The following is a 57,671-nucleotide window of genomic DNA, read 5'->3' as shown; positions in this document are numbered from 1 at the left end:
ACCGGGCAGTGGCGGTTATAGCTCACTTAACCGCAGCTTCGACCTGTTCTCACCCCGCGTTGGCATTAGCTATAAACTTAACGATCAGTTTACGCTGTTCGGTAATCTCGCCCAAGGCGAGCAAGTCCCCTTCGCTAGCGAATTAGAGAGCAACCCCGATCTTCGCAGCCCCACCAGCCGTAGCTTCGAAGTAGGCCTTAAAGGCCGCGCTGCGAGCTGGGAGTTTGACCTAAACGCCTATATCAGCAGTGTTGACGACGAGATCATCCGAGTGCGCACCAACGGCGAAAGCATCTATCAAAATGCCGGCAGTACTGATAAAAAAGGGCTTGAGTTCAGCGGCTCTAAGCAAGTGTTGCAGGGTAAAATTCCCGGTAAATTACGACTTGGCTTTAACTATGCCTACAGTGATTACACCTATGATGAGTTCTCAGAGATTGTTTACGGTGGCCGCCCGACGAACCATGACCGCTCCGGCAATCAACTGCCTTACATTCCAAAGCATTACTACAGCGTCAACGCAAACTATGAACACCCCTCCGGCATCAAAGCGCGTGTGCAGGCTGACTCTTGGGGAGATTACTACCTCGATAACGCCAATACAGAGAAATATAAAGGCTATGATTTTGTCACGAGCCTCAACGTCAGTTATGCCACAGGCCCGCACGATATCAGCTTAAATATTCAAAACCTGTTTGATAAACGCTATGCCGTTGAGGTGGAGAAAGATACGAGCGGCGAAAAATCGTTTTCACCCGGTGCACCGCGCTCAATCATGTTGAGTTATCGCTACCAGTTTTAACCGCAAGGGAGGTAATACCTCCCTTTTTTCCGCCTCTCTCAAGATAAACTCTCGCGGCTAGAAGCGAATCTAAAAGAGCGCCCTCGCCTTGGGCTGATCACTAACAAACTACTTTAACTGATATACCAGCGTGAGTTTATACGCCACCGCACCCAGTGGGGATGGCAGCGGCACAGAGCGCTGAATCGCCTGCAAAGTGCTCTTGTAAAACAAACGATTACCCTTGAGCCACTCAACATCCGCTAGGTTACCCGACGCATCAATCGATACGATAAAAGTCACTCGTCCCTCAATACCTCGCTTCCGTGCTCGAGACGGATAATGTTTGTGTGCATCAATGCGTGCAGCCAGCTCATTAAAGTGTCGATCACGTTGCGCCTTTGGATTTATAGGCGGTGCCGCTCGCTGTTGTTCGTTTGCAGCATCCACACTTGGCGGGTGCTGCACTTTATTAGCCACAATATTGGCGCCGCTAGCCACTTGCATATGGGTGGGTAGCGTTTGTTGAACCGCTGGCTTGGGCTTAGGCTTGGGCTTGGGCTTGGGCTTGGGCTTGGGCTTGGGCTTGGGCTTGGGCTTGGGCTTGGGCTTGGGCTTGGGCTTGGGCTTGGGCTTGGGCTTGGGCTTGGGCTTGGGCTTGGGCTTGGGCTTTTCAATGATAGGTTCTGGCGGTGTGGCTGCCGCAAGTGGAGCTGCCACTGCCGGAGCAACAGGAGCAACAGGAGCAGGCGCTGCTACGCTAACACGCACCGCAGAGAACGACGCCGCTGGCGCTTGTGCAGCATCCGCCAATAAGGGCTGCTTCCACAATAGATACGCAAGCCCTAGGTGCAGCAGTAACGAACAAAAAACCCCGCAGGCTTTCCAGTGCAACTGCATCATGGCTGCTCAGTTAATATCTCTAAATTATCGATATGCAGCGCTCTGGCCACATCCAACACCTGCACAATATGCTCAAATGGTGTTTCCTTATCAGCAGCCAGTTGCAGCACGAGTGTATCTTTTGTTTGCATCAGCGTAGCTAAGCGGTGCGACAAAACATTGGCATGAATGGGCTCACCGTCCAGAAACATAGCGCCACTGGGAGTGAGGGTAATTTTGTGCGCTTGCTGAGCTCTCAGGTCGTCACCGGTATCAGCGGTCGGCAGCGCCAGATCAACCACCTGCTCTTCCACAAAATGAGCTGTCAGCATAAAAAAGACCAACAGCAAAAACACGATATCGATGAGCGGGGTTAAGTTAAGGATAGCTGTCTGTTGTACCGGCGATCTATATTGCACCCGTGATGCTCTCCTGCTGCCAGAGCGCCGCTTGCTCTGAGTCGTTAAGCACCAAAGCTGCCGCTTGTTGCAGTTGCCAGTGATAGCGCGTCAATGCTGATTCCCAGAAGTGGATCAGTATTAGCAAAGGAATAGCCACCGCTAGCCCAATGCCTGTTGTCAGCATCGCCTCCCAGATACCGCCTGCTAGCGCCATTGCATCGACTTTGCCACCCGCACTTTCGATAACCTGAAACGCCTTAATCATGCCGGTGATTGTTCCCAGCAGTCCCAACAACGGAGCAGTATTTGCTAACAACGAAACCGTTTTAATGCCTGCTTCCATCGGGCGCATTTCATCATAAATGTGGTGTGCAGCCGCTGCCCGCAGCTCGGCGCCGTGCCCTTTCGCATCACACGCCTGTGTTAACTGTTCAACAATGCGCAGCTCACCCCCTTGTGGCCACTGCTCAATCGGCAGATGCAACTTAGCGCGTTTACGCAGCATCAGTTGCAGGTACTGGGCTGCCACAATCGACACACCCAGAACAGAGTATGCAAGCAGGATCCACACGACGGGACCACCTTTCTCAAACATCATCATGCGGGAACCCCTCGCCAAGCAGTGTTAATGGCCACTAACAGCAGCAGGCCTGCGCCCACGCGCGTTAAACCAAACTGCCACTGCGCCAAATGACGGCGTAGCTCCTTACCCAGCAGCGCAACGCCATAGCGCACTAAAAGTGTCGGTATCACAATGGCTCCGATACCAAATCCAAAGGCCACCGCACCGCCCCAAAACCAACTGGCGCTTTGTGCAGCCACCGCCAACAACCCCAACAGAGGAATACAAGGGTTTAACGCCAGCGAAAAACCCAACCCATAGAGCTGCAAGCGGTTACGCGGCTCAACCGCCCGATCCGTTGCGATGAGGTTGCTGGCAGGCGGCTCAGGCGCGGCACTGGGCAAAACGGAGTGACACACAGGCTGGCGCGCTTGACGCCACATTTTAAGGGCCAACCAAAAGGTGATACTGGCCGCAAACAACGGTACAGCCGGGTGTTCAAGGTAGTGCTGCAATGTTTGCCCAAATGCACCCGCAGCAGCACCCAATGTGAGGTAACCTGATAATCGCCCTCCCATAAAGGGGAGTAACACCTCCGCTACAGGCTTCGCGGCAGAAGGGCCGAGCAAAACGGGGCCAAGGTATGGCAAGCAACTTAGATTACAAGGTCCACTTCCAAAGCTCACACCGATAAGAAATGCTGAGAAGACCGCGGTATAGAGACTCAGTTCAACCCACTCCGTGCTCATGACTCCACCTTCGACTTTGGCATCTCCACCAGCTTGACTCTTTCCCACTGGGTTTGGGCTTTTTTACGCGCCTTGAAATAGCGCGGGCTCGCACTAAAGATCGGTTGATTAAGATAGCGCAGCTGCAAGACATCTTTATCTGGGCAAAACTCCACACAACGACCACAAAGCGTGCAATCTGCCAGCGTAATGTCTTGTGCTTTATCGGTGTGGTTGTGCTCAGTTTGCAGCTCACGAATATCCATTGGGCACGCGTCCGCACACAGGCCGCAGCGGTCACATCGCGATGTGCCCTTTTTTACTAATCGGGCAAAGCCGGCTTTACGAAATACCGCGTGTAAGGCCAACATCGGACAGATGCGGCAAAAAGGCTGGCGCAACGTTAAAGCCATCGCGATAACCAGACCAAACAGAAAATCACCTAAGATCGATAACACCATGTAGCTTGGCGTTGAGGTATCAACAAACAGCTGCTCATGACTTCCTGTCATCAGGGTGGTCAGTATTCTGCTCGGGCAGATTTGGCAAAAGGGGTCGCCCCACTCATCCGATAGAAATCCGAGGCTAGTTAACGCGGGGAGGCCAAACACTAAACCGCTCAGCATTAACCACTTAACCGGACGTATCTTATCCACCGTCGCATCGGTCAGTTGATTAACCCGGCGCAGCCCGAGCTTTTGCCCGATGATATTCATCACCTCTTGAAAAAAGCCCAGCGGACAAACCCAGCCACAAAAGGCTTTGTTCAATACGACAAACAGCAGTAAGAACGTACCCAATGTGGTGAGTACCGGCATCAAGATCTGCAACGCGTTTCCGGTATCAACCGCAGCGCCAAGACGGTGATGAAACTGGTGCTGTAGCGGGATCAGCGCACAATAGTCCGCATTCATCTGGTCGTAGGCACAGCTTAGCGAGGGCAAAGCCCCTGATATTTTATCGGCAGCGTAAAAGCCTACAACCGAAGCGCCATAGACAAAAAAAATGAACATAAAAAGCTGCACACTGCGGCGAATCACCGTTAAAGAGAATCGTTGGCTCATTTCACTTTGCTCCGGCGGCGGTCATGGCTGGGAAGACGGCGATTCACAACAAATCCGGCAAACATGCCAAGCCCCAAGACCAGCGCGCCAGCTGATGCGCTTTTCCAGTGCTTCGCACTCGCGTGATAACGACTACTTAAACTAAATTGGTAGTCCACCCCGTCGCGCTCCAGCGAGATAAACAGCTTCAGCTCACCAGGTGGTGTAGCGCGCTTGGCAGGTACTACCTCAGGAAAGTCATCTGGAATATGAACCTCGAGTACGCCGAACGCATCGGTATGCAATATCTCAGTCGAGCCAAAGGTGGTGGTCGCCAACACCGGCTGGTTGGCCAGCGGCGCACCGTTAAACGTAGCGCGATACCGATAGCTTTTTTGGCTTTCATACTTCCAGTGCTCACGCGGCAGCGGATCAGGAATGAGCACTAACGAGGCTTGTGGCGCTGCCAGCAAGTCGGTCGGCGATGTATCTACCGGTCGGCCATTAAAGTAGAGGTACCGAGCGGCAGCATATTCGTAGCGTTGCCCCTTGGCTTTGGCGAGTAGCAGATGGTAGTTGTTTTTGCCCGTTGGCCGCAGTTTTAAACGGTTACCGTCAAGTCGGTGCGTTTCTCGCACCAGATCAGAGTGGATCAGCTCCACATCAGGCTGCTGTTCAGTGGTAGCGTTGTGTAGCACAAATTGCTTTGCACCACGCCCATGTCCATGATGTGAAGCGGTCTCAGTATAGGGTGCCCAGTACCAATCGGCCTGAGCAAGCGGTGCGCAAAGCACCAAGGGGATTAAAGCGGTGTACTTCATAAGGGTTCAAGCCATGAAAATTTGTGGCGAGTTTAGCGAAGTACACAAGCGTTGCAGCGTGACCAAATGCCACATGCGACATCACGTCACACCGCAGCGAATCAACACATAGGGAGCACAGGGCAGCTAAAAGAGGGCAGCAAAAAAAGAAGCCGGTGTACACCGGCAAAAGGACATCAAGTGGACAAACAAGATATGAGTGAAAAGCGGCTGACCTTACGGCCAGCCAAAAGGATGTGAAAAATGTCTACTTTTCACGGTACACAACAAAAAATTTATAGCTCCTTGGCACGGTCACGTAGCAAGAACTTCTGAATTTTCCCGGTAGAGGTTTTTGGCAACTCACCCATCACCACCGTCTTCGGTGCTTTAAAGTGGGCCATGTTGTCACGGCAGAATGCGATGATCTCTTCTGCGGTTACCGCAGCACCCTCGACTGGAGTGACGAACGCACAAGGCGTCTCGCCCCACTTCTCGTCTGGACGCGCCACTACTGCGGCATCTTGGATTTTCGGATGGCGATAAAGCACATCTTCCACTTCGATGGAGGAGATGTTCTCGCCGCCTGAGATAATGACATCTTTGGAGCGGTCTTTGATCTCGATATAGCCATCTTCATGCCATACCGCGAGATCACCTGAGTGGAACCAACCGCCAGCAAAAGCTTCATCTGTGGTGGATGGATTCTTCAGGTAACCCTTCATCACTAGGTTACCGCGCATAAAGATCTCGCCAATGGTTTCGCCATCTTGCGGCACTGGCGCTAGCGTTTCTGGGTCTGCAACCATGAGATCTTCTTGCATCGGTGCTTTTACGCCTTGGCGTGACTTCAAGCGAGCTTTCTGACCTTCGTCATACTCATTCCACTCATCATGCCAAGCGCACACAACGGATGGGCCGTAGGTTTCTGTTAGACCGTATACATGCGTTACGCTAAAGCCCAACTCTTCCATTCCTTGGATAACAGACGCCGGTGGCGCTGCGCCTGCAGTCATGACTTTTACGCTGTGGTTGATGCCTGCTTTCAGGCTGTCATCAGCACCATTCAGCATATTCAGCACAATAGGCGCACCACAGAAGTGGTTAACTTTATGTTCTTTAATCAGATCGAAGATGTCGTTCGCACGGACATGGCGCAGGCTGACACTCGTGCCGCCAGCCGCCGCAATACTCCAAGGGAAACACCAGCCGTTACAGTGGAACATTGGCAGCGTCCACAGATATACCGGCTGCTCACCCATGTGCCAAGACACAATGTTACTCACGGCATTGAGGTAAGCACCACGATGGTGGTACACCACACCTTTTGGATCGCCCGTCGTGCCCGACGTGTAGTTCAACGTGATAGCATCCCACTCGTCAGCGGGTTTCACCGCGGTAAAATCTGCATCACCCTCTTCTAGGAATGCATCGTATGTCATTTGGCCGATCAACTCGCCGCCTTCGAAATACGGATCATCAATATCAATAACAAGGATCTTGCGGCCTGACATCTTCACGGCCTTTGCAGCTACTGCCGAGAACTCGCGCTCAGTGATCAGCACTTTTGTTTCTGCGTGTTGCAGCACAAAACCCACCGCTTCAGCATCCAATCGCGTGTTGATCGAGTTAAGCACCGCTCCAGACATCGGGACGCCAAAATGCGCTTCAAAGTGCTCAGGCAGGTTTGGCGCAATAATCGATACGGTATCGCCAACACCTACACCACGCTTGCTCAGGGCACTCGCCAAACGGAGGCAACGCTGATACGTTTGCGCCCAAGTGCGCTGTGTATCACCGTGAATCGTCGCGATACGATTGGGGTAAACGGCCGCCGTACGCTCTATAAAACTAATAGGTGTTAGCGCCGCATAGTTGGCGTGGTTTTGTTCCAATGACTGGTTGTAGATGTTGTGCGTTAAAGACATACCTAGTTCCTGTTACTAGCAGCAGCTCAAACCATGCCGATGCATTTGAGCCACCTCTCCTTTGTTCCACTAGCGCCCGCCCACAGTGCAAACGCTACATTTCGGTTTTTATGGATAATGCTATTCCTGTGAGGGCTGTTACCCACACTACACAGGGGATTCCCAACGATGATGGGTTTCGTGCTATCGCTCACCGTGGCGATGCGCTGAATCTATCCCTTGGCACCATCTTATAGATGATGTCTTCATTGTTTTTGTTTTCGGGAAGGCAGTTAACAAACTGCTGTAGGGCTAGTTAAAGGGAAGATCTTTGCTTTAATTTGTCGCAATTCTTACGAAATGTAACAATCGCTCTACTTGTGCACCATTTTGGTTAGAATGGACGAATGTTAAAAGAATAAGTAAATATACCTACATGCTGCTCCGTTCACGCCTCGTCAGACGCTTTCTGATCACCGTACTTATCGTCATGTCAGCGATATTTGCCACGATCTACTTCTATTCAGTGCCACTGCTGAAGGAAAAGGTGTACGAGATTGAGCGCAACGCCAGCCGCATCGCGCTAGATAGCGTGTTTTCGATGGCCAGCAAATTACACACGGATATTGAGCTGCACCGAAAAGATGCACTCGATGCACGTAAGCAACAGCTCAAAAGTGTTGTCAGCTTGGCCGAGTCTTACCTTGATGGCTTAAGTGCCGCAGTCGCCCTTGGCGAGCTGTCACAAGAGAGCGCCACAACACGTGCTTTCGACACACTGCGCACATTAAGCTACGGAAACAACGACTATATTTGGGCATCGAACTACCAAGGCACCCTTGTCGCTCACCCCGATGCCCGCTTTGATGGTTTATCACTTGAGCGACTGAGCCAATACGACCAAGCCCCCGCCATCAGTACGATGGTCGAGATGGCCCAGCAGCAGGGGGAAGGGTTTTATCGCTACCAATGGAGTCGCCTCGCAGGTGAGCAGCTACTAGATAAAGTCTCTTACTTCAAAGATATACCGGCTTGGAACATCGTTATCGGCTCTGGTGTCTATCTCGACGATCTTGAGCAATTGATCAAAACCAGCCATGACAGCGTGTTACAGGAGCTAACGGAGGGCCTTCGGGATATTAAGATTGCCACCAGCGGCTATCTGTTTATTTTCGATGCGAAAACCAACATGCTGATCCACCCAAACCCCAATATCAACGGCACAAACTTTTGGGATTTGGTAAACCCCCTTACACAGCAATCCATTGCCGATGAGTTGATCCGCGTGGCCGACACCGGCAAAGAGCTGCACTACACATGGGACCGCCCCAATGATCCGGGTAACTATGTTTACGAGAAGCTATCGCTGGTGCGCTACTTACCGGGCTTTGATTGGTACATCTGTTCGTCCGTCTATGTGGATGAGCTACGCAGCAGCTCCGAGCAGCTGGCTGAGCGCCTGATCACGATCTCAGCGGTCGCACTGACGCTACTGACGCTACTGATATTTGCCTTCGCGCGCGGTATCACCGAGCCCATCATGCGCCTTGCCGGAACAGCAGAACGTGTCAGCCAAGGTGAGTTTACGGCTAAAAGCGGCATCCACCGTGACGATGAGATCGGCCTGCTGGCGCGCACCTTTGATGATATGGTGGAGCGGCTACGCGATGCGATTCAAAACCTCGACAGCAAAGTCGCTGAGCGTACTCAAGCACTTGCTGAGAAGAACGTTGAGCTAGAGATCGCCTCAGAGTCCATCCTACTCGCCAAAGTTGAGCTATCTAAAGTTGAGGAGCGCCAGCGGCTTATTCTTGATGCCCTACCGGCCGATATTCTCTACCTCGATACCTCACTGACGTATCTGTTTGTAAACCAAGGCTATGCCCAGCGTTTAGGCCTGCAAAAAGAGGCGATTATCGGCAAGCACCTGCGGCCTGTTATTGGTAAGACACAGCTTGATCAACTCATGCCGCTATTTGAAGCCGCGTTGGCGGGAAAGACCGTGGTCCACGAAATCACTTCAGGCCAAGGGGGAGCGGTTAAGATCGAGAAGCTTACCTGCATCCCTTGTGGCAGTGAGAATGACCAAGTCGACGGTTTACTGCTGCTGATCTTTGATATCACCAACGAGCGCGAGGTGGAGCAGAAGCTATCTGAAGCTCACCGAATGAGTGCCGTGGGTCAAATGGCAGGTGGGCTAGCTCATGATTTTAATAATCTGCTCACCATTATCTTAGGCAACCTACATGCAGCCAAAGACCGTTTTGCCACAGATAACGAGCCGTTAGCAGATTGCCTACGTCCGGCGATTCGAGCAACGCGCCGTGGTGCAGATATTACCAGCCGTTTGTTATCTTTCTCACGCCGCCAACCGCTGTCTCCCTCGTTAGTCGATCTCGGGGCATTGATCGAAGAGACGATTCAACTGCTGCATAGCTCGCTGCCCGACAATATCGCGTTGGAATTCAGTCAAACATCGCTCGATGCACTGCCATTTGTCGACCCAGGTAGGCTCGAAGATGCGCTTGTGAATCTGGCTTTCAACGCGAAAGATGCCATGCCAGAGGGCGGTAAGATTCACTTTTCAGTTGCCAACCGTGATATTGACGACGCCCCCCTCTATGACGAGGTGGTTGCTCCGGGCCGCTATGTTGAAATTACGGTCACCGATACTGGCAATGGCTTCTCAGAAACCGCTCTTCACCAAGCGTTCGAGCCCTTCTTTACCACCAAATCGGGCGGTTCAGGTTCTGGGCTTGGTTTAAGTATGGTGTACGGTTTCATTAAGCAGTCTCGTGGCTATATCCGCATTGAAAACCATGCCGACCAAGGCTCGTGTATCCATCTGCTGTTACCTGCACAAACCGTGGAAGCACTCGATCCTGTCCCTCGCGACCTTCACACAGAGATTGAAAATAGCTACCAAGGCAAATTAGTTCTGCTGGTCGAGGATAATCCAGATGTGCGTAAGCTGGTGCGCCAACAGCTCCTTGATATGGGGTTTGATGTTATCGATGCAGGCAGCGCAGATGAGGCGGTCAACTTAATTCCCCTGCTCCCAGAGCTCTACGCCATGGTGTCTGATGTCATGCTGCCCGGCGAGCGCAACGGTATTGAGCTGGCGCAGTGGCTCAAAGCGCATAATCCGAGTAGCCATATCATTTTAATTAGCGGCTACTCCTACCAACATAGTAAAGGCAATCTCGATCCAGACTTCATTTTGCTAGAGAAACCGTTTGATAGCACAGATCTGAGACGCGCCTTTGAACAACCGAAGCGCCGCATACCACTGCGCTAGGTTGATGTATTCAAATGGATAAGTGCATGAAAAATAATAAAAGTATCTACGTCATTGATGACGAGCGCGATATCTGCGAACTGGTCGCACAAGAGCTCACGCTGTTCGGTTATCAGGTACAAACCTTCAGCACCGGCGCCCAAGCAGGCTATGCAATAAAAAACAAGCCGCCAGCACTGTGCATTATCGACTTGGGCCTTCCGGACATGGACGGTATGGACCTCGTGCGTCAGCTGTGTGACAAAAACAATGTGGGCGTGATGATCCTCTCTGGCCGTAATAGCGTGCCTGATCGTATTCTTGGCCTCGAACTCGGTGCCGATGACTACATTGTTAAACCTTTTATCCCTCGCGAGCTGGTGGCACGTGTCAATAGTTTGTTGCGCCGTTTAGAAAAGCTCGAGCAACCGCCCCAAACCACGAGTCAACGGCAAGCGCACTTTGGAAACTGCGTGTACGATCCCGCCACCCTTTCCCTAACCAACGGTGACGACGCCACTGTGGAGTTAAGCTCCGCCGAAAGCGAGCTGCTACTGGCACTGCTCAAAGCGCCCAAGACGATTCTCTCCCGCGATCAGCTACTCGGTGAAAACGCATCACCTTTCGACCGAAGTATCGATGTTCGCATGTCACGCGTACGGAAAAAAATTGAGACAGATCCCAAAAACCCTAAGCTGATAAAAACCATTTATGGGGTAGGATATATGCTGACAACGGATGTGAGTTGGAGCTAAACCAGCGAGTTTGCATGGCAGCTACCGATAAGCATAAGCGTGTTCGGCAACACCGAGCATCCAGCTGACAAGTGTTGCCAAAGACCGAGAAATCTAAGCTGCCGCAGCCACCGACTCTCTCTTCTCCCAAGGCTTTTCGTTTATCGGTAAGTGAATCAGTGCCGAGAACGCACCAAAGCCCACGCCAACCCACCAAACCAGTGTATAGCTGCCATACAGGTCATACATACGCCCCCCCAACCAGACACCTAAGAAGCCACCTAACTGGTGAGAGAAGAACACCAAACCGTAAAGCGTCCCCATATAACGCAAACCGTAGATCTGTGCGACAAGGCCCGATGTCAGCGGCACCGTGGCTAGCCACAACGCCCCCATCAAGACTGAGAATAACATCACGGATTCTGGCGTGATCGGGTTTAAGATAAATGCTGCTGCCACAACGGTACGTAGAAAGTAGATCCCAGCAAGCAGGTATTTACGGGAGTAACGATTGCCTAACCAGCCCGCGAACACGGTACCACCAATGTTGGAAAAGCCGATAAGTGCGATCGCAACTGCACCTAGCGTTGAGGTCGAGCTGATGCCAAGCGACTGAACAATACTACCGGGCGCCACGGCGCTACACATCTCAATAATAAATGCGGGGAAATGCGCGGTAATAAAGGCGAGCTGATAGCCACAGGAGAAAAATCCAAAGAAGATGAAAGCGAAGGTTGGATCTTTGATGGCACGTTTAAGCACAGTGCCCATCTGTTCATCTTGATGGGTTGCTGCCGCAGGTTTAGGTACGCGCATATAAAACAGAGCCAGCATGGAAACAGCAACAAACCCAGCCAATACGACGAACACCTGCTGCCAACCCATATCAGCCAGCAAAAACTGAACTAGCGGAGGCCCTACAATCTGCCCCATAGAGCCCGCTGCGGTAACAATACCAAGTGTCAGTGAGCGGTTTTTATCAGACGCCGCGCGCCCTACCACCGCCAAAATAACCCCAAAACCGGTACCAGCGATACCAAAGCCGACCAGCATCTCAAGTAACTGGTGCTGCCCTGGAGTAATTGCAAAAGAAGACAGTACCAACCCGACGATATAACAGGCAGCGCCCGCAAGGATCGCTTTGCGATCGCCGTACTTTTCCGCCAAGGCACCGAAGATTGGCTGACCAATGCCCCAAAACAGGTTTTGAATCGCTATCGCAAACGAAAACTCTTCACGCAGCCAGCTAAATTCGTCTGCAATGGGAATTTGAAAAAGTCCAAATGACGCACGGATCGCGAAGCTCACCAGAATAATGATACATCCGGCGATCAAAACCGGATTAAATAACGCAGTTTCTTGGCTGCGGTTCAGTGCAGTGGCAGACATGGGTCGATGGCTCCGTGCTCAGTGGAATAGCCACACAATTTAGCAGAAGCGATGGGCGCCAGAAATAAAGAACCCGGCACATGGCCGGGTTCTTAAGGAAACACACCGTTGCGGATTTAATCCACTGATGCCGTTTCTTTTGCTTGCTTCGCTTGCTGCGCCGCTTTTGCAGCTGACGCTTCCTCTTCACCATCTGCGAAGATCACTTCATCTTCAGGGTTATGGCGGCCCAAAAGCTTAGGACGCTCAATGAGGAAATACAGCACCAGACCAATCGCCACCGCATAAACAGTAGACTTAGGATCCGGCATCGCTAGTGTTACCGCAACAATACCAGCTACGCCACGCTCTACTGAGTTTCTAAGCTGTTCCATACCCACCATGATGCAGATATAAGCCGTCAGCACCAACGTCAGCGAAAGCGCGATAGGTAGTACCGGTTTAAACAGCGTTACCAACGGCAAGATGAACAGAGCAACCAGACCTGTCATCCAGAACGTACCACCGCCACTGTAGATGGAGTCCATCGCTTTACGGCCCATGGCGTAACGCTCTGCAACCGTTGCGTGAGCCGCTGTCCATAGCGGTCCAGCAAGGCCCGGCCATGGTGCCAAGAACGCGTGGATACCGTTACGCAGCGCAGTCACCAAGTGTACACGGTCAACGCTGTCTTCGATCTTCTCGTCTTCGCGGATATCTTCAACACGTTTCACGAGTGTAAAGCCAACGATGATGTCACCAAATGCGATGACGTATGCAATCACGGCCGTTGGAATCGCTAGCAGGAACACATCCCAACCCGGGAAGCCAACTGTGAATGTTAAGTACTGGAACATCAGCGCGAAGTCAGGCTGTGTAATACCCCACTCGATCTCCGGCAGCGGGTATTCACCCACAACCCAGCCGACGACCATGGCCAAGATCATGCCCGGTACCATACCGAAGTTGGCAATTTTCTTCGCCAGCGGGTTAGCATCAACAACGCTCTTGAACGACAAAGAAAACAGTACATAAGCGGAGATCAACGAACCAACAATCAAAGAGATTGGCGTTGCATCAATACGGCCACCCACTTTTAGTTCACCCATCATCGCTGCAATACCTGCACCGATAATAATCCCTGACTTCAATGAGTTAGGGATCACATCCACCAGCTTAGAGCCGAGACGCGTTACCCCTAAGAAGAGGAAGATAAACGTAACCTCTAGCTGCAAGGCAAAGAGCGCTTTAATCGCCTCAGGGCCAGGTTCAAAACCTTTTAGATACAGCAATACAACAGGTATTGCGGGGGTGATCCACCCGGGGACCAGCGGCACGCCGAGCAAAGCTGGCAGGATATAACCTATCCCTGCGACAAACGTAAACGCCAAAGCTGCCTCATAAGGCATACCCAAATATTTTTCCAGCAAGGGGATCATCGCCAATCCAACGACGAACATCACCAGCCCCTGAATCATCTCAGGCGTTTCCCAACGGTAGTGGATAAACGGGAGTCTTATCTTAAATGGGCCAGCCGGCCAATATGGCTGCTCAGCACCATATTCTCGCTTCGAGACCTGCATTATTATTTTCCTTATGATTGCCGACAGCTTCTATAGCAGCTGCCTTAGGAAACAGAGAACATAGCCTCAAGCGCCTCTTTACTGACACAATCCCGCGACAGTTAAGAGACAGCCCAACGAGGCTTCCAATAAACGCGGGCCAGTAAATCGCAGAAAAGTATCGAAATTTTTTCTCAATTTTTACGAAATGTAACAACCCAATAAACCCAGAAATAATAGGGGTTTCAGGGTGTTATCCATTAGTCTGAAGACGTGGCAGGGGCCAAGAAAAGGCCCCACGAAGCCGATATCTGCAACAGTTCGTTACAAACGAAACATAAACACGTATGCCATGACAGCACCCGACCTTGGATATTAGTCGGTTGCTGCACGCACCGCTTTTAAGCGTCGATAAAGTGTGGCGCGGCTGATGCCTAGCGCAGTTGCAGTGGCTGTCATGTTACCGCTATGGCGGGCCAGCATGTCGGTAATCTGCTGCTGTTGTCGCTGTTTCAACGTATGCCCACCACTCTGTGGCTGGACGACCGGAGGTACGCCGTTAAGCTCTTCTAGGAAGTCATCACTGATATGGGAGTGATCGATGCAGTGTTCATCCGGTTCCATAAACGCCACCGCAACACGGAGCATTGTTTCCAATTGGCGCACATTACCGGGCCAACGGTATGCTAGAAGCTGCTCGAACAGGCCGCTATTTACCGAAATTTGGCGACCATCTGGCGCAAGCTTCTGCAAAAACTGACAAATAAAGTTCTGTTTATCCGCACGCTCGCGCAACGCGGGTAAACGTAGGCAAACACCATTTAATCGATAGTAAAGGTCTTCCCTAAAGCTGCCCTCCGCTACCAATGCTTTAAGATCGCGGTGGCTGGCACAAATCACAGCGATATCGAGCGCAACCTCCTCACCACCACCGAGGGGCGATACAACCCGCTCCTGCAACACCCGCAGTAAGCGAGCTTGCAGGGGCAGTGGCATATCGCCGATCTCGTCAAGGAAGAGCGTCCCACCTTGCGCCTGCTGCAGCTTACCGATCATGCCGCCTTTACGTGATCCGGTGAACGCGCCTTCGCGATAACCAAACAGCTCCGATTCAATCAAGCTTTCAGGTAATGCCGCACAGTTCACCGCAACAAATGGCCCTTGGCTACGACGACTATCTAGGTGTAAAGACTTTGCCATCACCTCTTTACCGGTTCCGGTTTCCCCCTGTATTAGGACAGGCAGTTCATGGGAAAGCGCACGACTCCCCATGCGCACGCCTTTTTTAAGACGAGGATCTTGCCCTGCTAAGTCGTCTAATTGGAGAGCTTGCAGCGTGGATGGCGCGGGCGTTTCGCGCTTTGGCGGACTTGGTTTTGTCGAGCGGTTCTGATAGCTATTAATACGCGCTGGAAAGCTGACCAGCTCGCAAACAAAATCGCCACTGCGCATCCGTAGCTGGCCACGCCCCTTTCGATGCAGCGTGGTCAACAACGCTTCAGGTTTAACGCCAAACAGTTCTTCAAGATGCTTACCCACCAACTGCTCACGCTTGCGGCCTAACAGTTGGCAAACCTGTTCATTCGCAGCTTGGATATAGCCATCCAACTCCATCGCAAGTAGTCCTTGCCATGAGGAGCGCAGGTATTCTGGACGGCTGTGTAAACTGATAACGATCTGCTGCTGGAACTGGCCGCTGAACATGCGGTTCTCAATGGAGCGCACCGCTTGCTGCACAAGCGATAGATTGGGCGGCAGCTCCCCCTCTGTCGGAGAGGTTAGATCGAGCACGCCGAGCAGTCCGCCCTGAGTATCATGAATGGGCGCCGAGCAGCAGGACAGATGCCCAACCTGATCAAGAAAGTGCTCACGACCTTTGATCATGATCGGCGCTTTCTCCACCACAACGGTACCCAATGCATTTGTGCCACGAACGCCCTCGTGCCAGTTGGCACCGGGCTCAAGCGCATAACGCGACGCGCTGTCCATATGACGCTTATCACCGCGCACGGTTAATAGGTTGGCGTCGGAATCGGCCAACATAACGAGTCCACCAACACCATGGAAGTAGTCTACCAACTGCGCTACTTCAGGCTGTGCAGTCTCGATCAGGGTGCGGTTAGCGGCTTTAAGGTCATCAACTTGATCCTTAGAGGGGTTATCTAACTCAAGCGGAGCATTACACGCTAAACCGGCAGCCAAACTGCGCTGCCACGAGTCAGCGATTTCACTACGTAACAGCCCATTGGGTAGTTCGCCATCCTGCGCTAGGTGCTGACGTGCGATGTCGGCAGGCGCCAGAATAGCTTCCTGATGCTTCATCACCATACCTCTTTATTGTTGTTTTAAGGCGACTTCTCCTTATGTATTACTCAAATAAGAATCAAGTTTCAAGTGTATGCACCAACGTAAAAAAGCCCCACCGACCGAAGGCCGGTGAGGAATGCAGTGCAGAGAGCGTATTAAACACACCGACGCGTTCACGCTCTTTGGGGTAAAACTAGCGAATAAAGACCTGTGCTGTGGTTGTAGACATATCACCACCTGGCAAGGTGATGGTTTTGAGATGCTCTAGCGTATCAGCATCGTATACAGCTACGTGGTTGTAGGTACCGGCAAGATAAACCTTACTCCCATCGTTATTAGGCGTGATGCAGTAGTAGGAGTGATCTAACTCCGCAACGCCTAGCAACTCTTGCTTCTCAATATCGTACTTTGCCAATCGGTTGAGTACGCCATACATGATGTTCGAGTCTTTTGGCGAACGTGTGCCGGTAAAGTAGATCTCCGTAATCGGAGCAAAGTCTTGGGTGGTTGTCTCACCTGTTGCAAGGTTGATATTAAAATAACCATACAGCCAGTCTGCAGTATTAAGATCTTCCGAGCCCTCTTGGAAACGTGCTGTTGTATAGAGAATCGTGAAATCTTCAGTCGGGGTCTGTACCGCCCAAACATTCAAGACATCAGGCTGCACATAACGCTCACGCTGCCAGTTGCGGCTTGGTACTGCTACCTCATACTCACCGGTGTGTACATCCATCTTATAGATGTCGGCACCTGCCATATAAAGGCCACCATCTTTACCCACCTGCATCGCCGTCACCAACCGTGGCGATGGGAACGTACGAATAGGTTTTGCTTTTAAGCCTGCCGAGGTGTCGTAAACCGCCAACCGCGTAGGCTGAACCTCATAGTGGTCGCTGCGCAAGATCGTCGGGTTCTGAACTGTGTAGAGCTCTTTACCGTCGTAACTTAGCGCAAACGCATACAGCGTTTTGGTGCGCTCATTTGAGGCTTGGGACATCTTGGCATGGAAAGTCACCTCGCAGGTGTCCATGTTGACGCCATAAATATCTTCGTAGCCGTTGTTGAGCACATATGCCGTTTTATGGTCGGGCGCCACCTGAATAGCTCCCGGCCCAAAACGCCCTGGCATGTCACAGCTTTTATAAAGACTATCTTTTTCAGCATCGATCACATGCAGTTGGTTAGGATAGCTAGCGACAACCATATACTCTTGCCCCGCTTTTAGCGCAGGTCCTTGAGCGGCAGCTGATGCCGAGTAGCTGACCGCAGCACCGACCAGTGCAGCACTGAAGCCAAGCGCAGAAAATGACCGTTTAGCCAAGCAACGAAGCTTATTCTTGTTGTTCATCGTGTACTTCCTTCTATTAATCTTTGTCCGCAGGGAAAACGGTGCCAAGGTTGCGCCAGTTCTCGCCAGATGCATGTGCATCTTTGTTCCAATCAGGGTAGGTGTTCATCATGTCTGGCACCTGTGCAGGCCACCAGCAAGGATCAGCACAACCGTACAGATCAGATTCCATCGGCTGGCATAGCGATGTGACTGAACCAAAAGCATCGATCTCCCAGCCGGGGTCTGTGGTTGCGGTGCAGCCAGCGATAGATTGCATCGCGACTACCTCTTCAACATGGTTCTCTTCCACCGCTTTTTGCAGCGTATGTGCTTTGTTGTTAATCGGCTTCATCTTAATGGGCCCTCCGCGGAGAAATGTAACTATCGATAAAGGCCGGATTCTCGGCCATGATGCGGCTATAAACGTCGATACCAAAATCAACCCAGTCGCGCATCAGATCGCAGTAGTGGTAAGTGGGACGAGTGGGGTCTTCATAACGGGCGTAGCTTTCGTGGTAACAGCCGCCAGAGCACAGGTTCCGGATTCGGCAGCTGGCGCAACCGGTGTCGGTGCGGTCCAAGCGCTGCTCTAGAAAGTCCCCCAAGCGGGCTTTATCAACACCGTCGTTGACGTTGCCAAAGGTATCTAAATCGGACCCGGTAAACCGGTGGCACAGATTCAGCTCCCCTTCGTGATCAACCGCCAACATGGCAACCCCGGCGCCACAAGGCAGCGCTTTCTTGTTGCCCTCGTGCAGATCTGTAATCAGCTGGTGCATATTGGAGAAACCAATATTGCGATGCTCAAGTGCCGCTTCCAGGTAAAGCTCACCCAGCGCTTTCATATTTTCAAAGACTTCGACCAACTCCTCATCACTGAGGTTGTAGTAGCTAATATCACCAGACGTCACCGGTGCGAAGCCCACTTCAGCAAAGCCCAACTCATTGAATAGGTGATCCCAAATACGCTTAATATCGGTCACACCACGAGTTAAGGTGACGCGTGCGCCAATCGGCCGCGAGCCATAGCGCTGCAGTAACATTTTGGCTTTGCGGCTCACCACATCGTAGGTGCCTTGGCCGCCCACCGTGATACGGTTCTTGTCATGGATCGCCTTCGGGCCATCCATACTGACCGATAAGCCAAAGCGATGCTCAGAGAGCCAGTCGGCGATCTCTTTAGTGAGCAACGTGGCATTGGTTGTCATGGTGAAGTCCACCGGCTTACCAAGCTCAGCGAAGCGCTGCTCAGCAAAAGCAACGACCTCTTTGATCAAGCGGAAGTTGGACAGCGGTTCGCCACCAAAGAAGACGATGTTGTAACGCGCCTCGTTGGGAGACTCCGCCAACAGCATCTCGATGGACTGGCGCGCAGTCGCAAAGTCCATCTTTTTCCCGGCAGAGGGTTTGTCCAAATCCTCTTTGTAGCAGTAACTGCAACTGAGGTTACAACCGGTGTTGACGTTGAGCACCACCGTGTTGAGCGGAAACTCAGTCACTTTTTTAACGCCTACATCGGGCGTCAGTGGCGAGCCATCACTCACCAACTCAAGCGCGATAAGATCACGCAGGGTTTGCTGGTAAGTACTGCTGTCCACACCCGGTGGAATCGCCGCAAGCAGTTCCTCGGCGGTCAGGCCAGGTTGCTGGCGCAGCAAAGCGATCAACTGCGCACTGGCAGAATCCACCTCGAACAGGCTGCTGGATGGAATATGGAACAGCATCTGCCGGCCCGTAACATCCACCAAATGTAGGTTCTTTTCGACTATCGTAAGTTGGGCACCCATCGCAGGACCCTCCTCAATTATTATTTTTTTAGGTTCGACATCGTGTGTTATGGCAGAGGTGGATTGTTCCAGCGCTGCACGGTGACGATTAACTGGCCATCCGCTGTCAGGGTTTCACTGCCCTCTTTCACAGCCGCCACCACTTTTAGGTTACCGGCATTGTTCGTGGACATTTTCCGCTCTGGGTTAGGCCCTGCTGCACCTGTGGTAAATTTACCCGTACGTGCATCCATCACACCGGCAAACTCAGTGTCACGATCAGCTTTAGCGCGCTCATCAAAAGGTTCCACGTGCCAACTGGCTGGGACAAAACCAATACGCCAATCATCCTCAGTGCCTGCTTTACCATCAGGGCCGTTCGCCCATGCTTCAGCTTGGAACTGAGCGTTGTATTTTGGTGTAGAGCCGCCGTTACCGCCGACACGCCCAACAGCAAACTCCGGTACCACTTTCACTTGATCGATCGAGGAGAAAACATTGACTGAAGCACCGTTAGCAGAACCTGCTGAAACCTGACGTGCACCTTCGCTGGCACCGGCATCCGCCATCACCTCAACAACAACCTTGTTGTCATCGCGATATAGCTCTTTCACCACTTGCAGACCATCACCTAGCGACACCTGCTCACCTAACCCCGTACCCACCAGTGTTAACTGGGCACGGCTACCGGCACGAATGTACTCTGGTTGCACATCAAGCAACATAGGAGCACTGCCTTCGCGTACTGCGATGATGTCAGCACCCACTTCATCATGAACAGCTTCGAACATGCGTCCGGTTAGCTGCTGACCCGATTTGGAAGCGGCAAATACTTGACGCACTTTCACGCCATCGATTGTTAAGTCTGCCCGCCATTCATAACCGGTATACACGATCGCTCGGCCACTGCCTTTGATCGGGCTGCCATCGGCGTATTGGCCATCAACACTGACCTCATAGCGATCTCCTTGCTTAGCAACCACGGTCATGGTGCCGTGCAGATCACCCTTACCTGGCAGTTGGCCCGAGAAACTCCAACGCCCAGCAAGATCAGCCTTGGGCGCAGCTTTCCAACTCTCCCACGCGCTGGACTGCAGCGGATAGCTGCTGGTGAGTTCCGGCACCATCTTTTCAAGTGCAATATCAAACCAGTCGCGATCACGCGCCATCGCCTGATACTCAAGAGAAGGCCACTGACCTAAGTGAAAGTGCACCAACTTTTCCCACTCTTGCGCGGGGCGGCGCTGTAATGCGACACGCGCTCCAGAGTGGCAACGGGCACACATCTGTTCAAAGTCAGCTGACTCAAAGGATTCCATGGTGTTTAGGCGTCGCTCCATGGCATAGCGCGAGCCTGCGGTCTCTTCAGGTGCTAAACCTTGGCGATCAGCAAAGTATTTGACGAGCGTACGGCGCTCTTCATCAGTGATCTTAAGGCCGTGCATCAGTTGCATACGAGCAATCGTCATCAACCACCCTTCAGGGGTTTTCCGTTGGTGACTCATGCGGCTAAATTGGGGGGCGGACGCGTTCTCTTCGCTGTGGCAAAGCAAACAGTTATCACGAATGATCTGTTCTGCATCCGCCGCATAGCTTGAGGTAGTGGGTAACAGCATACCTGCAACCATCACACCACCCGCCAACCGGGGTAGGTTCCGATTCTTCATCAAGGCCAGACTCCTCTTATGTTTATTATTCAGTCGTCGCTGGCGCGACTTATTCCAACCTGTTCAGATAGAAAGCATGTCGTATGCCAAGAAATCAAAATTCATACTTTTCAATAAGTTAATTATCCTTACGCACTGCCCTCTAGTTCTTTTGACCCTGTTGCACTGTCTCACTTTGATACAACGACCGTCTCATCATGAGACACCTGAGACACCTTGACACAGCCCTCTAAAAACAAAAAATATATATAAAAAACAACAAGTTAATAAAATCATCCAAAATGGCATAGCTCTTGCGACGACAGCACTGTTCCTACACAAAAATAATTAAAAGGTTGAAAAGATGAGCGATATTCCAAACACCCCATCCCAAGCTGCACTCGATTTTATTCAGCGCCAACATAAGCTGTTAATTGGCGATCAGTGGCTTGAAGCCTCTAGTGGGCGCACCCACCCGGTGCTTAACCCATCTGATGGCGAGCAGATCACCACGATTCAAGCGGGTGACGTTAACGACATCAATAAAGCGGTTGCAGCCGCACGCCAAGCATTCGATGACTCTGAGTGGAGTCGCATCCGCCCTGTCGCACGCCAAAAGTTGCTGCTCGACTTCGCGGATCTAATTGAAAAAAACGCACCGCTGCTCGCAGAGATCGAAGCCATTGATAACGGTAAAAGTGCGGTGATCGCCGAGCATGTGGATATTCGTCTGGCCGTCGACTTTTTGCGCTACATGGCAGGCTTTGCAACGAAAATTGAAGGCCGTACCGTCGATGTCTCACTACCGTTTATGCCGGATAACCAGTTTCATGGGTACACCCGCCGCGAAGCGGTTGGTGTGGTTGGCGCGATTGTCGCTTGGAATTTCCCATTGCTACTCGCGTGTTGGAAGCTAGGGCCTGCACTCGCAACGGGGTGTACCGTAGTACTGAAACCCGCTGAAGATACACCGTTAACCGCGCTGAAGCTGGCGGAGCTTGCCCTAGAAGCAGGCTACCCGCCGGGTGTGTTCAACGTGGTTACCGGTCTAGGCCACGAAGCAGGTGCTGCCCTAAGCCAACACCCGGATGTTGATAAACTCACCTTCACCGGTTCCACCGAGATCGGTAAACTGATCGGCCATGCAGCGGTCGACAATATGACCCGCATCACCCTTGAGCTTGGCGGTAAATCTCCCTCTATCATCCTAGAAGATGCCGATCTTGCCACCGCCGCCGCAGGCGCTGCCAACGCAATCTTCTTTAACCAAGGCCAAGTATGCTGCGCAGGCTCACGCCTGTATGTGCACAGAAAGCACTTTGATCGCGTCGTGGCTGATATCTCGGATATTGCCGCCAACATGACGTTGGGTGGTGGTCTTGATGCAACCGCTCAGATGGGGCCATTGGTCTCTGCCAAGCAACAAGCGCGTGTATGTAACTATATCGACCAAGGCCGCGATGCCGGTGCCACAATTACCACCGGTGGTGGCGCGGTTGATCGCCCTGGCTTCTTCGTGCAACCCACGGTTATGGTGGATGTAAACCAGCAATCAAGTGTGGTGCGTGAAGAGATCTTCGGACCCGTTTTGGTCGCCATGCCATTCGATGATGTGGATGAAGCGGTGCGTATTGCCAACGACAGTCAGTATGGTTTGGGTGCCAGCATCTGGTCGAACAATCTATCCGAGGTGCATCGGATGATTCCACGTATCAAGTCCGGTTCGGTTTGGGTCAACTGTCACACAGCACTTGATCCTGCTCTGCCATTCGGTGGCTATAAACAGTCAGGCTTTGGCCGTGAGATGGGCGCAGAAGCCATTGAGTACTACACAGAAGTGAAAACGGTGCTGATGAGTATCTGATTTTAAACCGCGCGCTCGATTGAGCGCGCGTTGCTCACTTAACGATTTTGAAACTGCTTGCGATCAATGCCACGAGCACGTGCCAGCATCTCTTCCAGCGCCTCTCGATCTAGCGGGTCATTGCCTTCAACACACAGCTTTAGATGCTCACGCTGATCATTGCCCCAGAACAGCTCGCCGTCTAGCACAAAAGTCGGAACGCCAAACACATCCTGCGCGAGCGCCTCTTGTGTCTCTTGCACCAATAAAGCTTTTACATCAGCCTCCTGAATGCGCGCCATTGTAATATCAGCGTCTAGTCCAACATCCGTTACCAACTGCTTGAGTGTGTGTTCGCACGAAAGATCAGCACCACGAGACCAACCTGCCTCAAAAATAGCACTGATCAGCGCCTGCTGCTGCTCGCCGCTGACCTCTTTTAAGCTCAGCCGCAATGCCGGTAGCGGATTGAAGGGGTGGCGCTGGGGTGGGTTGAAATTGAAGCCCTCTGCGTGAGCATAACGATAACAATAACGATACAGTGCCGCTTTTTTAGGTTTCACCTCTGCGGGCCCTAGCTGGCCCCAGTGGTCGAGCAGCTTCCCGAACACCACAGGGTGCGGTATCAGCGTTAGGCGATGCTGGCGGCAAAACGGCTGTAGCCAACGCCAGCTGAAGTAGGCGTAGGGCGAGATAAAGTCAAAGTAAAAGTGCAGTTCACGCATCGTCAGCGGCTTCCTTATAATTTGGGTCTGTTCCGTTACTGGGATTCGTAGTGGCTAAGTTTGAGTTTTAACCGCTCTACTTCAGATTCAAGCTCTGCGATACGAGCCTGTAATTGCGCTACTTGATCTGGCGCGACCTCCACACAAGAAGCACTGCTTGTCTCGATGGGCGCATCGCCAAATAGATGTGCGAAGCGGGCTTCTCGGCGCCCCGCCTCCCGCGGTAGCATGGCAATTAAGGGCGACTCGCCTTGCTGCATCTCCTGCAGTACAGCTTCCACCTCGGCCACATTGCTGAAGCTATGGATACGAGCACAGCGCGAGCGTAACTCCCCTGGTGTTTGGGCGCCGCGTAAAAACAGTACACACAACACCGCCAACTCTGCTTGGCTTAGCTTAAGCTCGCTAAACTCAGTATTGCAGAAGCGATGCTTGTACTTAATCACTCGGCTACCGAAGCCACTTTCAGCCAAAATTAACCGCTTGGATTCCAGTATCTCAAGGGTGTTCGCAACCTCCGCTTCGGTTAGAGACAAGACCGGGTCACGGCTGCTCTTCTGGTTACACGCGTTAGTTAAGCTATTGAGAGATAAGGGGTAAAGATCAGGGGTGGTATGCTCTTTTTCGATTAAGCACCCCAGTACACGGATCTCGAGATCATTCAGTTGGCGGTCCATCGTGTTGCTCCACTCTACGGTAGGAACGTTTAAAGATAAACCGAAGCTACGAACGACGAAAGTACATTTTAGGCATAAAAAAGGAGGCCGAAGCCTCCTGACAGAAGATGTCCAATGATGAGAGTATGCGTCTGCTACTGCAGTGCTAAGCGGAGCTTAGCGATAGAACTCGGAGCTTACTGTGGTGCTTTATTACAACAATGCTTCGTTAGAGTTGCTTGGTACTTCCAAACCAAATGATGCCACGCTGCTGTCGGCGTTGTACGTTGGCGCGCTATCCACTTGAGCAGATAGGTGACCTTCTGTTGAAGCACCCAATTGTGTCAGTGGGCTGACTGCCGCTTCAAAACCTTGCTCTGTTGCGACGGTGTGTGCCGCTAGGTTGCTTTCAACTGAGTTTGCACCAAATTGGCTGAGGTCATTCACCGCAAACGCTGACGTTGCGAAAAGAGCGGATGTGATGATGGCTGTGTTAAGTAGTGTTTTCATGATCGTTTACCTTTTTTGATTCTGTCGGTGACTCACCTGGTGGGTGGCCTTCATAGCGTGTTTCGATGGGTTAAATGTATATGACGAATCTGAAACGAAACTGAAAAAACCTGAAAACTTTTATTTATTTTTCGCTAAAAAAACGCAGAAAAATCCGATTAAACCTCTTGTTAAAACCTTTTAAACCGCAAGTTATAAACAGAAAAAACCATAGTCCCCTTATCTTTTTATCACTGCAAAAAATCATAAAAAATGGCCATAAAAAAAGGGAGCCGAAGCTCCCAACGTGTGTACTGTAAACCTGAGGATAGAGGGGGGTGGAACAGTGATGAAAAAAGCGGGGTATTACAATGTTGCTTCGCTGGATACGCTCGGTACATCAAGGCCGTAAGAGGCAACCAGTACCGCACCGTGTGCATTCGCATCAGCAACACGTGTCTCAGATGCTAGGTGTGCTTCTTTTGAATTACCTAGCTCAGACAAGGGGTTAGCAGCGTTAAAGCCGGTTGCTGTACTGCTATGACCCACGGCCAGATTAGCTTGCACTGAGTGATCAGAGAACTGGCTGAGGTCGTTAGCAGCGAAGGCAGAAGAGCTAGCCAGTACGGCGAAAAGTGTAGAAGCGATAACTGTTTTCATGGTGATGATCCTTTTAATCTGTTGTCAGCGGTGATGCGTGATCAGCGCCTTGAATGTCGTTTTGATGGGTGTAGATTAAAAGATCAATCTGAAATGAAACTGAAAGAAATTAGATTAATTCAAAGAAATACATATTTTTATTTTTTAAATTACGCCTTATAAAAATACAAAGTCACGTCTAACTATAACCCTTAGAAAACAAACAGGCGCACTCCGGTTATATAGGCTTTTTATTTTCCACACACAAAAAAGGAGGCCAAGGCCTCCTTCTGGTTTAAGCGACTTGCTCAAATCACGTGTCGATCTCCCGTTCGTGCGTGATTCGTTACCGTGCTGGTTGGTTACAGCGCTGATCGATTACAACAGCGCTTCGTTAGAGTTAGCCGGTACTTCCAAACCAAACGATGCCACGCTGCTGTCGGCGTTGTAGGTTGGCGCGCTATCCACTTGAGCAGATAGGTGACCTTCTGTTGACGCACCCAGCTGTGTCAGTGGGCTGACTGCCGCTTCAAAACCTTGCTCTGTTGCTACGGTGTGTGCCGCTAGGTTGCTTTCAACCGAGTTAGCACCAAACTGGCTGAGGTCATTCACCGCAAACGCTGACGTTGCGAAAAGAGCGGATGTGATGATGGCTGTGTTAAGTAGTGTTTTCATGATCGTTTACCTTTTTTGATTCTGTCGGTGGCTCACCTGGTGGGTGGCCTTCATAGCTTGTTTCGATGAGTTAAATGTATATGACGAATCTGAAACGAAACTGAAAAAACCTGAAAACTTTTATTTATTTTTTGCTAAAAAAACGCAGAAAAATCCGATTAAACCTCTTGTTAAAACCTTTTAAACCGCAAGTTATAAACAGAAAAAACCATAGTCCCCTTATCTTTTTATCACTGCAAAAAAATCATAAAAAACAGCCATAAAAAAAGGGAGCCGAAGCTCCCAACGTGTGTACTGTAAACCTGAGGATAGAGGGGTGGAGCAGTGATGAAAAAAGCGGAGTATTACAGTGTCGCTTCGCTGGATACGCTCGGTACATCAAGGCCGTAAGAGGCAACCAGTACCGCACCCTGTGCATTCGCATCAGCAACGCGTGTCTCAGATGCTAGATGCGCTTCTTTAGAATTACCTAGTTCAGACAAGGGGTTAGCGGTGTTAAAGCCGGTTGCTGTGCTGCTGTGGCCCACTGCAAGGTTTGCTTGCACTGAATGATCAGAGAACTGGCTGAGATCGTTAGCAGCGAAAGCAGAAGAGCTAGCCAGTACGGCGAAAAGTGTAGAAGCGATAACGGTTTTCATGGTGATGACCCTTTCAATCTGTTGTCGGCGGTGATGCGTGATCAGCGCCTTGAATGTCGTTTTGATGGGTGTAGATTAAAAGATCAATCTGAAACGAAACTGAAAAATATCTATTTATTATCTAGATAGAAACTTGAGTTAATACTAAGTAAATACTTCCAGCTGAAAACGTACAACCTGCGATAACAACGACGCCATCATTTGTGGTAATGCCTACCGCTGTAAATAAAACTGCTAAAGCAGGTAATGCTGCTAAAAAAGGAACGAGTTCTAAAGGGATCATTAACAAACCCGTGATCCCACATGCAAAAGCGATGGCGCGCTTAGACCACTGCTGTGTCATAAATTTGAGTCGCGGTTTAAATATCTTATCCAAGCGTTGTGCGAAGGGACGGGCGTAGTTCGCACCTTTGAGAAAACGGTCTCGACTCAGGGTGATTGAGGTTAAGCGTTTCGGTAGCCATGGCGATGGATCACCCATGACTCCCTGAATCGCTATCAAAAAAATCGTGATTCCACATAGACTCGGAACACCAGGTACAGCAGAAGTGGGAAAAATACCAATCAGGGCCGGTACGATGAGCATCGCGCCGAGCCCTCGGCTCTCCAACTGTTTGACCAGTTCACCAATTGACGTATCGTCGCCCTCAGTGTCGTCTACCAGCTTTTCCAAAAGATCAGTTAAGCCGTTTCTCACAATATCCCCCTTGTACCTGCATACCAAACTCACGTTAGCGTTGAGTCACACGTACAAAAGGAAAAGCAAAATACATACCACACAAAAGTGGTCTCCACGCCCAATTTTCAGAGACGTTGCCTGTAGCATTTACAACATCTGCTGTAATTAGTTCGCAGCGCTCTATTCAGTAACCCAACCGTTTTGACTCGCCCAAAGTGCCCACTGGGCCGCAGCCTTGGCTGGCATCCCCAGTACTCGTGTAAAGCAGGCCTCAGAGCTTTCGTGAGACTTACGCTGCGCTAAGGCTTTTGCAATGGGTGCAAGTGGCTGACCATTGAGGTGCCATATTCCCAGTGGCTGATCATTGGTGGTCACCACTTCAGCAAGCTCTATAAAGCCTCCTTTAACCACCGGCATCATCACGACCTCAATGGAGCTTGGGTCTGTTATTTGGTGCAGCGGTGCTGTATCGGGCCAGCAGGCTCGCTGTTGCCAAAACGGCTGTGTCGGCCATTGCGCTTCCAACGCATAGAAGTCGCGGCCAATGCGAGCAAAGCGGTGGAACAGGTGATCAACTCGCTGCTGATAGAACTGTTGCGCCAGAGCTGCATTCTCGGGCTTGTTAATCAAAGTATTGATCACGGCAGGAGCCTGTAAAGCACTGGATAGCGATTGGAAAATACCGTTACCCGAGAGCGGATCAACCGCCATGGCAGCATCACCCACACGAATCCAGCGCTCACCAACCGCTTGTTCGCAAAGAATGGGGGTACTGGTTCGCGCATGAAGCTCGCCAGTCGGTTCAGCGTCTTGGGTAAAGTGTTGAGCCTGCGGCAAGGAGAGTAGAATCTGATTACAGTGCGCCACTAGAAGTGACTTTTCCGGCAGCGTTTTGCTCGCCACATCAAAGGTTAATTGCAGATAGCGGGTCCCATCTGCACCTGCAGCCATCCATGCCCACCCCTCTGTAAAGCTAGCCGCAGCCGAGCAAGGCGCAATAGGAGCACCCTGCCAATACTGCAGTAACGAGACCGTTTCTGGGCCGCGCTTACGAGGCAAACTGGCGCTTGGAGCACTACGCCCGCGAGCCTCAACCAGAAAAGGAGTCGTGAGCGGCTCAGATTGCCCTTTCAGGTAAACATCAAAGCCGTGGTTATGCTCTTCAACTTTACTAACGCGCCCTGTTATCACGCAGATACCAGCGGCTTGTAAGTCTTGAAGAATTCCAGCATCTAGCTGCTCACGATCGACCAGACGCTCGGTATTCGCTGTTGCGGCCGTGCCATTCCAGCTCGCCATACGTGGTGTGGGCGAAGGCAGCGCTTCAAGCGCATAACGAAAACCGACATTGCGTAAACCTTCGACAACGCGCTCAGATACGCCTTCCATCGCCCGAAATGGCCGCGGGGTAGCCACCACCGCAACCGTGAAGCCTAACTTAGCCAACCCCAGCGCAACGGCACCGCCTGCGGGCCCACCTCCCAACACCAGAATAGGATCTGTCATGCTTGCTCTCCGTTTGCTTGCTGTCATGGCAGCACCTCTGCGCCTTGATAGGTGGCAGAATCACACAACCATCGCGAGAGCGCCTCTAGATCATGCTGAGGATGCTCCATTAAGTGCTGGGCTATAAACCCAGTTAGGTAAGCTGTCGCAGCGCTGGCCCCCACAACACCATTCTCCCCTTTTACATGCGCGCCAAAGTCAGCTAAACGCGTTTGCAACCGGGAAAACTCATCTGGCTGACAGCGCGCATCGCCTGTCATACGCAGCACGCCTTCGTACGCGGCGGGAAAAACGGGTTCTCCCCGTGCCGGTGTAGAGGCCACCAAGATCACGCCCTTTTGTCGTGCTCTATCACACGCTAGCTTCAGAACATCGCGATCTTGGCGCAGCCCTAAACTTAGGTTGATTACATCAACCTGCTCATCAACGAGCCAGTCAATGCTCGCCGCTACCTGTGCTGCTGTTGTCGTTAAGCGCTCGCGAAATATCTGCGCCACCACAAATTCCGCATCAGGTGCGCAGTGGCCAATAATACCCAATAGAGCAGAGCCGTGGCCGAGCTGATCCGCCATCGGTGCCACCTGTTCAACGCCACCATCGCGAAAGACAAAACTCGCCTGCGCGACAACCCGCTGAGTAACATCTAAAAACGCAGAACGGCTAAAACCGCACCCGCTATCCACCATTCCAACCTTAACTGGCACCCTGCTCTCCTGTCGTATCTGTGTGATGCGGTAGATCATCTAGCAGTTGCTGTTCATGCAGCAGGAGACGCTCATCAACGTCCACCAGTGTTGAGGCGCGATGGCTAATGACAATGCGCGTTGTGCCACTGAAAAGCCGATTCACATTGGTGATCACTTCACGTTCAGTCGCTTCATCCACCGCCGACGTGGCCTCATCTAAGATAAGGATCGATGGCTGCTGCAGCAGTGCTCTGGCGATGGCAACACGCTGTTTTTGGCCGCCCGATAGCTGGCTGCCCCGCTCGCCAATCGGTGTTTCGATCCCTTGCGGTAGTGTGGCCACCCAGTCAGTTAGCTGTGCCATCTCAATTGCGTGGAGCAATTGCTCCTGCGTTGCCGAGGGCGCAGCATAGCGAATATTGTCGGCTAGTGAGCCGCGAAATAGTGTCACCTCTTGGCTTACAACCGCGATATGTTGGCGTAACTGATCCAGCGGAATATGGCGAAGCTCGACACCATCCAGCAAAATCCGCCCCTGCGACGGATCGTAATAGCGCAGCAGCAAATCAATCACAGTCGATTTTCCAACACCCGATGGGCCGATCAAAGCCGTGCTGCGACCAGCGCTAAAGCGAGCATTTGCCTGCGATAAGATGGGCCGGTCTGCTTGGTAACCGAATGTCACTTGTTCAAAAACAATATCCCCCTGCACATGCTCAGGCAGTGTGACCGGCTGCTCTGGTAAGCTGACCTCTGGTGTTGCGCGGCGCAGCTCCATGACTCGGTCTAGACTCACCGACATCCGCTGAATCGCAACGTAAAGCCCCAAGAGACTTTGCACAGGCCCCGTCGCCATCCCCAAATAGGTTGAGAACGCGATAAGCGAACCAAGCTGCCATTGCCCCTGAATAACCCAGTAGCCGCCGATTAAAAATGCAGCGGCGCGGGTTAAAGAGGTCAGCGTCGAGGGGATTGCTTGCGTAAAAAATTCCACAACTTGTAGATTGAGAAGCTCGCCGAGGTAACGATCACTTAAGCCGTTGAGTTTGTTCGCTTCACGCTTCTCTTGTGCAGAGGCTTGAATAAACTTCATGGCAGGCAGCGTTTCCACCAAAAAGGAGCTAAGATCAGCGGAGCGCTCACGCATAACGCGGGTTTGGCGTTCTACTTTACGCCGCATCCAGCGCAACCAAAGTACCTCTAATGGGATCAACACCAGCACCAACAGTGAGAGCTGCCACGAGAGTGACACCAGCAATACCAATGCACCAACTAAGCCCAAAACACTGCTAAACGCAGAGAACAGACTATCCACCGCAAACCGTTGAATCTGAGAAACATCGCCATCTAAGCGCGAGAGAATATCGCCGATACGACGTCCGCCAAAAAAGCGTGGCGATAATGTTTGTAGGTGGCAATACAGATGTTCACGCAGCGCAAACAGGATGCGTCCTGAGAGCTGAGTGTGCAAATAGCGATTCACACCCGACAGTATCGTACTCAGAATGCCCACCCCGATCATGGCGCCAGCCATCACCAGTAACAAGTTGTAATCACCCGCGAGCAAGGCATCATCGATCAACATTTTGGTCAACCAAGGCTGCAACAGCACAAAGGCCGAGCCCAGCATTGATAATCCCAATAAACCGATAATGGCGCGCCGATGGGGCCGAATAAAGGCATATAGCCAGCGGAAAGCCTGCTCTAATTTAGCAGGATCTTTTCCGTCAACCGCTGCTGCTAACCACTTAACCATTTGAACGCCTTATTATTTTTTCTTTTTTATAGCAGCCGCTAAGAGCAACCACCAGCGCTTTAGTGCCAATCTATCACCTTGGAGAAACGCAAAAAGGGCTATCCAAGACAGCCCTTTTGTTCACCGATATCTACTGTTGAACCTGATTAGTGCAGTTTAACAACTCGCAGGTCCGCAGAAGACATATCGCCAGTTAGCTGGATTGAAGCGATCTTCTCCAGCGTATCAGGGTTATGTACTGAGATATCGCTAGATGCACCGCCGATGTAGATCGTGCGGTTGCTGTCCATGTTGATGCTGTAGAACGTGTGATCCAGATCCACTGCCGCAACGGTCTCTTTTTTGCTGATATCGTGCTTAGATAGCTGGTTAAATGCGCCGTACAAAATATCTTTGTTAAGCGGATCAGTAATCCAGTTGAAGACGATAAACTCAAACGGCACCGTTTCAGTCTCTTCTACTTCACCCGATGCCAGATCGATGCGGTTCATACCCCACCAGAACTCAGCTTTCTCCATATCCCCAGGTGCGCCGTTCCACTTAATCGTGAAGTACGGCATGATGTACTCACCTACGTGCTCACCTTGGTTGAACATCGCAAAGGCATCAGGCGGAACCCAGCTACCCGCACGATTCCAGTTCTGGATTTTGCTCAACATTTTCACTTCGCCCGTGTTCGGGTTGATCGCAGTCAGATCTGCGCCGCCCAAGACGATACGACCATCGCCCATGACAGCGATTTTAGTGATACGGCGATCCACAGGGTACGTGCGTAGCGGCTTAGCATTGAGGCCAGCTGCCGTGTCATAAACCGCTAAGCGCGGCTGCAAAACATCGTAGCGATCATTCAGCTTACGCGTTGGGTTTTGCACGGTGTATAGCTCTTTACCATCGTTACTCACCGCCAACGAGACAAAGGTTTTCACACGCTCGCCATTGATTGACTGGTTTGCTGCAAACACGATGTCGCAGTTGCGAATATCAAAACCCACCACCTTCTCAGTACCGGCGGTTAACACGTACGCAATACGTCCATCGGGTGAGCTAGCAATTGAGCCGCTACCAAAGGTGCCCGGCACATCACAGCTACGCACCACATCTTTTGTTTCTGTATCAATGATATGCAGTTGGTTCGGGCGCGTTACCGTCAGTACATACTCATGACCACCCGCTTTCATACCCTGCTCAGCCATGGGGTTAGCCGCACAACCGGTTAACAAGGCTGCACCGCTGGCAGCACTCATAAGCGCAACCGCTTTAAACAATCGAGAAAAAGTCATCTGCGCCTCCGTTACTGGTCGTTCTCTGGGAAGATGCCGTCAAGCTTGCGCCAATCTTCATTCGCTTTCGCCACATCTTGTGACCACTCTGGATAGTTGCTCATGGTGTCAGGCACCTGAGCTGGCCACCAGCACGCATCCGCACAACCGTAAAGGTCCGACTCCATCGGCTGACACAAGGAACCGAGTCCGCCAAAGGGATCAACTTCCCAACCGGGATCATTCGTGGAGGTACAGCCCACCACAGATTGCATCGCGACCACCTCTTCAACCTCATTCTGAGAGGTTGCTTGGTCGAGCATTTTTGCTTTCTTGTTAAAAGACTTTAGATGTTTCATTTAAGCACTCCTTCTAGGAGAGACATGAGCTTCGAAGAAACTCGGATTCTCTAGCATGATGCGTGTGTACGCCTCTACCCCATAATCAACCCAGTCACGTAGTAGGTCGCAGTAGTGGTAGGAAGGTACGGTTGCATCACCATATTTTGCGTAGCTTTCGTGATAGCAGCCACCCGAGCAGATATTGCGGATACGGCACGTTTCACAGCCGGTATCCGTGCGATCAAGACGCGTCTCCACAAAGGTCGCGAGGCTGGCTTTATCAAGCCCTTCGCTGACATCACCAAACAGCGGCTGGTCTGAGCCTGTAAAGCGGTGGCAAAGGTTGATTCCCCCCTTTGTATCCACGGCTAAAAGCCCAACACCCGCCCCACAAGGCAGTTGTTTTTTATTGCCCTCATGGATATCGGTCATCAGCATATGCATGTTGCCAAAGCCCATATTGCGGCCATCAAGCGCAGCTTTCAGGTACTTTTTACCTAAGCGCTTCATACCCGCAAACACCTCTGCCATCTCATCGGCAGTCAGGTTAAAGGAGGTAATATCGCCAGAGGTCACTGGCCCAAAACCCACTTCAGCAAAGCCAAGATCGTTATAGAGGTGATCAAAGATCGCTTCCACATCGGTAATCCCACGCGTCAGTGTGACGCGGCACCCCACAGGACGAGATTTATAGCGCGATAGCAGCATCGCTACCTTCTGCTTCACCACGTCATATGTGCCCTGACCACCCACCGTGATACGGTTTTTATCGTGCATCGCTTTTGGCCCATCCATCGAGATGGTCAAGCCAAAGCGGTGCGCATCAAACCAGTCCACGAGCTCTTCATTGAGCATGGTGGCGTTTGTGGTCATTGTGAAGCTCACCTCTGACTCAAGCGCAGCGAAGCGCTCTTCACAGTAGGCAACCACATCACGGATCAGCGGCATATTGGTCAATGGCTCTCCGCCAAAGAAAACCACATTGTATTGGCGCTGATTGGGGGACTCCTTGAGCATCATCTCAATTGATTGCACAGCCGTTTCAAAGCCCATCTTGTCGCCCTTGGACGGGGTCGTCAGATCCTCTTTGTAACAATAGGTGCAGCTCAAGTTACAGCCGGTGTTGGTGTTGAGCACAATGGTTGTCAGTGGAAATGACTCCACCGCTTGAGGCTCCATATTGATTTGTGCGGCACTGCCCGCATCTGCGATGATCTTGAGACTCTTAAGCTCAGCTAGCGTCTCCGTCACATCATCAACCTGGAAGCGCCCGCCAAAGCGCGCTTTGATGTGTGCTGCTGATACTTCCGCCTCTTCCGAAAACAGTTGTATCAACTCATCCGACAACGCATCCAACTCGAAAAGGCTGCTTGTCGGTACATGGAACATCATGCGGCGCTCGTCCACATCCACCAAATGCATGTTGGGTTTTACGAGTGTTAACGATCCCATTTGGTCGTCCTCTTATTATTCTACTTCGCCGGTGCTATCACACACCTATGGCTACTGAACAGCTCGCTTGATATACACAGGCACTGTGACCAGTAGGTGCGCATCACCCGAAACTTGTTCATCGCCTTCACCCATGGATGCAACCACTTTCAGGTTACCCAAGTTGTTGGTCGAGAACTTACGCTCTGGGTTAAGACCTGCGTCACCCGGTGTAAAGATGCCCTGCTGGTCGATTGAACCGGCGTACTTCGTATCTTTATCGTGTTCAGCTGTTTCATTAAATGGCGCAACAGACCAGTTCGCTGGCATATAGCCAAGATTGAGGTCATCGGCTGTACCCGCTTTGCCATCTGGACCAGCGCTAAAGGCTTGCGCACGGTAAGTTGATTGCACTTTCGGTACTAGGCCGCCATTACCACCGACCCGAGCGATCGACTCAGCCGGAACCACCGCCACGCGCGCAACCTGATCGTAAACAGCCAGCGCTTGCTGACCACGGGATTGGCCAACGCGAACATCACGCGCACCGACAGTGGCGTTCTTCTGGGCACGCGCTAGCACAACGATGCGGTCGTTATCGCGTGTCAGTACTTTTTCGACGCTAACACCACGGCCTAACGAGACGTTACCCTTCAGCTCGCTGCCCATGATGGTGATCTCTTGTACAGCACCTTGCTTGATTGCAGCGGGTGATACACCTGCGATAGCGGTGCCAACATGTGCGTTGATCTCGCCACCCATCTCATCACGGCCCACTTGATACATACGGCCCGTTAGCTGTTGGCCATCTTCAGATGCCGCCATCACTTGGCGCATCTTGGTACCGTTCACATTCAATTGCGCACGCCACTCGTAGCCTGCGTATAGTTTGGCTTTACCGCTACCTTTGAGTGCAGTGCCATCAACAAAGTGGCCATCTAGGGTCAGCTCAAAGCGGTTGTTAGAGGTTGGCGTAATCGTCAGTGTGGCGCTGTAGTCGCCCTGCTCAGGTAAGAAGCCTGCAACACTCCAGCGGCCCGCAAGCTCCGGTTTAGGCGCGGCTTGCCACTTTTTCCACGCAGCATCGTGGAAGTTAAAGTCTTTTGCCAACTTGGGTGCCGTATCGTTTAACGCGATATCGTACCAAGATCGGTCACGCGCTAAGGCGTGCAGTTCAGTGGTTGGGTTGATCGCCATGTGGGTGTTGACGTGCAACTTCCACTCCGCTTCTGTTCGGCGTTGCAGGCCAAAGCGCGCGCTGGAGTGGCAACGTGCACACATCTCAACGTAAGCGGGATCTATGTCCTGCTCAACAACGTTGGGCTGCTGCTCTAATACATAACGATATGGCGCGGTTTCAGATGGCGCCAAGCCTTGCGTATCAGCGAGGTATTGAATGACAGCTTGTTTCTCTTGCGGCGAGATAAAAAGTCCATTCAAACGCTGCATGCGGTTGATGGTCATGTGCCACCCTTCCGGGGTTTTACGCTGCTGGCTGATGCGTGAATAGGGAGCCTCTGGATCGCCAGTGCGGGTATGGCAGATCAGGCATTTCTCTTGCAGTACGCTCGCACCATCCATCGCAGACACGGTTGTTGGCGCAGCAATCGCCCCCAACAAAGCCAGTGCACTTCCGCCCAGTAGGGCTCGCTTGGATTTATTATTATTCAAGGCCAATTACTCCTGTAAGAATTATTGTCGCAGCATCACTTTCACAAAAGCGATGCAGGCCCATCGAGTTAAGGAACGTGTCGGTTTATACACAATGGCCAACTTACCGGCGCGGTGTAAATAAACTTGCCTTGTTTTGTGTTAAGTTGTGCAGGTATGTAACAAAATGTAACAATACAGCACCTTTATATCTACAACCCTTTGTTTTCAATAACTTTTATCATATTAACAACTTAACTTTCTTTCGTTTTTCGGCCACTTCTCTCACCTTTGTGGGGTTGCTACACTCGAACAACACGCCTAAGAGCTGGCCTAGATAGCGACACAACACGACAATGACACACGCTAACCCACATCATATTTTGATCGTCGAGGATGATTTTGCTTCTCGCGCCCTGCTGGTCAGTTATTTTGAGAACGCGGGCTATCGCGTTTCTGAAATCGATCACGGGGACGATCTGCTACAGCGCATCCAAACAGAGCATATCGATCTGGTGCTGCTGGATATTAACCTACCCGGTAAAGACGGCCTCACGCTGACACGCGAGCTGCGCGTACAATCCAAGGTGGGTATCATCCTAGTCACCAGTAAAGGCGATGAGATCGACCGCATCGTGGGCCTTGAGCTCGGCGCCGACGACTACGTGACAAAGCCCTTTAATCCACGAGAACTGCTGGTACGCGCGAAGAACCTTATTTGGCGCGTGACCGACCAAGCCACGCAACCGGCAGAAACCGATAGTTTGATCCGCTTCGAGGGCTGGTCACTCGACAGTAGCCGCCGGTTACTCAGTAGCCCAGATAACAGCACCGAACGCCTCCCAGAAGGAGAGTTCAAGCTGCTGCATACGCTGATCACTAAGCCCGGCCAAGTCCTCAGCAGAGACCAGCTAATGGATGCGATCCACGACCGCGCTTGGACACCGAATGACCGCTCTGTAGACGTAATGATAGGCCGTTTGCGCCGCAAACTCGGTGACAACCCAGCCGATCCGCACTTTATCCTCACCGCTCATGGTGCCGGATATATGTTTGCTGGCACCTTAGATTAGGCCACCGTATGCTGCATCACCTTCCGGGATACCAGATCCAGACGATACTACACCGCGGTAAAAACAGCACCGTCAGCCGCGCGCTGCAAGAGAGCGATCATCAACCGGTGATCATCAAGCAGGCAAACGGCACTGCCAGCGCTGCCGAATGTGCGCAGTTTGAGCATGAATACGCGCTGTTGTCCGATATTGAGGTCGCAGGCGTGATCAAGCCGCTGCGCTGGGTGGCACATAAAACCGCCCCCGCAATCGTCTTTCCCGATGTGGGGGGGATCTCCCTGCGGCAAATGATGCAGCGCAACCACTACCGCTGGGATCAAGTACTGCCTGTGGCCATTCAGCTGGCGAATCTGGTGGGCCTGCTGCATTCGGCACGCGTCATACACAAAAAGATTTCGCCCGATAACGTCTTGTGGATTCCGGAAAGCCGCGATATTTGCCTGATCGACTTTGCCATGGCAACGCGCGTAACTCGTGAACAAGCCAGCTGGAACGCCCAACAATTACAGCCCGATATTCTGCACTACCTAGCGCCCGAACAAACGGGCCGGATCAACCGCCATATCGACTACCGCAGTGATTTTTATAGCCTTGGCGCCACGCTGTACGAGCTGTTTACCTCGCGTACACCGTTTCACGGCAAAGAGCCGGCACAGCTGATCCACAGCCACATCGCACAGCATCCGCCTGCGCCGCACCAGCTCAACCCCGATCTGCCCGAGATGCTCAGCCGCATCGTCCTTAAGCTGCTGGCAAAAGACGCATCGCAGCGCTATCAATCCAGCTTTGGCCTGCTGCAAGATTTAAAACGCTGTGAAGATCAATGGCGCGAACATCACAACATCACCAACTTTACCCTTGCTCAGCAAGATGTCTCTGAGCACTTCGCGGTACCACAACGCCTGTATGGCCGCGCGGCAACGATTCAGCGGTTACGTGATTGCTTCGATCGCGCCACCCGCAAGCCACTAGAGATCGTCACCATCACCGGTTATGCAGGGGTGGGAAAGTCAAGCTTAGTTCATGAACTGCGTCACTATATCCATCAACAAAACGGACGCTTTATCAGCGGAAAGTTTGACCAGTACCGTCGCACCCGCCCCTATCTAGGGCTTTTCTTGGCGCTGCAAGGGCTGATCCGGCAGTTGCTCACCGAAAATGAGCAGGAGATCGCAAGCTATCGCGAGGCTTTAACGGCAGCACTAGGACATAACGCTCAAGCCCTGATCCGCTTAGTGCCTGAGCTGGAGTTAATCATCGGCCCACAGCAAGATGCTCCGCGCTTATCAGTGATGGAGGAGCAAAACCGCTTCTCGCGCCTGGTTATTGCGCTGCTGCAGGTCTTCGCCACCTCACAACGCCCCTTAATGCTGTTCCTCGATGATTTGCACTGGGCAGATCTGGCATCGTTTCACCTGCTTGAATCGCTCGCCAACAGTGAAGATCTCACCAACCTTGTGATTATCGGCAGTTACCGCGACCATGAAGTTAGCCCCGCGCACCCGCTGCGCCGTACCCTAGAGAAATTGCATAGCAGTCCGGCGCACCTTGATGAGATCGTACTCGAGCCACTCAACCACAACCAGATCGTACGCTTAATCGCCGATACGCTGCGCCGCGAAACACATCACTGCCAAGTGCTCGCGCAGCTTTGCTTGAGCAAAACTCAGGGCAATCCCTTTTTCCTTACCCAGTTTCTTTACTCTTTGCATGATGAGGGGTTAATCACTTTTAAAGAGAACCGCTGGCACTGGGATGAAGCGCGGATCCGTTCACGCGAAATGACCGATAATGTTATCGACCTTATGGTGAACAAAATTCAGAAGCTGCCCACCAGCTCCTGTGAGGCTCTGCGTCTTGCCGCCTGCATCGGCAGTCCATTTGACCTGCAAACGCTATCCACGATCTTGTCGCAATCACAGCAACAGACACAAGCTGATTTAAGTGCCGGAGTCAGTGAAGGCCTGCTACTTCAGGTGGACAGCAACTACTCGTCACACTCTGGCCTGACCTTCAATAAAAAGCGCTACCGCTTTGTCCATGATCGTATCCAACAGGCCGCTTACTCGCTGATTCCCGCCGCTCAGCAACCTGATCTCCACCTAAAAATTGGCCGGATTCTACAGCAGCAACTGCCCACCGAAACCGACAGTAGCGCGGTTTTCGAGATCACCAACCATCTCAATCAGGCGTTAGCACTGATCGATACGCCCGATGCAAAACTAGAGCTTGCTAAATTGAACGCTCAAGCTGGCGCACAAGCGTTGGGGTCAGCAGCTTTTGATGCGGCACTCAGTTACCTGCAGGAAGGAGTAGCACTGCTGCCACACGATGCGTGGCAGGCACACTATCCGCTGGCCCTAGCACTGCATACCCATGGCGCGGAGGTTGCGTATATTCGCGGTGAGTTCGATACCATGCAGCGCTTTATCGATACCGTTATTGCCCATGCGCGTGAGCGCTTAGACCGGGTGCGTGTTGATGAGATCCATATGCAGGCGTTGATTGCCCGCAACCAGTTTGATGCAGCACTGGATATCGCGCTTGAGACACTCAAGCTCCTCAATGTCGATCTGCCCCGCCACCCAAGCCGCTGGCAAACCAAGCTGGGGATGTGGCGGACTCAGTGGCTACTGCGCCGCCAGCAGCAACACCAGCTATTAAGCGCTCCCGCGATTGAAGATCCGCACCAACGCGCCACGCTGTCGATTTTGGCGAGTATGTTTGGAGTGGTGAAGTTCTCAAGTTCAAACCTGCGCCCAATCGTCATGGCAAAACAGGTGGAGCTGACGCTCTCTCACGGCATTACACCCCATGCGGCCATGGCGTTGGCTGGCTACGGTGGGATTCTGTGTGGCCAAGAGCAAAAAATTGTTGATGGCTACGCTCTGGGCAACATTGCTATGGAGCTTGATCAGCGGCCCGAAAACAGCAGCACCAACCGCTTGATCCGCCACAAAACGCTCTACCTGTTCAACACGTACGTGCGGCATTGGAAAGAGCCTTTAGCGAACACGCTGGACTCGCTTCTAGAGGGGCACCAGTTAGCGCTGGATGGCGGCGATATCGAATGGGGAAGCTACTGCCTCGCGGCGTATATCCAGTACGCTTTTAATCTAACGGCAGACTTTGCCAGCCGCCAGCCACTGTTAGAGCAATACACCGATCTTTTAGCCGGTTACGGCCAAAAGCAGTCATTGCAGTATTCGCTGCTCGCGCTGCAAGCGATCGATAATCTGCTAGGCAATAGCGAAGATCCAACGTATCTGTGTGGCCGCTTCTTTGACCAACAGATGCTAACCGAAAACCACCGCGAAGATCACCGCACGGCCATCAGCATCTATCACTACTACAGCACCTTGTTATGCTATCTATTCGATGCCGACGAAAAAGCGTTGCAACATAGCCAAGCGGGCCAACGCTATCTCGCTCATATCAACGCGACCTACACCAGCCCGTGCTTTGTCTTTATCTCCACACTGGCTGAGATCAGACAGCTGCCCAAACTCAGCATTTTGCACCACCCCCATAAGTTCAGGCGTATCCAAGACAACTTGCGCCAACTGAGGCTATGGGCAGAGCACTGCCCCGAGAACTATCAGCACCTATTGAGCTTGACCCAAGCTGAGCTGCATCGTAGCAAGCAGGAGTTTAGTCTCGCGATGGATTTCTACGACGCTGCCATTAATCAAAGCCGCAGCCAAGGGTTTCACCTGATCAGCGCGCTGGCCAATGAATTGGCGGGCCGCTGTTATCTTGAATGGGACAAAACCCAGATCGCTCGCACCTACCTGAGTGAAGCGTGGAGCGCCTATGAAGCGCTAAAGTTGAGTGCTAAGCTGCGCCAACTCAGCGCGCGTTACCCTGACATTTTCGCCCATCGCACCATGCAAACGACGGCCCTTGAGCCTGAGGTCGTCGATATCCAAGATGGCTTATCGAATCAGCATCTCGATACCAATGCGATCATCCGCGCATCACACGCCATCTCAGATGAGATTAAGCTCGAAAAGCTACTCGGACGCTTGATGGCACTAGCGCTTGAGAACGCTGGCGCGCAACGTGCGATTCTCGTATTAAACCAAACGGAGGGGCTCTTTGTTGAAGCTGAGGCCCAGCTCGATAGTCCACCAACCTTCTTTACGGCACAGGCATTAAACGATACCCACTTGGTGCCGATTAGCGTGGTGCACTACGTCGCACGCACTAAAGACGATGTGGTACTGAGTAACGCACATCGCCATGAGATGTTTATGCAAGACACCTACATCCAGCGACGCAAACCTCGCTCGCTGCTGTGTATGCCGATTCTTTATCATGGCGAACTCACCGCTATTCTCTATCTGGAGAACAACGAAAGCCGCGATGTCTTTGACCGTACACGCATGGAAACCCTGCAGATATTGTCGGCACAAGCAGCGATCTCCATCGAAAACGCGAAACTTTACTCAAGCTTGGCACGCTCCGAGCAGGAGTATCGCTCGCTGTTTGAGCACGCCGTCGAAGCGATCTTTAGAACCGACGCATTCGGCAAACTGCTATCCGCCAACCCCGCGCTAGCCAGGCTATTGGGTTACAGTTCTCCTGCTGAGTGCTTAGCGGGTATTGATGATATCGAGCGTCAGTGCTTTACCCACAGCTATGACTACCACCGCCTGCAAGACCGTCTCAACGCCCATGCTGAAGTGATCGGATTTGAGACACAGTGGCAACGCCGTGATGGCTCACGGGTGGACGTTTCCATCTCTGTCCGCCAGCGTAGTGAGGCCCACGGGCAGCCCAACTACTATGAAGGCTCAGTGACAGATATCACCGAACGGGTTGAACGGGAAAAAGCGCTGGCACAGCAACGCCGAGCAGAACTTGAGCTAGAGAAAGCGGAGGCAGCAAGCCAAGCAAAATCAGAGTTTCTGGCCTCGATGAGCCATGAAATTCGTACTCCGATGAATGGTATTTTGGGTATGGCGCAACTACTGGAGAAGAGCCCTCTTTCTGCCGAGCAGCAGCAACAGGTCGCGGCGATTTATCAATCAGGCCAGTCTCTACTGTCGATACTCAATGATGTACTTGATTTTACCAAGGTGGAAGCTGGCCAGTTTCAACCCGAAGCCTCCCGCTTTTCGATTCAAAAAGTACTCGATGAAACCACCCTGATTGTTGATTCACTGTGCCAATCTAAGGGGCTGGCATTTAAGTTTGATGTGCCCACTGCGGTTCCTGCAAACGTTATAGGTGATCGTCGTGCGCTTGGGCAGGTTTTGATGAACCTATGCTCAAACGCCATCAAGTTTACTGAAGAGGGCACTATCACCTTAGCGGTCAGCTGCACACGACAAGCATCTGAAGTGGTGCTCAGTTGCCGCGTCCGAGATACCGGTATTGGTATCCCTACTGAAGCCCACAGCCGAATTTTTCAGCATTTCACACAAGCAGACTCATCGATCACGCGCCGCTATGGCGGAACCGGTTTAGGGCTAGCCATCGCCAAGCAGATGGTAGAAACCCAGCATGGCAAAATAGGCTTTACCAGCAGCGAGGGCCAAGGGAGTGAGTTTTGGTTTGAACTTCCCTACCAGTGTACCGACGAGCACTGCAGCCAAGATCAAACGCCCGATTCGGCGTTAGCATCAACCGCACCGCTGCGAGTACTACTTGTTGAGGACACCCCCATCAACCAACAGGTAGCGAGTGGCTTGCTCGAAAGCGAAGGCCACCACGTTGATATTGCAGCCGATGGCTACACAGCGCTGCGCCTGCACGATGAAAACCGTTACGATATTGTGCTGATGGATATCCATTTGCCCGATATGGATGGCATGGAAACCACCCGTAAGATGCGCAATCACCCTGATACAGCCAAGGCGAATGTACGCATCATCGCTCTAACTGCCAGCATCTCCGAAGCGCAGGTCAATAATTACCATGCGGCAGGAATCGATGGCGTGCTTGGCAAACCCCTGGAGTTCGCCGCCCTCTCGCACTTGCTCGGAAAGCAAACAGCCCAAACAATGGAGGAGCCCAACGTGCACCACCACCTGCTAGATATTAGCCGAGTTGAACAGCACCAAAGCGCATTAGGCGATACCGCGTTTATCTCCCTGATTGGCAAGCTTGAACAACAAGTACAGGCGCTCTTCGAGCAATTAGTGCAGCAACAAGCGGCCAAACAGCAGCAAGAGGCTTTACATAAACTGGCCGGCGCCGCTGCAAACTTTGGCCTTGATCAACTGGCAGTGAAGTGCCGCGGTTACGAGCAGTTGGGCGCAACGCTAACGCCTGAGCAACTCAATAGCCTAACGGTGGTAGGTAACGAAAGCTTATTGCAGCTACGTAGCTATATAGAACGCAAGGCATAAAAAAAGGAGGCCGAAGCCTCCTGACAGAAGATGTCCAATGATGAGAGTATGCGTCTGCTACTGCTGTGCTAAGCGGGGCTTAGCGATAGAACTCGGAGCTTACTGTGGTGCTTTATTACAACAGCGCTTCGTTAGAGTTGGCCGGTACTTCCAAACCAAACGATGCCACGCTGCTATCAGCGTTGTAGGTTGGCGCGCTATCCACTTGAGCAGATAGGTGACCTTCTGTTGACGCACCAAACGCTGTCAGTGGGCTGACTGCCGCTTCAAAACCCTGCTCTGTTGCGACGGTGTGTGCTGCTAGGTTGCTCTCAACGGAGTTAGCACCAAATTGGCTGAGGTCATTCACCGCAAACGCTGACGTTGCGAAAAGAGCGGATGTGATGATGGCTGAGTTAAGTAGTGTTTTCATGATCGTTTACCTTTTTTGATTCTGTCGGTGGCTCACCTTGTTGGTGACCTTCATAGCTTGTTTCGATGGGTTAAATGTATATGACGAATCTGAAACGAAACTGAAAAAACCTGAAAATTTTTATTTATTTTTTTCTAAAAAAACGTAGCAAAAACCGATTAAACCTCTCGTTAAAACCTTTTAAACCACAGGTTATAAACAGAAAAAACCATAAGGATTTTATGTTTTTATCACTGCATAAAAGCGTAAATAGCAGCCATAAAAAAAGGGAGCCGAAGCTCCCAACGTGTGTACTGTAAACCTGAGGATAGAGGGGATGGAACAGTGATGAAAAAAGCGGAGTATTACAGTGTTGCTTCGCTGGATACACTCGGTACATCAAGGCCGTAAGAGGCAACCAGTACCGCACCGTGTGCATTCGCATCAGCAACACGTGTCTCAGATGCTAGATGCGCTTCTTTAGAATTACCTAGCTCAGACAATGGGTTAGCGGTGTTAAAGCCGGTTGCCGTGCTGCTGTTGCCCACTGCAAGGTTTGCTTGCACTGAATAATCAGAGAACTGGCTAAGATCGTTAGCAGCGAAGGCAGAAGAGCTAGCCAGTACGGCGAAAAGTGTAGAAGCGATAACTGTTTTCATGATGATGATCCTTTTAATCTGTTGTCAGCGGTGATGCGTGATCAGCGCCTTGAATGTCGTTTTGATGGGTGTAGATTAAAAGATCAATCTGAAATGAAACTGAAAGATAAAATAAATTTAAAAATAATCGCCAGCCTATTTATTAAGTTATTCTTTAATTTACCTAAGCCTTACTGTTAAAAATAGAAACTCTCAAAAACTCACGCAAAAGACTCTGCAAAGAAAAGTCCCCCCTTGCCTCCCCGAGATAAGAAAGAAAGGTCCACCTTAAATTGCACAACGGCCATTCTCAGCTAACCTCAAAAGGATGCTTTTGATAAAAACAAGGAGCAAGCTCATGTATCTAGTTCGCCTCATTTACACTAGCCGTGTAACACGCGAGAACTATGCTTTCGGACCCGAAGAGATTAGCAGCATACTCGAAACCTCAAAACGGAATAATCAAAAGCACCATATTACTGGCCTGCTCTGCTTTAACCGCAAGTACTTTCTGCAATCGATAGAGGGCTCACGGCACGAGGTGAATAAAACATACGAGCGCATCATGCGTGATAGCCGACATCACGATGCCGTCATTCTTGGTTATGAAGAGATCAGCGAAAGAGCCTTTAGCAATTGGAACATGGGCTTTATTCCCGAATCCTCGGTAACCAAAGAACTGATCACCCAGTTTGGCCTGACCGATGAATTTGAGCCCTATAAAATGAGTGCCGAAAGTGCATTGGGTATGTTAAAAGCGCTAAAAGGCTTTATTGAGTAGCTAGCACTGATAGGTGGTCACAGCATTGACAACCACCGAATTATAATTGAAGCGCTCTCAAGTCTAGATGCAGAAATGTCACTGTCCCCTGCTGCTATCAGACTCTAGTATCTACTTTCAAAGACTCTGGAGCCTGATATGAATGAAGACAGAAAGCTAGCTGATCCCACCCTAGTTTGCACCTGCAATGCCCTCTATGTCTGCGATATCGTTGAAGCTATTGATATAGGAGAAGATGACTACCGTGAGATCTTAGCCCTTCATGGACTGCAGCCACGCTGTGGCGAATGCCGCCCGCACGTCGAAGCACTTGTAAGCGAGCATTGAACCACCTCTGCTAAAAGCGCAAACATTATCAAGCGCTGCTCTCCTACTATGGTGTCCTAAGGAGACGTTATGAAGCCATCAACAAGCCACCAGTATCGACAGCGCTTACACAAAGTGCTGGACTATATCTACGCTCATCAGCAAGCGACGTTAGATGTTAACACGCTAGCAGATGTCGCAGCGATGTCACCCTATCACTTCCACCGTATCTATCGGCAGATGAGCGGGGAAAACATCAATGCAACGATTCGCAGAATACGCCTCCAATACGCCGCAGCGGAACTGATTCGTACCGAGAAACCTCTGCCCCAGATTGCTAATCAAGCGTGCTACACCAGCCTCGAAGCCTTTAGCCGCGCCTTTAGTAAACAATACGGTATTGCACCCAGCGTATACCGAGAAGGTAAGCAACGAGCAACCAACGACATCAAGCCCCTGCGTTCAGAACTGCCACCAATAAAGGATATTAATCATATGTTTGAGGTTGAAATTAGCCAATTTCCGGGCTTAGAACTTATAGGATATGAGCACAAAGGGGATTACATGGGTATCGGGCAATCTTTTGAAAAGCTCTTTATCTATGCCGGTAGCAAAGGACTTTTGAATCAATCCACCCGCTCTTTTGGTATTTACTATCACGACCCGGGCTCTGTTGAGAGCGATGAGTTGCGCTCCCACGCCTGTATCACCAGTAACAGCCCAACCGATACAGACAACGATGCGCCAACACCGCTTACCTTACCGGCAGGCACCTGTGTGAATTTACTATTTAAAGGATCATATGCGGAGCTTGAAAAGCCTTATGCTTGGCTATTTGGGAATTGGTTTCCCCAAAGTGGTTATGAACCAGGGGACTTTCCCTGCTTTGAAGAGTATTTGAACGATCCGAAAACTACGCCACCGGATGAACTGCTCACCCGCATCTACTGTTTGCTACGCTAAACAAACACAAAAAAGGAGGCCAAGGCCTCCTTCTGCTTTAAGCGACTTGCTCAAATCACGTGTCGATCTCCCGTTCGTGCGTGATTCGTTACAGTGCTAGTTGATTACAGCACTGATCGATTACAACAGCGCTTCGTTAGAGTTGGCCGGTACTTCCAAACCAAATGATGCCACGCTGCTATCAGCGTTGTACGTTGGCGCGCTATCCACTTGAGCAGATAGGTGACCTTCTGTTGAAGCACCAAACGCTGTTAGTGGGCTGACTGCCGCTTCAAAACCCTGCTCTGTTGCGACGGTGTGTGCTGCTAGGTTGCTCTCAACGGAGTTAGCACCAAATTGGCTGAGGTCATTCACCGCAAACGCTGACGTTGCGAAAAGAGCGGATGTGATAATGGCTGTGTTAAGTAGTGTTTTCATGATCGTTTACCTTTTTTGATTCTGTCGGTGGCTCACCTGGTGGGTGGCCTTCATAGCTTGTTTCGATGGGTTAAATGTATATGACGAATCTGAAACGAAACTGAAAAAAACCTGAAAACTTTTATTTATTTTTCTCTAAAAACACGTAGAAAAAACCGATTAAACCTCTCATTAAAACCTTTTAAACCGCAGGTTATAAGCAGAGAAAAACCATAGGCCTATTACGTTTTATCACTGCAAAAAAATCGTAAATAGCAGTCATAAAAAAAGGGAGCCGAAGCTCCCAACGTGTGTACTGTAAACCTGAGGATACAGGGGGTGGAACAGTGATTAAAAAAGTGGGGTATTACAATGTTGCTTCGCTGGATACGCTCGGTACATCAAGGCCGTAAGAAGCGACCAGTACCGCACCCTGTGCATTCGCATCAGCAACGCGTGTCTCGGATGCTAGATGCGCTTCTTTAGAATTACCTAGTTCAGACAAGGGGTTAGCGGTGTTAAAGCCGGTTGCTGTGCTGCTGTGGCCCACGGCTAGGTTTGCTTGCACTGAGTGATCAGAGAACTGGCTGAGGTCATTCGCAGCGAAGGCAGAAGAGCTAGCCAGTACGGCGAAAAGTGTAGAAGCGATAATTGTTTTCATGGTGATGATCCTTTTAAGCGGTTGTCGGCGGTGATGCGTGATCAGCGCCTTGAATGTCGTTTTGATGGGTGTAGATTAAAAGATCAATCTGAAACGAAACTGAAAATTAAAAATAAAATCCAAAGAGATGAGTAATAACCTTATTCAATAAAATCGGTACATATTGATCATCCATTTGAAATAGAGAAACCGATAGCATAAAAGATGACCGTCCATGCTATCGATATTATCTCGGATAGTTTTACCTAAACACTTTTACGTTACTGGCCAACCGCCATATCAACAGCGTCAGCATGCAACTCTTGCAGCGGGCCAAAAAATTCGTAATGAACCTGCGTTTCAGGAATTTTCAGTTCTCTCACAAAGCCACTTACCGCCTGCATGAATGGCTTAGGGCCAAGAAAATAGAGCTCCACATCGCGATTCTCTGGTAACCATTGCGCCAATAGCTCCGCGCTCAGATAGCCTTTGGCATCGGGGGTGTCACCGCTCAGTGCTTGATCATAAATAGTAAACGATTTCAGGTTGTCATAACGCGCGCTCAGTTCTGCCACATGGTCCCTAAAGGCGTGTACTTGGCTATTGAGTGCAGCGTGAATAAATATAATCTCCCGACCACTGGTAACACAGGTGTTCAGCATACTGATCGTCGGCGTAATCCCAACGCCACCACTTAAGAGCACCAACGGGCGCTGGCTATCGTCGAGCACGAAATCACCACACGGCGCTGTTACGGCAATTTCATCTCCTACAACAAAGTGTTCATGCAAGTAGTTCGAGACAACCCCATCAGGCTCACGCTTCACGCTAATCCGAATGCCATGCTTGTCAGGCGCGTCAGACAAACTGTAATTGCGGCGGATCTCTTCACCATGAATGTGCAACACCACACCCACATACTGACCCGGCAAGAAGCTGACCAGTGGTTCACCATCGACTGGGTGTAAATAGTAGGATGTGATCAGTGTGCTCTCTTCTACTCTATCGACTAAACGAAATGCTCGCTCACCACGCCAGCCACCCAAGCGCTGCTGATTCTGCTCATAAATCGTCTCTTCAACGCCGATCAAAATAGCGGCCAACTGCTCATACGCGGCTCCCCACGCAGACAGTACCTCCTCGGTTGCAGCATCACCCAACACGTCGGAAATAGCAGCGAGCAAACACTCCCCAACAATGGGGTAATGCTCCGGTAAAATGCCCAAAGAGCAATGCTTATGGGCGATAAGGCTAACCGCGTCTCCTAATGCTTCGAGGCGCTCAATATTTCCAGCATAAGCGATAACCGCATTGGCTAAAGCTTCACGCTGCGTTCCTTGTATTTGGTTGGTGTGGTTAAAGTACCTCTTTACTTCTGGATAACGAGCAAACATCAACGGATAGAAACAGTTGGTAATATCCCGCGCATGTGCTTTAACAGCGGGTACAGTGGCATTAATGATGGCAATCTGATCTTGATTCAGCATAAGAACTCCATAGATAACACCCCGTGGGACGTCTTAGTGGCACACCCCACACAGTGGTAGAAAATTTAGGCAATACTCATCGCACCAACCGGGTTGGCGGCGGCAAATGTTCAAGGCGAGCACTTCGCCGCCCTGTGACATTGCGCCCCTTCATCACATCAGCAGCTACCCATATCGAGCTGAAATAAAGCACCACCACAGCAGTGCTAATACCACGTGCAATACGCAACATATCGATGCCCTTAAAGTAGATGTGAAGATGTTGTACCGTGCGATCAACACACCTAATACAAAGTACATGCCAACTTTTATCTTATTGATTTTAAATAAGAAAAATAAAAAGCGGTCTTTATGACACGCATTAAAAGTTGTCAAAAAAACAACATCGATGTACTTTTGACAGCATGACCATTGAAACCTATATCGATGTGATCGAAGACATCACTCGCGACATATCCAGCACCGAGAGATACCAGCGCTTACTGACGGCAATCCAAACAGCTATCCCCTGTGATGCCATCGCGCTGCTGAAAATTTCTGGCGCCTACTTAGAGCCTGTGGTGTTCAAGGGGCTCAACCCCGAGACCCAAGGCCGACGCTTTAAGCTGGGGCAACACCCAAGGCTGGATCGAATTTTGAACAGCCGCCAAGTGGTGCGCTTTGACAGCCACGCAGACATTCCCGACCCCTATGATGGATTAGTGAATACGCCCGATGGCGATCTGCACGTGCACGATTGCATGGGAATATCCATTTATATCGACGAACAGCCCTGGGGAGTTATCACACTAGATGCGATGCGCCCCGGGCAATTTGATGATGTTGCCCCAGCCCAGCAGCATGCGGCCATTACACTGACACGTGCAGTGATCACCGCTGCACAGCGAATTGCATTACTCGAACGCCAGGTCAGCCACGGCCATGAGGTCACCGCCGAGCTAAACCGAGAGCAAGGGCCTACTGATATTGTCGGCAATAGCGCTGCATTGGGGCAGTTACTAAAGGATGTCGATACCGTGGCGGGCACGCCGCTCACCGTGCTACTGCAAGGCGAAACGGGTGTGGGAAAAGAGATGATTGCACGCCGGTTACACTTGCAGTCAACGCGTTTTGACCAACCACTCGTACAGCTTAACTGTGCAGCACTGCCCGAGACACTCGCTGAAGCTGAGCTATTCGGACATACTCAAGGGGCGTTCACAGGCGCAACTCAAGCACGCAGCGGGCGTTTCGAGCTGGCCGATGGGGGCACGCTCTTTTTAGATGAGATTGGGGAGATTCCACTTCCGTTGCAAGCCAAGCTGCTGCGCGTACTTCAGGAGGGCGAAGTGCAGCGTATGGGTAGCGATCACACTAAGCGGGTAGATGTGCGTATCATCGCAGCTACTAACCGCAACCTAAGTGATGAGGTGAAAGCGGGTCGCTTTCGAGCGGATCTTTATCACCGGCTTAGCGTGTTTCCGATCACGATCCCTCCTCTGCGAGAACGTGGCAGCGATGTCTTGCAGCTGGCAGAGCACTTTCTGGAGCGTGACCAATACCGCCTGAATATCCAGAAACTCCTGCTTACCGCCAAAGCAAAACAGCTTCTGCTGCATTATCGCTGGCCCGGCAACGTGAGGGAGCTAAAGCACCTTATTAGCCGCGCTGCGCTTAAGGCTCGTAGCCAGCAACAACAGCAAAAGATGGTGCACATTACACCGGCTAATTTAGGGATCGAGCCAAGCCAACCGGTGTTAACCGAGACACCGCCACCTCCCATTGCTGAGGTCCCAAGCCACCTTTCATTGAAAGATGCCCTCGATAGCTTTCAACAGCAGCTCATCGCCCGCACACTCGCCGAGCACCACTACAATGTGGCGGCTACCGCCAGAGCGCTTAAGGTGGACCGCAGTAACCTGTTGCGTCTCATTAAGCGCCTTGATATTCCGCGCAGACAGCAGCCATAAGCGCGCTATTTTTAGAGCATAGAGTGGATATGCTAAGGGCGAGGAACAGCACCGCTGATCTTTCTGCAGCGTTCTTTGTGTCACTGGGCATCTATTTGAGCGTGCGCCCTATTTAGCACTGCCTCATCAACTCAGTTGCAGATGTTTTCTTCGCAATATGAGTTAAAAAAAGCCCCTCATCAAGAGGGGCACAGAAGAGCTTCTGGTGACAGAAGGAAATACAAAAGGGCTGTTGAATCGTGCAAGAACAACGCCAGAGGAAAAGATCGCCCCGCTCACACGGGGCAAATAGAGGACTTCACAAACATGATGTATAACACTTCGGTATACGCATGCAGTGTGGGTTTAGATCCTTACTTATTGATATTGATAACCTGTGCTGAGGTGTACTCGAGCAGGCCTTCTTGACCAAATTCAACGCCAAAGCCAGACATCTTACAGCCGCCAAACGGCGCATATGGCAGCAGCTCTGCGTGTCCGTTCACCCATGCGGTGCCGCACTCAAGGCGCTGAGCAAGTTGCGCCGCTTTAGCTGGATCAGAAGACCACACAGAGCCACCTAGCCCTACATCCGATGCATTCGCAAGGCGCAGCGCCTCTTCAATATCGCTGTAGCGAATCACCGGCAATACAGGCCCAAACTGCTCCTCATCAACGATCCGCGAACCATTGGTGACATCGGCGACAATCGTCGGAGGATAGAAGTAGCCGTTACCTTCCATCGGTTGGCCACCGCAAAGGATACGGGCACCGTTAGCACGTGCGTCTTCCACCAGCTCGCTCACTAGCTCAAGCTGCTCTTTATTCTGTACAGGGCCAAATGTAACGCCCTCTTCCAAGCCGTTACCCACGCGCTGCTGAGCAGCTACATCAGCCAGCTTTTCACACATCTCTTCATAGATCGTGTCATGAACATACAAGCGTTTCAGTGCCGCACAGGTTTGGCCCATATTTAAGAAAGCGGTCTGGAACACGCCTTCTGCAATGGCACTAGGGTCTGCATCTGGCAAGACGATACCAGCATCGTTACCACCTAACTCCAGCGTGAGACGCTTCAGGTTATCTGCTGCACCACGCATGATCGCTTGGCCTGTTGGTGTTGAGCCAGTGAACACAATCTTGCGAATTCCCGGGTGCTTAGTAATACCGCTACCGATGCCGCTCTCACCCGTCACACTGTTAACAAGACCGGCTGGCGCAACATCGTTGATCAACTCAACAAGGCGCAGTGTATTGAGTGGCGTTAAACCAGAGGGCTTAGACACCACCGTGTTACCTGAACGGATCGCTGGCATGATATGCCACACGGCAATCATCAGCGGCCAGTTCCAAGGTGTAATCGAACCAACAACGCCCAGTGGCTTACGGTGAACCTCAACGCGCTTGTTCTCAGAGTCTTCAAGCACATCGACGGGCAGTTCAAGTTCTGCTGTTGCACGTGTCCATGCGATTGCGCCGCCCACCTCCATTTGTGCCAGAAACATCGGCTTGCCCTGCTCTTCAACCACAATTTGCGCAAGTTCAGCGGCATTTTCTTCAATCTTATCGGCAATTTTATGCAACAGCGCTTTACGGTCTGCATCGCTAGAGTACTGCCACGTCTCATAGCACGCTTGTGCCGCCGCAACCGCTTCATCTAGCTGAGCAACGCTCGCCTGTGGGCATTGTGCAACGACCTCCTCAGTCGCTGGATTCAGCACTGCAAACGCTCCGTTGGCTCCCGCTACGCGCTTACCATCAATGAACATTGCAAACTCTTTCATCTGTGTTTCCCTCTCTGCAGAAGCGCCGAGCTGCTATCCACAGCTCGGCTTTTTTAATAATTATCGTGTTACTTAATTAGAACGGTACAATCGCTAGCAACTGGAAGTATGTGTTGTTGTCGTTGCTGTTTTGCGTTTGGTTATCACTATCAGGCGAGTAGATACCCACCAGAGGGCTGATGATCAGGTGGTCATTAACCACCCACTCCGCATAGATATCTAGCTCTTGACCATCCGAACTTGCACCAAAGGTGCTGGAGTTATTGAAGTCAAAGAAGAGCGCACCCAATGCCAGTGTCTCAGTTGGCGCAACCTTGATACCGATATGGTGGATATCTGCATCGCTACCAAATGGGCCGGCGTAGTTTGCAGCCACTTCACCTTGATACCACGTACCGTAACCGCGGCTAAAGCCGAAGAATAGTGGATCGTACCCTTCGTCATAACGAGTAAAACGGTAGTTAACTGTTGGGCTCCATGGCAGGTCACTGAATGTCCAGCCAGCCTCAGCGGTCCATGCATCAGAATCGGCGCCACTGCCGTTCTCCTGCATCACGTATTCAGCATTCAGGAACAGCTGCTCAACACCCATATTGCCTTGGAAGCGTAGGCTCAACGTATCCATGCCATCACGGTCATGGCCCATACCTAGTACGTCGTTTTGATCAAGGCCTTGCAGGTACATCGCACCGATAGTGCCCTGTGGCATCACGTGTTCAACGTTGATACCTGCCATTTCAACATTTGACTGGCCATTGTTATCCGATTCAAACCAGAAAATATCTGAACGCCATGGGCCTTCGCCGCCCACTTTTACCCATAAACTTTTATCAAACGCTTTGCGCGCAGCCAGCCAATAAGCGCCACCGCGATCGGATAGATCACCGGCAAAATCACCTAGGTTGAGTGAATCACCATTGATTAGAAAGCCATCGCCCAAAGAGATGTTTTGGCGACCAAATGAGAACTCTAAGCCGTTTTCGCCCAGCCCTGGTAGCATATTGCCAGAGCGCCAGCCTACATAAGCATCTTCGATATCGAACTCACGTTCGTTACCCGTTGTGTTACCACCAGCATCGCCATCTCCGAAGGTGCCCGATGCCAGCACATTAAACGCGCCAAACACCGCTGCGCCCTGCTCTCCATATAGACGATGACCACTAAGGCCAGCTTTAATGTAGGCTTCCTGCCAATCTGAACCATTACCTGGCTTACCAAAGTAGTTTTCTTGGCTGCTGAATGTGCCGGCAATCGCTTCCACATCCAGATTCAGCTCTGACTGGTCATCGCTGTGCAGGTTATAGGCTGAAGCGGGTAATGCTAGCCCTGCCGTTACTGCCGCAATCGCTGCTGTGAGCAACGTGCCGGACGCTCGTCCACCTATTGTTTTCATCGTCAAATATCCTCCGCGTGTTCCGCGTCATTCTTCTTATTACTGATATGAGGGTGTGCAGCAGCAACGAGCGGTGAGCGCATCAGCGCTACTCTCGGAAGGGGGTCAAGCCACTCAAGATGCTATTTAACACCCCACAAGACTAACCAACGGGTGTAAACCAGATAGCACCGAGTTGTAGCAAGATGTGGAAAACTTGTAACAAGATGTAACAACAACGATGTAAACCAAAAACAAGCACAGCAGAGACAACAGTTGTAACTTTCGCCTATATGCTGCTAAATTTCCTATAGGAAACTTACTCACTTTCTCGTGGCGATTGCTGCCCACAACCGAGGTCGTTGCTGTATGAAAAAGACGGATATCGAAATTGCTCGCCAAGCACCTATCGAACCAATCCAGCACATTGCAGATAAGTTGAACATTCCCGCCTCAGCCATTGAGCCCTACGGTAAATACAAAGCTAAGGTTGATCTGGACTACTTGAGCACATTGGAATCCAAACCAGACGGTAAGCTCATTCTTGTCTCTGCGATCTCACCCACCCCGGCAGGTGAGGGTAAAACCACCACCAGCGTTGGCCTAACTGATGGCCTTAACCGGATCGGTAAACAGGCAACCGCATGTTTGCGTGAGCCAAGCCTTGGCCCCTGTTTTGGGATGAAAGGCGGCGCGGCAGGTGGCGGCTATGCGCAAGTGATACCGATGGAAGATATCAACCTGCACTTCACCGGTGATTTCCATGCCATTGGTGCCGCCAACAACTTGCTTGCCGCGCTCATCGATAACCATATTCATTGGGAAAACACCCTAAAACTCGACTTGCGCCGCATCACATGGAAGCGCGTGGTTGATATGAATGACCGCGCCCTACGGGAGATCAACTGCTCTCTCGGCGGCCCCGGTAATGGCTTTCCTCGCGAGGATGGCTTTGATATCACCGTAGCCTCTGAGGTGATGGCGATCTTCTGTATGGCCAAAGATTTAGCGGACCTGCGCGAGCGGTTAGCCAAAATTGTCGTGGGCTATACCCGTGATAAGCAGCCTATTACCGCACAACAGCTCAGTGCTGACGGCCCGATGTCGGTGTTGCTAAAAGACGCATTGGCACCCAACTTGGTACAGACACTCGAGCACAATCCCGCCTTTATCCACGGCGGGCCGTTTGCCAATATTGCCCACGGTTGCAACTCCGTCATTGCCACTCGCGCCGCGCTCAAGCTCAGTGACTATGTGGTGACCGAAGCGGGCTTTGGAGCTGATCTAGGCGCTGAGAAGTTCTTCGATATTAAATGCCCTGATGCGGGAATCACCCCCAGTGCTGCGGTGGTGGTTGCCACCGTTAAAGCGTTGAAATTACACGGCGGTGTCGCTCAAGACCAGCTCGCGGAGTGCGATGTGGCTGCAGTAACCCGCGGATGCAGCAACCTACGCCGCCACCTAGAGAATATCGCTAAATTTGGCGTACCAGCCTTGGTAGCGATCAACCCATTTGACTCCGACAGCCCTGAAGAGATCGATGCGATTAAAGATGCAGTCGGAGATCTTGGCGTTGAAGTGGTGGTGAGTACCCACTGGGCAGAAGGCGGCAAGGGTGCGGAGTATCTCGCCAAAGAGGTCATTAAACTGATCGATACCAAACCCGCCCAGTTTACCCCACTCTACTCGCGCGACCTTAAGCTTTGGAGTAAAGCTAAAAAGATCGCGACCGAGCTATATGGCGCAGACGACATCATCGCCGATCAAAAGGTACGTGATCAAATTGCACAACTCGAGCGCGATGGCTACGGGCACTTGCCTGTCTGTATTGCGAAAACACAGTACAGTTTCTCAACAGATCCTGCATTGAAAGGCGCGCCGAGCGGCCATGTCGTACCGATTCGCGAAGTGCGTTTAAGTGCAGGGGCAGGTTTTGTGGTGGTCATTTGCGGCAACATTATGACCATGCCTGGGCTGCCCCGTGTTCCTGCTGCAAACCGTATCCGCATTAACGACGATGGCGTCATTGAAGGGCTGTTCTAACGTAGCTGTACTTATCTCGCTATGCGGTACGCCCACCATAGGCGCACCGCAAGCGGGTGTTACAAACCGCCTTGAGTCAACTTTTCGGGATTGAGCAGCTGTTCTAACTCAGCACGGCTCAGTTCGGTATTTTCCTCAGCCACATCAATAATGGGCCGCTGCTCACGATAAGCCTGCTTAGCGATCTCTGCAGCTTTCAGGTAGCCAATCTTAGGGTTTAATGCTGTTACTAGGATCGGGTTCTTATGTAGCGCATCGTCAAGCCGCTCTTGGTTCACCTCAAACGTCGCAATCGCTTTATCCGCTAACAACACGGCACTGTTACTCAGCAGCTCCAAACTATCGAGTAGATTGGCAGCGATCACCGGCAGCATTACATTCAGTTCGAAGTTACCCGACTGCCCACCGATAGTGATCGTGGCATCGTTACCGATCACCTGTGCGGCGGCCATCGCAGCAGCTTCTGGAATCACGGGGTTCACCTTACCCGGCATAATGGATGAACCCGGCTGCAGCGCTTCTAGCGAAATTTCGCCCAAGCCCGCCAGTGGGCCAGAGTTCATCCAGCGCAGATCGTTTGCGATCTTCATCATCGCCACCGCAACGGTTTTCAACTGCCCAGATAGCGCCACCGCGGTGTCTTGAGAACCAATACGGGCAAAGAAGTTATCCGCAGGTGTAAAGGCCACGCCGGTAAGAGTGGAGAGTTCTCGGCTAACAAGCGCGGCAAACTCGGGGTGCGCGTTGATACCTGTACCCACCGCAGTTCCCCCTTGTGCCAGCGCTTGTAACTCTGGCTGCAACGCCTCGAGCTGCTGAATAGTTTGGCGAATCTGTGCCGCCCAAGCCAAAAGCGGTTGATCAAAGCGCACCGGCATTGCATCCATCAAGTGGGTGCGGCCCGTTTTACAGTACTGAGCCACTGCGGCGGCTTTCTTCTCGGTCACCTCAGCAAGGTGCCTAAGTGCTGGCAGCAGTTGCTTCTCTAATGCAATCGCCGCACTCACATGAATCGCTGTGGGGATAATATCGTTACTGCTTTGGCCAAAATTGACATGATCATTCGGACTAACAGACTCACCTAAAGCTCTGCTTGCCAGTGTTGCGATCACCTCATTCGCATTCATATTCGAGCTGGTACCAGACCCCGTTTGGAAAATATCGACCGGAAAGTGCTGCATCAACGCCGGGTCTTCTTGAAGCTGGGCACATACCGTGACAATCGCGTCAGCTTGCGCTTGGTTCAGGCACTCGAGCTTCACATTGGCTTGCGCCGCGGCCGACTTAATCAGCAATAGCGCCTTGATAAATGCCTCGGGCATGGGGCGCCCACTGATCGGAAAGTTGTTGATCGCGCGCTGGGTTTGAGCGGCGTAGAGCGCCTCTGCCGGTACCTCTAGCTCTCCCATGCTGTCTTTCTCGATACGAATCGTGCTCATACTAACT

Annotated in this window: 49 protein-coding genes (2 of these 49 only partly in view); 11 read left to right on the top strand and 38 right to left on the bottom strand. The window is 51.5% G+C overall.

Annotated elements, in window-relative coordinates:
* A protein-coding gene (locus tag E4L36_RS05490; protein WP_136679648.1) for a TonB-dependent receptor crosses the window boundary here: on the top strand, positions 1–802 show its final stretch. The gene continues 1,322 nt to the left of window position 1, outside the view; only the last 802 of its 2,124 coding nucleotides appear in the window; its start codon lies beyond the left edge, outside the window; its stop codon occupies positions 800–802.
* 108 nt (positions 803–910) lie between these two features.
* On the opposite strand, the gene E4L36_RS17895 is transcribed toward E4L36_RS05490, so the two are convergent.
* The 7 genes from E4L36_RS17895 to E4L36_RS05450 all read right to left on the bottom strand — a co-directional run bounded on the left by E4L36_RS17895 (position 911) and on the right by E4L36_RS05450 (position 7,125).
* The gene (locus E4L36_RS17895; protein WP_206064513.1) at positions 911–1,684 is read right to left on the bottom strand and encodes an energy transducer TonB; all 774 of its coding nucleotides are present in this window, start codon (positions 1,682–1,684) and stop codon (positions 911–913) included.
* Positions 1,681–2,082 (bottom strand): biopolymer transporter ExbD, encoded by a 402-nt coding sequence (locus E4L36_RS05475; protein ID WP_169051482.1) that lies wholly within the window; start codon positions 2,080–2,082, stop codon positions 1,681–1,683. Before E4L36_RS05475 ends, E4L36_RS17895 begins: the two co-directional genes overlap by 4 nt.
* Positions 2,072–2,665 carry a MotA/TolQ/ExbB proton channel family protein gene (locus E4L36_RS05470; protein WP_136679635.1) on the bottom strand — a complete coding sequence of 198 codons (594 nt, stop codon included), beginning with the start codon at positions 2,663–2,665 and terminating at the stop codon, positions 2,072–2,074. Before E4L36_RS05470 ends, E4L36_RS05475 begins: the two co-directional genes overlap by 11 nt.
* Positions 2,662–3,375, bottom strand: a complete 714-nt coding sequence (locus tag E4L36_RS05465) for a sulfite exporter TauE/SafE family protein (RefSeq protein WP_136679633.1) — start codon at positions 3,373–3,375, stop codon at positions 2,662–2,664. Before E4L36_RS05465 ends, E4L36_RS05470 begins: the two co-directional genes overlap by 4 nt.
* Positions 3,372–4,418: a 4Fe-4S binding protein gene (locus E4L36_RS05460; RefSeq protein WP_136679631.1), complete on the bottom strand. Its 1,047-nt coding sequence runs from the start codon at positions 4,416–4,418 to the stop codon at positions 3,372–3,374. The genes E4L36_RS05465 and E4L36_RS05460 overlap by 4 nt, the downstream gene beginning before the upstream one ends.
* Positions 4,415–5,218 (bottom strand): hypothetical protein, encoded by an 804-nt coding sequence (locus E4L36_RS05455; RefSeq protein WP_136679629.1) that lies wholly within the window; start codon positions 5,216–5,218, stop codon positions 4,415–4,417. The genes E4L36_RS05460 and E4L36_RS05455 overlap by 4 nt, the downstream gene beginning before the upstream one ends.
* A gap of 275 nt (positions 5,219–5,493) precedes the next feature.
* Positions 5,494–7,125 carry an acyl-CoA synthetase gene (locus E4L36_RS05450; protein ID WP_136679627.1) on the bottom strand — a complete coding sequence of 544 codons (1,632 nt, stop codon included), beginning with the start codon at positions 7,123–7,125 and terminating at the stop codon, positions 5,494–5,496.
* A 415-nt stretch (positions 7,126–7,540) separates the two neighbouring features.
* Here E4L36_RS05450 and E4L36_RS05445 point away from each other — a divergent pair, with 415 nt between their 5' ends.
* On the top strand, positions 7,541–10,402 hold the full coding sequence (locus E4L36_RS05445; RefSeq protein WP_136679624.1) for a cache domain-containing protein: 2,862 nt from the start codon (positions 7,541–7,543) through the stop codon (positions 10,400–10,402).
* 26 nt (positions 10,403–10,428) lie between these two features.
* The gene (locus E4L36_RS05440) at positions 10,429–11,136 is read left to right on the top strand and encodes a response regulator transcription factor (protein WP_127695485.1); all 708 of its coding nucleotides are present in this window, start codon (positions 10,429–10,431) and stop codon (positions 11,134–11,136) included.
* Between the two features lie 93 nt (positions 11,137–11,229).
* On the opposite strand, the gene E4L36_RS05435 is transcribed toward E4L36_RS05440, so the two are convergent.
* The 7 genes from E4L36_RS05435 to peaA (E4L36_RS05405) form a co-directional block, all read right to left on the bottom strand.
* Positions 11,230–12,504, bottom strand: coding sequence for an MFS transporter (locus tag E4L36_RS05435; RefSeq protein WP_127695487.1), 1,275 nt, complete (start codon positions 12,502–12,504; stop codon positions 11,230–11,232).
* Between the two features lie 116 nt (positions 12,505–12,620).
* A complete protein-coding gene (locus E4L36_RS05430; RefSeq protein ID WP_240770676.1) occupies positions 12,621–14,066 on the bottom strand; it encodes a xanthine/uracil/vitamin C permease in 1,446 nt (481 codons plus the stop codon).
* Between the two features lie 354 nt (positions 14,067–14,420).
* Positions 14,421–16,367: a sigma-54-dependent Fis family transcriptional regulator gene (locus tag E4L36_RS05425; RefSeq protein WP_136679621.1), complete on the bottom strand. Its 1,947-nt coding sequence runs from the start codon at positions 16,365–16,367 to the stop codon at positions 14,421–14,423.
* 178 nt (positions 16,368–16,545) lie between these two features.
* Complete coding sequence (peaD, locus tag E4L36_RS05420) at positions 16,546–17,700, bottom strand: quinohemoprotein amine dehydrogenase subunit beta (protein ID WP_136679619.1); 1,155 nt, start codon at positions 17,698–17,700, stop codon at positions 16,546–16,548.
* Positions 17,701–17,716: 16 nt separating this feature from the next.
* Positions 17,717–18,040, bottom strand: a complete 324-nt coding sequence (qhpC, locus tag E4L36_RS05415; RefSeq protein ID WP_127695543.1) for a quinohemoprotein amine dehydrogenase subunit gamma — start codon at positions 18,038–18,040, stop codon at positions 17,717–17,719.
* The gene (peaB, locus tag E4L36_RS05410; protein ID WP_136679617.1) at positions 18,036–19,469 is read right to left on the bottom strand and encodes a quinohemoprotein amine dehydrogenase maturation protein; all 1,434 of its coding nucleotides are present in this window, start codon (positions 19,467–19,469) and stop codon (positions 18,036–18,038) included. The genes qhpC (E4L36_RS05415) and peaB (E4L36_RS05410) overlap by 5 nt, the downstream gene beginning before the upstream one ends.
* A 47-nt stretch (positions 19,470–19,516) precedes the next feature.
* Positions 19,517–21,115 (bottom strand): quinohemoprotein amine dehydrogenase subunit alpha, encoded by a 1,599-nt coding sequence (gene peaA, locus E4L36_RS05405; RefSeq protein WP_136679616.1) that lies wholly within the window; start codon positions 21,113–21,115, stop codon positions 19,517–19,519.
* A gap of 343 nt (positions 21,116–21,458) precedes the next feature.
* Here peaA (E4L36_RS05405) and E4L36_RS05400 point away from each other — a divergent pair, with 343 nt between their 5' ends.
* Entirely contained in the window at positions 21,459–22,958 is a 1,500-nt protein-coding gene (locus E4L36_RS05400; protein WP_127695497.1) for an aldehyde dehydrogenase family protein, read from the top strand.
* 38 nt (positions 22,959–22,996) lie between these two features.
* Here E4L36_RS05400 and E4L36_RS05395 read toward each other — a convergent pair whose 3' ends face one another.
* The 14 genes from E4L36_RS05395 to peaA (E4L36_RS05330) all read right to left on the bottom strand — a co-directional run bounded on the left by E4L36_RS05395 (position 22,997) and on the right by peaA (E4L36_RS05330) (position 36,088).
* Positions 22,997–23,662 (bottom strand): 2-hydroxychromene-2-carboxylate isomerase, encoded by a 666-nt coding sequence (locus tag E4L36_RS05395; RefSeq protein ID WP_127695499.1) that lies wholly within the window; start codon positions 23,660–23,662, stop codon positions 22,997–22,999.
* A gap of 35 nt (positions 23,663–23,697) precedes the next feature.
* Positions 23,698–24,339 carry a YceH family protein gene (locus E4L36_RS05390; protein ID WP_136679613.1) on the bottom strand — a complete coding sequence of 214 codons (642 nt, stop codon included), beginning with the start codon at positions 24,337–24,339 and terminating at the stop codon, positions 23,698–23,700.
* Positions 24,340–24,531: 192 nt separating this feature from the next.
* Complete coding sequence (locus E4L36_RS05385; protein WP_136679611.1) at positions 24,532–24,828, bottom strand: hypothetical protein; 297 nt, start codon at positions 24,826–24,828, stop codon at positions 24,532–24,534.
* A 345-nt stretch (positions 24,829–25,173) separates the two neighbouring features.
* The gene (locus E4L36_RS05380) at positions 25,174–25,467 is read right to left on the bottom strand and encodes a hypothetical protein (protein WP_136679609.1); all 294 of its coding nucleotides are present in this window, start codon (positions 25,465–25,467) and stop codon (positions 25,174–25,176) included.
* A 357-nt stretch (positions 25,468–25,824) separates the two neighbouring features.
* A complete protein-coding gene (locus E4L36_RS05375; protein WP_127695507.1) occupies positions 25,825–26,121 on the bottom strand; it encodes a hypothetical protein in 297 nt (98 codons plus the stop codon).
* Between the two features lie 344 nt (positions 26,122–26,465).
* On the bottom strand, positions 26,466–26,759 hold the full coding sequence (locus E4L36_RS05370; RefSeq protein ID WP_136679607.1) for a hypothetical protein: 294 nt from the start codon (positions 26,757–26,759) through the stop codon (positions 26,466–26,468).
* Positions 26,760–26,880: 121 nt separating this feature from the next.
* Entirely contained in the window at positions 26,881–27,456 is a 576-nt protein-coding gene (locus E4L36_RS05365; protein ID WP_169051480.1) for an exopolysaccharide biosynthesis protein, read from the bottom strand.
* A gap of 162 nt (positions 27,457–27,618) precedes the next feature.
* Complete coding sequence (locus E4L36_RS05360) at positions 27,619–28,944, bottom strand: lycopene cyclase family protein (RefSeq protein ID WP_169051479.1); 1,326 nt, start codon at positions 28,942–28,944, stop codon at positions 27,619–27,621.
* 23 nt (positions 28,945–28,967) lie between these two features.
* Positions 28,968–29,648, bottom strand: coding sequence for a S8 family serine peptidase (locus tag E4L36_RS05355; RefSeq protein WP_169051478.1), 681 nt, complete (start codon positions 29,646–29,648; stop codon positions 28,968–28,970).
* Entirely contained in the window at positions 29,638–31,386 is a 1,749-nt protein-coding gene (locus E4L36_RS05350; protein ID WP_136679599.1) for an ABC transporter ATP-binding protein, read from the bottom strand. Before E4L36_RS05350 ends, E4L36_RS05355 begins: the two co-directional genes overlap by 11 nt.
* 146 nt (positions 31,387–31,532) lie before the next feature.
* Complete coding sequence (gene peaD / locus E4L36_RS05345; protein WP_136679597.1) at positions 31,533–32,666, bottom strand: quinohemoprotein amine dehydrogenase subunit beta; 1,134 nt, start codon at positions 32,664–32,666, stop codon at positions 31,533–31,535.
* An 11-nt stretch (positions 32,667–32,677) separates the two neighbouring features.
* On the bottom strand, positions 32,678–33,004 hold the full coding sequence (gene qhpC / locus E4L36_RS05340) for a quinohemoprotein amine dehydrogenase subunit gamma (protein ID WP_127695519.1): 327 nt from the start codon (positions 33,002–33,004) through the stop codon (positions 32,678–32,680).
* Positions 33,005–34,438 (bottom strand): quinohemoprotein amine dehydrogenase maturation protein, encoded by a 1,434-nt coding sequence (peaB, locus tag E4L36_RS05335; protein ID WP_136679595.1) that lies wholly within the window; start codon positions 34,436–34,438, stop codon positions 33,005–33,007.
* Between the two features lie 51 nt (positions 34,439–34,489).
* The gene (gene peaA, locus E4L36_RS05330) at positions 34,490–36,088 is read right to left on the bottom strand and encodes a quinohemoprotein amine dehydrogenase subunit alpha (protein WP_136679593.1); all 1,599 of its coding nucleotides are present in this window, start codon (positions 36,086–36,088) and stop codon (positions 34,490–34,492) included.
* Between the two features lie 335 nt (positions 36,089–36,423).
* On the opposite strand from peaA (E4L36_RS05330), the gene torR reads away from it, so the two are divergent.
* Positions 36,424–37,140 (top strand): two-component system response regulator TorR, encoded by a 717-nt coding sequence (torR, locus tag E4L36_RS05325; RefSeq protein ID WP_127695525.1) that lies wholly within the window; start codon positions 36,424–36,426, stop codon positions 37,138–37,140.
* An 8-nt stretch (positions 37,141–37,148) separates the two neighbouring features.
* Positions 37,149–43,496, top strand: coding sequence for an AAA family ATPase (locus tag E4L36_RS05320; protein ID WP_136679591.1), 6,348 nt, complete (start codon positions 37,149–37,151; stop codon positions 43,494–43,496).
* 115 nt (positions 43,497–43,611) lie between these two features.
* On the opposite strand, the gene E4L36_RS05315 is transcribed toward E4L36_RS05320, so the two are convergent.
* Entirely contained in the window at positions 43,612–43,908 is a 297-nt protein-coding gene (locus tag E4L36_RS05315) for a hypothetical protein (protein ID WP_136679590.1), read from the bottom strand.
* A 344-nt stretch (positions 43,909–44,252) separates the two neighbouring features.
* A complete protein-coding gene (locus E4L36_RS05310; protein WP_136679588.1) occupies positions 44,253–44,546 on the bottom strand; it encodes a hypothetical protein in 294 nt (97 codons plus the stop codon).
* Between the two features lie 337 nt (positions 44,547–44,883).
* On the opposite strand from E4L36_RS05310, the gene E4L36_RS05305 reads away from it, so the two are divergent.
* The 3 genes from E4L36_RS05305 to E4L36_RS05295 all read left to right on the top strand — a co-directional run bounded on the left by E4L36_RS05305 (position 44,884) and on the right by E4L36_RS05295 (position 46,575).
* Positions 44,884–45,306, top strand: coding sequence for a BLUF domain-containing protein (locus tag E4L36_RS05305; RefSeq protein WP_136679586.1), 423 nt, complete (start codon positions 44,884–44,886; stop codon positions 45,304–45,306).
* A gap of 138 nt (positions 45,307–45,444) precedes the next feature.
* Complete coding sequence (locus tag E4L36_RS05300; RefSeq protein WP_136679585.1) at positions 45,445–45,633, top strand: (2Fe-2S)-binding protein; 189 nt, start codon at positions 45,445–45,447, stop codon at positions 45,631–45,633.
* A 69-nt stretch (positions 45,634–45,702) separates the two neighbouring features.
* On the top strand, positions 45,703–46,575 hold the full coding sequence (locus tag E4L36_RS05295; protein ID WP_136679583.1) for an AraC family transcriptional regulator: 873 nt from the start codon (positions 45,703–45,705) through the stop codon (positions 46,573–46,575).
* Positions 46,576–46,695: 120 nt separating this feature from the next.
* On the opposite strand, the gene E4L36_RS05290 is transcribed toward E4L36_RS05295, so the two are convergent.
* From E4L36_RS05290 to E4L36_RS17800, 4 genes are all read right to left on the bottom strand, one after another.
* Positions 46,696–46,992, bottom strand: coding sequence for a hypothetical protein (locus tag E4L36_RS05290; RefSeq protein WP_127695503.1), 297 nt, complete (start codon positions 46,990–46,992; stop codon positions 46,696–46,698).
* A gap of 346 nt (positions 46,993–47,338) precedes the next feature.
* Positions 47,339–47,632 carry a hypothetical protein gene (locus tag E4L36_RS05285; RefSeq protein WP_136679581.1) on the bottom strand — a complete coding sequence of 98 codons (294 nt, stop codon included), beginning with the start codon at positions 47,630–47,632 and terminating at the stop codon, positions 47,339–47,341.
* A gap of 260 nt (positions 47,633–47,892) precedes the next feature.
* The gene (hmpA, locus tag E4L36_RS05280; protein ID WP_136679579.1) at positions 47,893–49,098 is read right to left on the bottom strand and encodes an NO-inducible flavohemoprotein; all 1,206 of its coding nucleotides are present in this window, start codon (positions 49,096–49,098) and stop codon (positions 47,893–47,895) included.
* A 76-nt stretch (positions 49,099–49,174) separates the two neighbouring features.
* Entirely contained in the window at positions 49,175–49,330 is a 156-nt protein-coding gene (locus tag E4L36_RS17800) for a hypothetical protein (RefSeq protein ID WP_169051477.1), read from the bottom strand.
* A gap of 172 nt (positions 49,331–49,502) precedes the next feature.
* Here E4L36_RS17800 and norR point away from each other — a divergent pair, with 172 nt between their 5' ends.
* The gene (gene norR, locus E4L36_RS05275) at positions 49,503–51,047 is read left to right on the top strand and encodes a nitric oxide reductase transcriptional regulator NorR (protein WP_136679577.1); all 1,545 of its coding nucleotides are present in this window, start codon (positions 49,503–49,505) and stop codon (positions 51,045–51,047) included.
* Positions 51,048–51,400: 353 nt separating this feature from the next.
* Here the strand turns inward: norR and E4L36_RS05270 are convergent, their stop codons facing one another.
* Together E4L36_RS05270 and E4L36_RS05265 are read right to left on the bottom strand one after the other, a co-directional pair.
* Positions 51,401–52,810 carry an aldehyde dehydrogenase family protein gene (locus tag E4L36_RS05270; protein ID WP_136679575.1) on the bottom strand — a complete coding sequence of 470 codons (1,410 nt, stop codon included), beginning with the start codon at positions 52,808–52,810 and terminating at the stop codon, positions 51,401–51,403.
* A 76-nt stretch (positions 52,811–52,886) separates the two neighbouring features.
* Complete coding sequence (locus tag E4L36_RS05265; protein ID WP_136679573.1) at positions 52,887–54,203, bottom strand: alginate export family protein; 1,317 nt, start codon at positions 54,201–54,203, stop codon at positions 52,887–52,889.
* A gap of 348 nt (positions 54,204–54,551) precedes the next feature.
* On the opposite strand from E4L36_RS05265, the gene E4L36_RS05260 reads away from it, so the two are divergent.
* Positions 54,552–56,225, top strand: a complete 1,674-nt coding sequence (locus E4L36_RS05260) for a formate--tetrahydrofolate ligase (RefSeq protein ID WP_136679571.1) — start codon at positions 54,552–54,554, stop codon at positions 56,223–56,225.
* 59 nt (positions 56,226–56,284) lie between these two features.
* Here E4L36_RS05260 and E4L36_RS05255 read toward each other — a convergent pair whose 3' ends face one another.
* Positions 56,285–57,664 (bottom strand): class II fumarate hydratase, encoded by a 1,380-nt coding sequence (locus E4L36_RS05255; protein ID WP_136679569.1) that lies wholly within the window; start codon positions 57,662–57,664, stop codon positions 56,285–56,287.
* A 1-nt stretch (position 57,665) separates the two neighbouring features.
* Positions 57,666–57,671, bottom strand: partial view of a hypothetical protein gene (locus E4L36_RS05250; RefSeq protein WP_136679567.1) — the final stretch only. Its footprint extends 399 nt past the window's final position; only the last 6 of its 405 coding nucleotides appear in the window; the start codon falls outside the window, past its right edge; its stop codon occupies positions 57,666–57,668.

This window comes from Neptunomonas sp. XY-337 (assembly GCF_004959845.1).
GTDB lineage: Bacteria > Pseudomonadota > Gammaproteobacteria > Pseudomonadales > Balneatricaceae > Neptunomonas > Neptunomonas marina.
This window is presented reverse-complemented; position numbering and strand designations above follow the sequence as displayed.

Coding starts and splice junctions, on each gene's coding strand:
- E4L36_RS05440 (WP_127695485.1), top strand. CDS start 10,429: ATGAAAAATAATAAAAGTATCTACGTCATTGATGACGAGCGCGATATC.
- E4L36_RS05290 (WP_127695503.1), bottom strand. CDS start 46,992: ATGAAAACACTACTTAACACAGCCATTATCACATCCGCTCTTTTCGCA.
- E4L36_RS05455 (WP_136679629.1), bottom strand. CDS start 5,218: ATGAAGTACACCGCTTTAATCCCCTTGGTGCTTTGCGCACCGCTTGCT.
- E4L36_RS05315 (WP_136679590.1), bottom strand. CDS start 43,908: ATGAAAACACTACTTAACTCAGCCATCATCACATCCGCTCTTTTCGCA.
- E4L36_RS05320 (WP_136679591.1), top strand. CDS start 37,149: ATGCTGCATCACCTTCCGGGATACCAGATCCAGACGATACTACACCGC.
- E4L36_RS05465 (WP_136679633.1), bottom strand. CDS start 3,375: ATGAGCACGGAGTGGGTTGAACTGAGTCTCTATACCGCGGTCTTCTCA.
- E4L36_RS05445 (WP_136679624.1), top strand. CDS start 7,541: ATGCTGCTCCGTTCACGCCTCGTCAGACGCTTTCTGATCACCGTACTT.
- qhpC (WP_127695519.1), bottom strand. CDS start 33,004: ATGAAACATCTAAAGTCTTTTAACAAGAAAGCAAAAATGCTCGACCAA.
- E4L36_RS05430 (WP_240770676.1), bottom strand. CDS start 14,066: ATGCAGGTCTCGAAGCGAGAATATGGTGCTGAGCAGCCATATTGGCCG.
- E4L36_RS05385 (WP_136679611.1), bottom strand. CDS start 24,828: ATGAAAACACTACTTAACACAGCCATCATCACATCCGCTCTTTTCGCA.
- E4L36_RS05295 (WP_136679583.1), top strand. CDS start 45,703: ATGAAGCCATCAACAAGCCACCAGTATCGACAGCGCTTACACAAAGTG.
- peaA (WP_136679616.1), bottom strand. CDS start 21,115: ATGAAGAATCGGAACCTACCCCGGTTGGCGGGTGGTGTGATGGTTGCA.
- E4L36_RS05255 (WP_136679569.1), bottom strand. CDS start 57,664: ATGAGCACGATTCGTATCGAGAAAGACAGCATGGGAGAGCTAGAGGTA.
- E4L36_RS05265 (WP_136679573.1), bottom strand. CDS start 54,203: ATGAAAACAATAGGTGGACGAGCGTCCGGCACGTTGCTCACAGCAGCG.
- E4L36_RS17800 (WP_169051477.1), bottom strand. CDS start 49,330: ATGTTGCGTATTGCACGTGGTATTAGCACTGCTGTGGTGGTGCTTTAT.
- norR (WP_136679577.1), top strand. CDS start 49,503: ATGACCATTGAAACCTATATCGATGTGATCGAAGACATCACTCGCGAC.
- peaD (WP_136679619.1), bottom strand. CDS start 17,700: ATGAACAACAAGAATAAGCTTCGTTGCTTGGCTAAACGGTCATTTTCT.
- E4L36_RS05390 (WP_136679613.1), bottom strand. CDS start 24,339: ATGGACCGCCAACTGAATGATCTCGAGATCCGTGTACTGGGGTGCTTA.
- peaB (WP_136679617.1), bottom strand. CDS start 19,469: ATGGGTGCCCAACTTACGATAGTCGAAAAGAACCTACATTTGGTGGAT.
- peaB (WP_136679595.1), bottom strand. CDS start 34,438: ATGGGATCGTTAACACTCGTAAAACCCAACATGCATTTGGTGGATGTG.
- E4L36_RS05435 (WP_127695487.1), bottom strand. CDS start 12,504: ATGTCTGCCACTGCACTGAACCGCAGCCAAGAAACTGCGTTATTTAAT.
- E4L36_RS05305 (WP_136679586.1), top strand. CDS start 44,884: ATGTATCTAGTTCGCCTCATTTACACTAGCCGTGTAACACGCGAGAAC.
- torR (WP_127695525.1), top strand. CDS start 36,424: ATGACACACGCTAACCCACATCATATTTTGATCGTCGAGGATGATTTT.
- E4L36_RS05375 (WP_127695507.1), bottom strand. CDS start 26,121: ATGAAAACACTACTTAACACAGCCATCATCACATCCGCTCTTTTCGCA.
- E4L36_RS05270 (WP_136679575.1), bottom strand. CDS start 52,810: ATGAAAGAGTTTGCAATGTTCATTGATGGTAAGCGCGTAGCGGGAGCC.
- E4L36_RS05425 (WP_136679621.1), bottom strand. CDS start 16,367: ATGAAGCATCAGGAAGCTATTCTGGCGCCTGCCGACATCGCACGTCAG.
- hmpA (WP_136679579.1), bottom strand. CDS start 49,098: ATGCTGAATCAAGATCAGATTGCCATCATTAATGCCACTGTACCCGCT.
- E4L36_RS17895 (WP_206064513.1), bottom strand. CDS start 1,684: ATGATGCAGTTGCACTGGAAAGCCTGCGGGGTTTTTTGTTCGTTACTG.
- E4L36_RS05285 (WP_136679581.1), bottom strand. CDS start 47,632: ATGAAAACAATTATCGCTTCTACACTTTTCGCCGTACTGGCTAGCTCT.
- E4L36_RS05450 (WP_136679627.1), bottom strand. CDS start 7,125: ATGTCTTTAACGCACAACATCTACAACCAGTCATTGGAACAAAACCAC.
- E4L36_RS05400 (WP_127695497.1), top strand. CDS start 21,459: ATGAGCGATATTCCAAACACCCCATCCCAAGCTGCACTCGATTTTATT.
- peaD (WP_136679597.1), bottom strand. CDS start 32,666: ATGACTTTTTCTCGATTGTTTAAAGCGGTTGCGCTTATGAGTGCTGCC.
- E4L36_RS05395 (WP_127695499.1), bottom strand. CDS start 23,662: ATGCGTGAACTGCACTTTTACTTTGACTTTATCTCGCCCTACGCCTAC.
- E4L36_RS05300 (WP_136679585.1), top strand. CDS start 45,445: ATGAATGAAGACAGAAAGCTAGCTGATCCCACCCTAGTTTGCACCTGC.
- E4L36_RS05460 (WP_136679631.1), bottom strand. CDS start 4,418: ATGAGCCAACGATTCTCTTTAACGGTGATTCGCCGCAGTGTGCAGCTT.
- E4L36_RS05370 (WP_136679607.1), bottom strand. CDS start 26,759: ATGAAAACCGTTATCGCTTCTACACTTTTCGCCGTACTGGCTAGCTCT.
- E4L36_RS05350 (WP_136679599.1), bottom strand. CDS start 31,386: ATGGTTAAGTGGTTAGCAGCAGCGGTTGACGGAAAAGATCCTGCTAAA.
- E4L36_RS05260 (WP_136679571.1), top strand. CDS start 54,552: ATGAAAAAGACGGATATCGAAATTGCTCGCCAAGCACCTATCGAACCA.
- E4L36_RS05310 (WP_136679588.1), bottom strand. CDS start 44,546: ATGAAAACAGTTATCGCTTCTACACTTTTCGCCGTACTGGCTAGCTCT.
- E4L36_RS05380 (WP_136679609.1), bottom strand. CDS start 25,467: ATGAAAACAGTTATCGCTTCTACACTTTTCGCCGTACTGGCTAGCTCT.
- E4L36_RS05470 (WP_136679635.1), bottom strand. CDS start 2,665: ATGATGATGTTTGAGAAAGGTGGTCCCGTCGTGTGGATCCTGCTTGCA.
- E4L36_RS05360 (WP_169051479.1), bottom strand. CDS start 28,944: ATGACAGATCCTATTCTGGTGTTGGGAGGTGGGCCCGCAGGCGGTGCC.